Source organism: Bacillus sp. GW823-FHT06B01 (genome assembly GCF_058952315.1).
The window spans coordinates 655,735-713,405 of sequence record NZ_JBXAHR010000001.1; the positions used below are offsets into that span (position 1 = coordinate 655,735).

The following is a 57,671-nucleotide window of genomic DNA, read 5'->3' on the forward strand; positions in this document are numbered from 1 at the left end:
CCGCTATCAACTTTAGAGAGTTTAATTGCATCAAATAAATCTTCATTTTTGAGCGTTTTATTTTCATAACTATCTTTTAATCGTTCATACTCTGTATAATTGCGAATCACATCTTCATCAAGGCCGATATGAAAAGCTGCGTTTGGTCTATATTTAGCAAACATAAAAAGAATTACTTCGGGCAAATACACTTTTAACAGCTCGCTAGGTGTAATACTATTCCCTGAGGAACTAGACATTTTTTTATGATTCCCTTTAATGCCAATGAAATCATAAGAAACATAATGAGGAGCTTCACGATTGAATATTTCCATCGCAATTTCCTTTGATACATTATAACTACCCGTTTCTGATGAATGATCTCTTCCACCCGGTTCAAAAATAACATCCTCTATCATCCACCTCATCGGCCAATCGATTTTCCAATTCAATTTCATTTTATTTGTATTTAATACCGATAACTCATTTTGATTTCCGCATTCACATTCATACCGTACTATTTTTAATACTTCATCAAAATGTGTAATCGTTGTTGCATCTTTCCCGCATCTCTCACAATATAACGTAACCGGATAAAAGCTCTCTCGCTCTTCTTCACTACACTCTCCAGTTTTAAAACTCATTAAAATATCATATATTTCTTTTCTTTTATATAAAGCCTCTAATATGTTTTTGTTATACCTTCCGCTTCTATATTCAGCATGTTGGTATATGAATTCCACTTCAATCCCAAATACTTGAAGCGATTTCTCAAACTCTTTTTCAAAATGCTCTGCATACGAATTATGACAGCCATATGGATCTGGAATATCACAGTATGGCATACCAATATATTTTGCAAAAGATAGATCAATATTTTTAGGGACTTTTCTAAACCTATCATAATCATCCCATGAAAATATAAAACAAGTCTTTTTCCCTAAATCTTGAAGTGCTCTTACAACGAAATAAGTCGTTATTATTTCGCGAAAGTTCCCGATATGAACAGAACCAGATGGACTGATTCCAGATGCACAAACAAAAGTTTCTTTGTTTGGATGTTTCCTTATTAATTCATGTGCTACTTCATACGCCCAATGCATATATTATTCACCTCAACTGATTTTTTGTTTTCACACTTTCAGTTTTATGCAATAAAAAAACTCCCACCCCCAAGATTATTCATCTTGAGGACGAGAGTTGTTAACTTCGCGGTACCACCTCAGTTTGTTAATATGTCGCCATATTAACCTCTTCAGGTACGGCAAAATTTGCGTATACCCTATCTCTATAACGGGAGAACCCGTCGCACCATCCCTAAACAAATTAGTTCCTTGCGCAGCTCCAAGTCTTTTTTCATTAAGATTTATACCGCTCATTCTCAGCAACCAGAGCTCTCTGTACGTAACCTTTCTTAACTACTCTTCTCTTCCATGCCACTTTATATATTAGTTTTTTCATATGATAATTTATAATGCTTTTATTGTCAAACTTTTCCGGATATATAAGCTATCTAAATAAATGCTTTATCGCTTCTAATTGAATTTTGTGGCTACACTCATCGCAACAATATGTTCCTTTCGGTTTCTCTTTAAATCGTTTATATTTTTCACTACCTTCGTAAACACGAAATACATTTTTGCAAGAAAAGCAAACAATTTCATAAAACATCATATGCATTTTCCTCTCCATGTTTATACATTTTTTTAATCACTTAAGAAAATCAGTTTTCTATAGTACAAATCTTAATATCCTCTGACTAAAGGTTTACCTCTATTCTTATCGAATTATATAAATATCTTATAAAGCGAGGTGAAAATCTTGATTAGTAATATAGAATTAGTTTTATATGCGAAAGCAAGTTTAGCTGAAAGACCATGTTGGAATGAAAATATTGGAGCTGAAACTATATGAACCGTATCGATTACATAAGAAACGAAGAAAAGAAATATCATGACCTTTGCTATGAAGAATATAAACTATTTGAAACTGGCTCTTGGCTTTACAAACCGGTTAAAACCGTTATGGACTTAATGGATTACTTTGAAGGACAAACTAACTTACAAGTACTTGACCTGGGCTCTGGCGTTGGAAGAAATAGTATTCCACTTGCACAAAAAATAAAAAATGGTAGCGGCACTGTTACTTGTGTGGACTTACTGGATTCCGCTTTAACAAAATTACAAACTTATAGCAAAGAACATGATGTATTTGAAGTTATAAAAACAGAACAAGCAGCTATTGAAAACTACTATATTGCCCCTAACACTTATGATTACATCATTGCAGTATCAAGTTTAGAGCATGTTCAATCAGAAGAAGATTTAAAAAACGTGCTCCATTCTATGAAAAAAGGTACAAAGATTGGTGGTATCAATTGTTTAATTATTAACTCGAACATACAAGAAATCGACTTACATACAAATGAAGAATTAGATGCTTTAGTTGAAATTAACCTTCCTACTGATAAAATGATATATCTATTAAAAAATATTTATGAAGACTGGAAGGAAATGAAAGTTGAAATAAAAGAATTAGCTTATGATATAGTCCGAAACGAAAGACACATTTTATTAAAAACAAATGCTATAACATTTGTTTTTAATAAATAAAACTATAAAAGGTAAGGTTTTTTCCTCCTATATTCATAGAAACACCCTTACCTTTCAATTATAAATCCTTGGAAAATTGCTTCGTTATTAGTTTTAACTTCATTTAAAATATTATTTTTATTAGAAATACTATTTAGCTATTAATTGAATTCATTCATTTTATTAATAATTGCTTGTCGAGCTTTTTCTTTATCATCAAAATGAATAGTTGAATCTTTTAAAATTTGATACGTTTCATGACCCTTCCCTGCAATCAAAACAATATCATTAGTAGATGCCATGTGTATTGCATGATTTATAGCTAGTTCACGATCTACTTCTATTTTATAATTCAAATTATTATTCTGTGAAAATCCTTTTTCAATATCTTTAATTATTGCCTTCGGGTCTTCCGAACGTGGATTGTCAGAAGTAATAAAAACAAAATCACTATAACTTCCAGCAATTCCACCCATTATAGATCGTTTTTTCGCGTCTCTATCTCCACCGCAACCGAAAACAGTAATGATTTTACCTTTTGAAAACTCGCTAATTGTAGAGAGGACATTTTCTAACGCATCCGGTGTATGAGCGTAGTCCACTATTACAAGGAAATCTTGGTTTTCGTCTATAATTTCCATTCTACCTTCAATGCTCTTTAAGTTATATAAGCTGTCACTAATGTTTGTAAGCGGAATACCTTCAACCAATGCAGCTGTTATTGCTGCTAATGCATTATAGACATTAAAGCGGCCTATTAGATTTAGATGGATTTCTATTTCTCCATTAAAGGATGCAACTACAAAACGAATTCCTTTTGGGCTTAAAGTTATGTTCTTCGCTTGAACATCTGCTTTATTATGTATCCCATATGTGATAACCTCAGCTGAAGTAATTTTTTTAAAGTATTCTACCGACGGATCGTCTGCATTCAATACAACAAATTTTTTATCTGTAATAGAAAAGTCATTTCCTAATCTGGAAAATAGAAGGCCTTTTACTTGCTTATATTCCTCAAATGTTCCATGGTAATCCAAATGATCTTGCGTTAAATTTTTAAAAACAGCGGTTTTAAAGTTACACCCTTTAACTCTTTCCATATGTAAACCTTGTGAGGTAACTTCCATAACACAATAATCTGTATTATGATTTTTCATCGTTTGCAAATTCCGCTGAAGTATCGGTGGTTCTTGCGTATTAATATCAGTAGGATACCATTTCGAACCAACTTTCACTCCGTTATTCCCCATAAGCCCTGTTTGAAATCCATAATCAGTTAAAATTTTTTCAAGTAAATAGGAAGTGGTTGTTTTACCATTTGTTCCTGTAATTCCAATTAGCTTCATTTTATTAGACGGGTAACCATAGAAATGTGACGCAATAACTGCCATAGCGTATCGTGCATCATTAACAATTATTTTAGGTATTTCAATATTTACATCTCTTTCTACAATTAACGCCACAGCGCCATTTTTTACTGCATTTTCAACAAATTGATGTCGATCTTCAAGAAAACCATCGATACCTGATACACATATAAATAAATTTCCACTAGTTATTTTTCTAGAATCCATTTCTAATCCCGTAATTTCTACATTCATATCTCCAATGGTTTCTTTAATCAAAAACAAATCCGCCAGCTCTTTTAGTTTCAAATCCCTCGCCCCCTTACAAATTCCCCCTACTTATTTTACCACTTTATATAAAATAATGGTTTAAAATTCCATATTAGTCGGACGAAATTTAATCATCTTCAATAAACAAAAAATAAAAGAGCACTTGTTTCCGCAAGTGCTCTTTTTGGGGATTTTGAGATACCCTATTAACGAAAGTTAAGGTTACTTAAAGTTAATAGGTATTTCTATTATATGCTTGTCCTTTTTATTTGTGCATAATCAATATATAAGAATTTATATTAACACTAAATAATTTCCTTAATTACTATTTTAGAATAAAGGTTATTCAACTCATTGCAAATAGCCTAAAAAAGATAAGCCAAAACTATTATTAAAATATAAATTTAATATCATACATTACTTGTTCAGCTACAGTATCAGCTAATTGATTAACAAATTGATAAAACAAATACTAAATTTATTTTAAACCTAAAATCGGTAATACTGTGTAATTAATCCTATATCCTTCAAACCCTGATGGCTTCACATCGTATTCCCACTTATGGAAGCATTCTGTTAACATGTATCCTACTTTTCCTTTATTCTCGTCTGTATTATGATTAATATAGCCGCATTGTTGGTGCGAGGTAATGAGATCCCCAGAAATTTTCTCCACATTCTTAAAACGGCTAAGATCAGGCGTCACATCTATCCAACTTTTATTTGTTACTTTATCATAACGAGCTTTTAAACGATAAATAATCCAACCATTTGGTTGTTTGAGTACACTATTCTCTAAAGAGGCCTTACCTGAATAGTAAGTAACTACATCAATCTCAACTTCTTCTTTGTTTTTCATATCTTCCATGAATTGTACAACTTCACTATAATCTGTTTCTTTTAGTTCTTCCTCAAAAACACCAAGTGATACTAAAATTAGTATGAACGCTGTAATTGAAAATAAGGTAATGATTATCTGTTTTCTTGTCATATAGTTCCCCCTAATTATATTAAACACTACACATGATATGGCTTTGAATATATTCACTCTAGTGGTATAACGTTTTTCCTCCATTTTAAATTTCACCATAATTAACCACATTATTGTTTCTAGAAATACTAAATGAAAATCATATTTTCAACATGGTTAAACTTCATTTTAAGCAGACAACAGATAAGGTATACTTCGCCCATTACGATATGACCACCTACTAATCTTTTTCTTTTGTACAAGCAATTAATAGCCGAAATTTTCACAAAACATTTTGACGTATTACTTATTCCAATATAAAATTATATGCAAACAATCAAAATTAACCTAAAATATATAAAGGGTATACCATACTAACAGTTAAATGCTTAGATTTGTCCTTTTCCATAATTAACAAGGATAGAGTAACATGAAAATAGAGAACGAGTACCGTTACTAATCACATGCAGGTTCTTTGAAAATTACATTTTCATACTATAAACATAAATAAAAGGGGTACATACGAAATGAACGGTTTAATGGAAAATAATTTAAGAACTTTGTTCCTTCTCTTTGTTAGTATAATTGTACTAGTATTTCAAACTATTATTTTTGTAAGAATAGTAAGAAACTGGTTCAAAACCAAAAATATAGATAATTTAAAAGAAGATAAACAGTATATTAAAAAGCTAACTATAGTATACATAGCAATTATGGTAATAGGCGCTATTACAAACTTACCTTTATTCGGATTTATATTGTTAGGTTTTATGTCTAATACTATTATATTAATGTCTTTAAAGATAGAATTTTCTAATACAAAATCAAGTCAGTTGAAAACTGTGAAGAACTCAAAGCTCATGTTATGGTTTGTAATGAACACTATACACTTAGTGCTTTTCTTTGTTGAGGGGATAAAACTCATTAAACGTATATAAGGCGATACTTTGGGATAACGATACGAGTTCTTACGCATCACTTAATTACATTACATTGACAAATTTATAGAAGGGACTGTATCTTTTAAAAGAAACGGTCCCTTCTATAAATATATATGTATTAAAATTTATATTTTTTTACGGTACAAGGAATAGTTACAATGTACAAATCTATAGCATAGATTGTAACCCAAATACCTTTACCTTCAGCTTCTAACTTTTTTTCTAATTGAGACAAATGCTCTGAAACTTTTCTTTTCCCCCATCTTCTAGGAAGCCATTGAAAAACCTTAGGAACATTATATTTCTTATTATACCAAGTATTCAATCTCCAGAAAATGAAAAAAAACAATACAATAATTATGATACGAAAAATATCAAAATATGAAATTCCTAAAATCATATTTTATTTTCTCCATTTCTTCTTTTTCTGACATTAAAACTCCACAAAAAATATCAAACACATTTTGTTTCTCATTTTATCACTGTATTTCCCCATATTTTAAGCGCTATCTAATCTTGTTTCTCTAGACCTATCGCTATTAAGACTTCTAATTCATTCATAATTTCTTGTGTGTTTTATTATTTATACATAATATACAATTAATATATACTAATTTTTTACAGGTCTTTTCTACATTTTATCATTAAGAAATTAATTGAAGGTTTATTTTCTACATTCTTATTTGGTTCATCAATTTCCGAAACTTGTACTAGTCCATATTTATTAAAATCTTGTTTTATAGATTCAGAATCATAGAAGTACATTTTTATACCTTCCATTATCTCATAATAATCTTTATCCAACTGTCTTCCTTTTCCATACATTGGAGCTTTTTTAGATACAGTTGTAAAAACCATATATCCATCAGGTTTTAACTGATTATAACAATCTTTAATAAATTTCTCTCTTTCCTGCTCATTCAACAAATGAAGAAGTGCATGACTAAATATCCCATCATACAGTTTATTATCAAAAGGCATTTCGCTTACTGAACCGTGATACATACTAACATCTTCTAGTCCATTTTCTCTTGCTAAATCGATCGCCGTTTTCGAAATTTCAATACCTGTTACATTTATACTATTTTCGATAAATACCTTTGCGTTTCTCCCATAGCCAATACCCGGAACTAATATGTCTTTAACGCTCTTTTCCACAAAAAAATCTTTTGTCAAAAGTGCAGATTCTGTAGGTTCAAATCCCCACATCGTTTGTTTCTCAATAAAGCTTGATTCCCAAAATTCCATTATATTTCTATCTCCTTATTTTTATCTCATGTTTAATATCACATGAAAGACCTATTCATTGTAACGCTGCTTTTTTCACCACAGTCACTATAGGTCCATTGAATATAGCATATTAATAAGCCTATATCTAATTTAAAGATTGGTGTAAAATCCACTCTTTTTTATTAACCATTATGCTTTTCTAGAAAAACAAAAAAGCCAATACTTCCCTTGTGGTATTAGCTTTCCTCAAGAGAAATTACCTTTTTGTATTGTACTGATCTAATATTTTTTCTAACATTTCTAAAGTTATCGGTTGAGCTTTCTCTATTAATTGATAACCAATACGCCCATTCGGCTCAGCTGTAACTTGCTGCAAACTCTTTAAATCATGTATTCCTTTTTCTCTTAATTGCATATAAAGTTGTTGTTCAGACATTTTTGCCTTCATCAAGTTCGCTTTAATAATCTCTCCGTTTTCAACAATTACAAAGCTACTGCCATTTAGAAATTGTTCCGCCTTCCTTGATTTCAGTTCAAAGAAATGAATGATAAGAAGTACGCTTGCAAATATTACAGCTGCAAATATAGATGGGACTACTTTCCTACTTAATACAGGCTCTACAATAATACGCGCAATTGATACTACTATAATGATTTCAGCTCTTGTCATTTGGCTAACGGATTTACTGCCTGTCATTTTTAATGCAAGAATCCCAGTGAGAATTAAAATAATGCTTTCAACAATAATATGCATAATTGCCCAATCCTTTAATGGTAAATGTTATTAGCATTCCCATTTCATATAGCATTCTAAATGAACTTTAATTAAACTTTTTTGTGAAAATTAAAACTTACATATATAGAAAATGGATCTATTTAGCCCAACCTTTTTTCAATAAGGATTTGATGATCCATCTTCTAATGTCAAAAAAAACAAAAGCACCCAAATGGATGCGTATAGATTAAACTTATTCATTATTACTTTCTCCACTTTTATCATCAACTGATTTCGAGTCTAACATGCTACCTATATCAGGCGGTAAAGCTAACTCTATACCAGCTACTGGTTGATTATCTTCATTAAACCATTGTTTCTTAAATTTAATCAATTCTTCATTTTTCTTATTTTCATCCATATTACCCCGCCTTTTATGTACATGATATTAAATACCTTACTTAATATGTACATTGAGAAAGATAATATACTATTTGTACATAATGAAAAAGCAAAACCCCTTCCCTGTTTACACAACCCGTTGTACCTATTAAAAATCCCCGTACATTCTACTCCTCGTTTTGTTATCATATTAGTGACGAAATATAAGTGAGCTACGTGATAAGTACATGGTCATTTTATTTATATGAGACAAATACTTTTAAAGGAGTAATTATTCCTTCACTTAATTCCTCAAAACATTTTTTAAGTGCAGTATAATGAATTTCATGTTGAAAAATCTCTTCTATCCATGGCGTCTGTTCTATTTGACTAAAAAACCAATCTGCATGTTTTTGGTAATCATATCCATCACTTGAACCAATGATTTGCAATTCTTTTCGATAAAAGTCAGCGGTTAATGTTAGGTCTTCTATATTACCATCAGAAAGAATACATATCGCCCCATTACTATTAATAGCCTTTTGCAATGTGTGAAACCCTCTATTTGTAGCAGAACATTCTAAACCGTAATTATACGTATTTATAACTTTCTCTTCCAAATCAAAGAGATTTTTCGCACCAAACTTCTTTGCAAATTCCCTTCTATTTTTATTAGGCTCAACAACATCCACATGCTCAACACCTACATAGTATTTTAAAAAATAACAAGCGAGTAAACCAATCACTCCCATTCCAGTAATGAGTACTTTTTCATCCCGTCGCGGGTCTAGCTTCAATACCCCTTTAGCAGCATCACACGAAAGAATAGATAATAAAGCAACTTTAGATTTTATATAACTAGGCACTCGAATTACTTTATCCCCTTTAACTATTCCTACTGTTTCATGTCCATAAAAAGAAACTACTTTATCGCCTACTTTTAATTTTGTTACTTTATTACCAACTTGAATAACTTCACCATAACTTTCATATCCAGTCTTTCTTGGATAAAAAGGATTGGTATCTGTAACATCAGATCCATTATACTGCGGTAACTCTGCTCCAATACTTATTGCACCTGCAATTGTTTTAACGATAATTTCATCATCCTGTATAGACTTAATTTCGCGCGCTTCCCACTTAAGCCTTTTTTGTCCTTCTAAAACTAATTTATTTTGTTCCATTTATAACCCTCTCATTTTATAAAAATATATTCTCACTAAATTTCAAACAATGTATAATAGATTCATCTAAAATTTAAGCTATAAAGTTGGCTAGCAACCAACAGTGATAATATGATAATTGAATTTGATGGATACAGAATGAATGAGTATGCTATTGGCCGTAACTATTCTCTAAACGAATTAAGAACAATGTATTTACATGTAAAAAATGAAGAGATATCTAATGAAGATCTTCTAAGCTTATTTTGTGTATAGTACCATTATGAAAAAATTCCAAAATTACTACAAGAAGTCATCACGAGCGATGTTGTCATTGATTTATATACGGACTATATTTATATCCCTAATAGATAACAGGAAGCTAGATGAAATGAATAGAAATTAGGATTCAGCTAAGTGTTTAATAAAATAAGTGACTGCCCAAATTAATGTCGCAAATTGAGTGACAAAATACATTGTCCATTCAAAACCATTTAATTTTCTCTCTCGTCTTACCTTTTTTAAGTATCTGTAAAATATAAATGTACTAAAGAACATAAGTAACAACGATAATTGTTGTAAATCATCGACTATACGTACCCCCATAGACTCGATTACCCTCCTATTCAAAGTAAATGCTATACTTTAAGGATATCATTTATTGGTAGTTTATTTCCATTTAAAACAATTATGTCCTAAACAAAAAGAGCACTCAATAATTGAGTGCTCTAAAAAGTATTAACGTAACACTTTTCTTCTACTTTTTATAACTCAGTTCTATCACTTCGGTATATGATTACTATCATATTTCCTTGTATAGGGGTAACGTCACATGCCCATCAACTTAAGAATTCCGAATTACCCCAAAACAAAAAAATGAGCTTTTTTGCTACAAGTTAGCACAAAATTTCGTTCTGGGGGTATTTACTCTTCTTAGCTTGATAGCGATGTGGTAGGACCCTATATTTGACTCTTTTTCTACACCTAGATATTCTAGAGTTCGTTCAAACATAAGTGCAGCCTGTTGACGTGTGAGTGTGCCATATGGCGTAAACTTAGTAGCTGAAACACCTCGGATAATTCCTGTATCGTATAGGGCTTGTACATCATAATACCGGCTGCGAACGTATTTACATCAAGAAGATTAATGGAGCAAATGATGATTGCCCTGAATTGGTATGATAGCTGTTTTTGCAGAGTTTGAGCGTGATATTATTCGTTGAAATTCTCTTCTTAAAGATAATATGTAAATACAAACAAAACCAGCAAAACACCGTTCCTATTTCGTACTGGTTTTGTTGAAGTCCATCTTGAATTGTAGCTAGTTCAACGTAATTGCAAATTCTGAATTCGGTGCCCCAGCAATTACAACCGTTCCATTTTTCGGCAGTTTTACTTTGTTATTGCCGCTCACGATGGTAAAGTTGACGCATACTCCATTCTCATCATACACCGCGAACGCACCCTTTGATGGCAATGTCACGGTCATCCTTTTTCCTGCTGCCGCTTGCGGGATCGTAAACCATTTAGCATGCCCATTTGCTTGCAGCGTAACTTTGGATGATTGGCCAGCATCAAGTGGTTTTACGTTGGTTCCACTTACGTATAACAACCCGGCCATTTCCATATATTCATTGCCGCCTTCTGTATAGAAATGCGTTTCCGTCGTATCACGGCCATTCATCACGGGGATTTGGAGCTGATGCGTCGCGGTGTTCGGACCTGTAATTTTTCTGCCCTCCCAATAGCCCGCCAGGCCTTCCTTACGAGTAATTTGTGTGGTAATAAGTTTCGGTTGTACGAGATATTCAATAGAACTAAATTTCTCATTCACGAGATAGAATTTAACACCTTCCCGCTTCGCCCATGCGGCAGCGGTTTTCTTCGATAGCACATTGTCTTCTAGTTTCTCGGCTAAATAGTGAGTCATCACACCTTGCCCTAAGTCTGGTGTCGATTTATATGTGCTCTCCCTCAAATAAGTTCTTCCATTCTTCTCGGTGACAAAGTTGAGCTTAGAAGTACCCTTCTCATTAATAAAGCTTCCATCCGCAGTATATACATATGTTTCTTCTTGATTAGATGGTAAGAACAGTTCTCCATTCTTCGTAATTTCAATTTTGAAATGAGTTTCGCTATTTCCATAAAATCCCGCTTTCTTTGCCACGTCTTGAGGCATCTTGACCTTAACCGGCTTTCCAAAAGATTTGTTAGGCTTGATGTTCTTAATTGTACCCTTCTCTTTAAGCGTGGCGAGCAGCAATTCCGTTGCCAGCAGTTGATTTGTAGAGCTTCGTCCACCGGATGACAACACAGCCGCTGCCATTTTCTGTTCCGGAAGCACAACCAGTATAGCATGTTGCAGTGCCGTGTCGCCGCCCTTAGCCAAGCCTTTTATCCCATATTCACTGAATGGGTATAGTTTCACACTATCCCAGCCAAGACCATAGTTAAAAATATTATCTCCATCCCCCGGCCACATTCCTTTTTTATATTCCTCTTGCTCCATCGCCTTGACTACCTTATCAGAGAGGATCCCTTTTCCCTGTCCTATAAATAATTGTGAGAATCGTACCATATCTTCTGCCGTGGAAGAGACCCCTCCCGTACCAATCACATTCACAGATTCAATTGGAAGCTGCCCATGGTACGCCGGAAAATAAAGTCCAGCCCGCTTTTCGTCTCTCCATTTGTCCTGCGGCGTTTTTGTATGATTCATCTTTAAGGGTTCTGTAAACCATTGATGTAGAAATTTGGTAAAGCTCATACCGCTGACTCTTTCCACCAAAATTTCGGCCAGCGTAAAGCCATCGTTGCAGTATACCGAGAACGCGCCAGGGTCTGCTTTCAGGCTCTGGTTGGACAATTGCTGCAACAAGAAATCATGGGAATAGGTATCATTATCGTTAAATAAAAATGCATTACTTAACGTTGAACCTTGCAAGCCAGAGGAGTGATTCAACAGCATACGCGGGGTAATGCGTTTGTACCGCACATCTTTCATATTAAAATCAGGAACATAGTTGACCACAGGAGCATCCAAATCGACTTTTCCTTCGTCGACCAATTTCATTACAGCCGCTGTTGCATACATTTTACTGACTGAACCAATCCCGTATAGAGTATCTTTGGTTAGTGGCTGTTCCCCTTCCATATCGTTCTTTCCAGCCTGCCCCGACAAAGTAAGCTTGCCATTATCAATTAGCGCATACTGCACGCTAGTCGTCCCATGGGACTTCGTAAGTAGCGCAGCCTTCTCTGCTGCAATCTTCTTCAACTCTTGGCTAGCTACTTCTGCGTTAGATACAACTGTAGTCTTACTGTCAGAAAATGCTTTCGCCCCTGTTGGTAGAATCATAGTTAGCGCTAATGTAACGGCTAATACACCAGTTAGTTTATTTTTCATGAGGGAATTGCCTCCTTAGATAAGTAATCAATTTCATCATTTATTTGTTTAACTATGAAAATATGATAAAATTTATCTGTTCTTCCTTTTGGTTTACTTGCTAAATTCAGCAAGTAAAATATTTTTAAAAGGATCAGGACTATCAGCATTAAGGCTGTTCAAATTGACAGCTAATGTATGCTTGCCTCCAAGTGTGCCTCCAGCAAAAGTAACAAACCCTGGAATGCTACCTCCGTGTCCCCATATTGAGACACCGTTTGGAAGCTTAGCTTCATAGATTCCAAGACCATATCTGCCAAGTGCAGCTTCTCCTGTTGGAACTGTAGTAAGCATTTGTTTTAGTTGCTGTTCTTTTAGTAATTTACCCCCAAGTAAATAAGAGAAGAATTTGTTTAAATCATCAGCTGTAGAAATCATATCTCCGGCCGAGCTCCCCATACTTGGGTTATAATCAGTAACATCTTTTGGCTCACTTGCTCTGTCTAATTGGATATATCCACGGGCATGCTTGATTCCTGAAATCACGCTTGAATTTCCGGGTAAGAATGTATTCGATAATTCAAGTGGTTCAATAATTCGATTTTCAATTTCTTCCGCATAGCTGTTACCAGTTACTTTTTCAATAAGAATCCCTAGTAATACGTATCCTGTATTTGAATACGACCAGCTCTTTCCTGGAGCAAAATCTGGAGGCATGGATATTCCCATCTTTACTAATTCTTCAGCAGTATAAGGTTTTTTTGTATCCATGATATTAAAATCCTTTGACCTTGTGTAATTAGCGATACCACTTGTGTGGTTCAATAATTGCCGGATAGTAATCTATTTATCATCATATTCATTTCCTTGAATGACACCAGGCAACCATTTTTCAATAGAATCGTCTAGATTCAAGCGGTTTTCTCCTGCTAATTGAAGTATAACTGTTGCAGTGAACGTCTTTGTCACGCTGCCAATTCGGAATCGAAAATCTGTTTTCATTGGTTTCTTGGTACTTAGATCCGCTACCCCAGCTGCATAACTCCATGTTTTTCCACCCTTAGAAACTTTAGCAAGTATCCCCGGGAATCCAAGTTGCAATGTATCCCGCACTGCTTGCTTGACAGAATTACGATCTCGTTGAGTACTTGTTTGTACCGAACTAGATACACTTTGAGTAGGTTCTGCTTTTGCAATTAAGGTCGGCGTTGTGTATAACAGAGAACTTCCAGCTATTAAAAGGGCCAGACTTGCACATGTAATTTGACTACGTGTTTTCATAGGGCATTCCTCTCCTCTATTCATATTGTATAGGTGGTTTCTTGCTATTTCGTATTAACCACACAGCTACCATCTCCACCAATGAAAAAAGGTCAACATTGAATTCGTAATCATCTTCATATTTATTATTTTTACAAACGCTATTCTGTCCTGGGTAAATCCCTCTTTTTCCACACATATGTTAACCACATAAATTACTTCTTTTCCTTGAAACAGCCTTGTTACTGGTCTGTTTTTCATATATAAGTCATATCTGTTCCGCCTTTCACGCCTCTTTATATTTTTATCATACACAATGAAAATTTCTTTTTTCTTACCCATTTCTTACAAATTACTTACTTTCAGAATCGCTTTTATAATAGGATAGAAGGAACATCTGTGCCGTAAAGTTCAGTAAATATATTAATCAAAAAGAAACACAGTTTTTTTACTTCTGTGTTTCTTTTTACCATCCTTTTAAATATTAAGAGTCGATTTACCCTTAACAGGATGAATTCTGGCTCTTTTCTAATGTAATTTTTCTTCTTGCAATACAACACAAATGACATTGTGCTGCATGAAACACTCCTAACGTTGTTAAAACCACTGGTTTTTACGTCAAAATTTATTTAACTTAGGGCGGATACTCCATATCCATCAGCTTAAGAAAAATAAACGCCCTTAAAACGAAAAAATAAGTTACCTTCTCAAAGTAACTACCTGTAGAAAAAGAAAATGTTCATTTAGGAGATATATTAAAACCTTAGCTTGATAGTAATGTGGGGCTACCCCACATCCATCAACTTAAGGAGAATAAACGCCACCAAAACAAAAAAAGCCCCAAATTTTTCTCGAAAATAAGGTGGGGCTTTTGAACCAGAAAAGTATATTTTTAACTATGAAAACTACGGTAAATTTTCCCTTTTTTCCTACTTGCTAAATTCAGCAAGTAAAATATTTTTAAAAGGATTAGGACTGTCAGTTCTACCCAAACTATTCCAATTGACAACCAACGTATGCTTGCCTCCAAGTGTACCTCCAACAAGAGTTGTAAACCCTAGAATGCCACCTGTGTGTCCCCATATCGAGACACCGCTTGGAAGCTTAGTTTCATAGATTCCAAGACCATATCCATCGATTCCTTCTTTTCCTGTAGGAACTGTAGTAAGCATTTGTTTTAGTTGCTGTTCCTTCAGTAATTTGCCACCGAGCAAGTAAGAGAAGAATTTGTTTAAGTCGTCAGCAGTAGAAATCATATCTCCAGCCGAGCTACCTGCACTTGGGTTATAATAAGTAACGTCTTTTAGCTCACTTGCTCCGTCTGGTTGGGCATATCCACGGGCATGGTTAGTGCCTGGAATAACACTTGAATTGCCTGGTAGGAATGTATTCGACAATTCAAGTGGTTCAATAATCCGATTTTCAATCTCTTCCGCATAGCTGTTTCTGGTTACTTTTTCAATAAGAATGCCCAGTAATACGTATCCTGTGTTTGAATAAGACCAGCCCTTTCCTGGGGCAAAGTCTGGAGGCAAAGAAACACCCATCTTCACTAACTCTTCAGCCGTATACGATTTTTTTGTATCCGTAAAATCAGCGTCTTTTGACCTTGAGTATTCAGCGATACCACTTGTATGGTTCAATATATGCCGGATAGTAATCTTGTTACCATCATATCCATTTCCTTGAATGACACCAGGCAACCAGTCTTCGATGTAGTCGTCTAGATTCAGGCGATTCTCTCCAGCTAATTGAAGTACAACTGTTGCGGTGAACGTCTTCGTCACACTCCCAATGCGAAAGCGAAAATCTGTTTTCATTGGTTTCTTGGTTCTCAGATCCGCTATTCCAGAGGCATACCCCCACGTTTTTCCACCCTCAGAAGTTTTAGCCAGTATCCCCGGGTATCCAAGTTGCAATGTATCCCGCATTGCTTGCTTGACGGAAGTACGATCTCGTTGAGTATTTGTTTGTAACGAACTAGATACATTTTGAGTGGGCTCTGCTTTTACAATTGAGGTTGGTGTTGTATATAACAGGGAACTTCCAGCTATTAAAAGGGCCAGACTTGCACATGTAATTTGACTACGTATTTTCATAAGGCATTCCTCTCCTCTATTCATATTGTATAAGTGTTTGCTTACTGTTCCTTACTTCCTGACAAGACTTAGGGAAAGGCCCTCACGCATATAGATTAAAGCCCCAGTACAAAGGTATCTATCAATACCAACAATTTGAGCCGGTTAAATCTCCATCCCTTCTATTACAAAATTATTTAAAGGTATGAAAGCATATTATGTACCCTTATTTATTGTTAGGATTAACACAACATGAGACATAGCTCCAACCCATATTTTACTTTATTTACCCATAATATGTATTGAGAAAGAATGTAAATTCGAATCCTTTTCGTACCCCAACTATTGATCGTTTTTTTCACCTATTATAATTAGTTATTTAGAATTTCATAATAAAAAACTGTAAAAAAAATAACGAGTCCCTTAACGTACAGGAAGCGGTTGAAAAATATGTCTAAACGCACAATTTTCTTTTTTTTGATATGGTGACCCCATCGCAATCAAGCTAAGGTTTTGAAGTACCCACTAAATGAAATTTTTCTTTCTCTACAGTTAGTTATTTTAAGAAGTCAGCTCATATTTTTGTTTTTGCGGTGTTTACTTTTCTTAAGTTGATGGGTATGTAACGTCACGAAAATACGGATTTACAACGTTTAGGAATTTTCAATACTAAAAAGCCCAACTTCACCGTTAATTCATAGAGAAATTGGGCTTTTTCATTACTCCATAACCATTTTTAAGTTATATTTAAAAACCATGCTTTGACATTGTCTAGAGCATGGTAATTATTTAAACAAATATAAATCTGCTAAGTTGATTTTTCAGCTCAGCTATTTAATGAATTCATTAACTCGAAGAAGTATTCAGGTTTATGAGTCTTATTTAGGTTATACCATGCATGTAATGTATCTGGTGCAAATACATCTAATTTTTTCAGTACTTCCATCGCAAATTCCAGAGGAGCTATTCCTGATGCAGTAACTAAATTCGCATCAGATACCGCAGATCCCAACTCGTAGAACTTTTCTCCTTTATAGTTAGGACATACCATTTTAGTGTATTCTAAATTATTACTTGTATGCTTTCTAGTATCTAAGTATCCCATATTTGCAAGGGCCTCAGTTGCACCACAAATTGCAGCAACAATAGTACCAAACTTTAAAGCTTGGCCAACTCTTTCCAAGATAGGTTGATGAATCTCTTCACTCCAAGTAGTCCCTCCTGGTAAAATTAAAAGATCTTTACTCTCAAAAGTACATTCATCAAGGGAAATATCTGGTTTTATGCTCAATCCCCCCATAGTAGTAATCATTTCTTTATTAGCTCCTACTGTAATTACTTTTAAAGGTACTAAATCTTTTTTAAAATATCTTCCTGAATTTAGTTCGGTAATTAAATATCCATATTCCCAGTCCGACATTGTATTAAATACATATAGAAAAACTTTTTTTGTTTGCATCCCATATCACTCCAATCACAATTGATATGGATATTATAATATAACTTCCCTGACAGTTAACGTCAGGGAAGTTATCATACTTCATGAAATTTTATTAATTCCGACAGAACTTCAATAAGTCTTTTCTTAAGACTTATTGGCTCAATAACTTTAATAGATTTATTGTACGGTAAAAGTAAATAAGGTACATATGTATGTATCATATCTTTTTCAAGAAGAAAAACTGCTTTATTTGAAGTCCGCACTTGTAAATAATGTCCTAAAAACCAATGTTGGCAAATATCAGCCAATACACTTTTATCCCCACTAATAACCAAAGAAATAATCCCTTCCTTATCTTCTATAGTTGGAAGAAGGTTTTTTATAAAAAAGTCACGTGCTGAAAAATTTTCTGGCCGGTTAAACTTATTTTCGGTTAGTATTAAATTTTCAATTCGATCTACTCTAAAACTACGGATATCATTCCTAAGATGACAAAATCCAATTACATACCACTTATTATTCCAATAGATAATTCTGTACGGATCGACCAATCTATAATTTAATTGCTTTTTCCCACTTTTATAATAAAGAATTTTTACTGAATACCCATCAGTTACGGCCTGCTCCAACTCCTTCAAAAAATGTTCCATAGAGGATGAACTAAATCGACTTATTACTTCTAGACTACTTAAATGTCGGTTTATCTTTGCTTCCTGCTCTTGATTTGAGTATTTACTTAGTTTTGAAATGGCCCTATTTAATGCTTCACCTCCATAATATCCGGCTTCTTCTGCAAAAACAGCAGCGTGAAATAGTGAAGTTTGCTCCTCAAAATCAAAGAAAAGAGGAGCCTCAATAAAATTGTTCAATAAAGTGTATCCACCGTTATGTCCTGGTTCTGAAATTATAGGTACACCACTTGTTGAAATTGTATCAATATAGCGATACACAGTCCTTATATTCATCTCTAACTTTTCTGAAATTTGTTTTGCAGTAATTTTTTTACCTGAGCGAAGCATCCATAGAATCGCTAACATATTATCAATTTTAGGCATGTAATTCCACCTCTCTATGGAATTTATCCCTTATTATATATTTCTGATTTTTAGTATAACTCATCAACTGTTCCTTTCCGATAGCTTTCTACATAATTAGGCCCTAGACACATTTGTAATTTCACAAATTTGATTTACATTCATATCTACCTCTTCATAAAGCTTTACTGCATAATTCATTCCTGCATGATTTTTATGATATTTCTTTAACCAACCTTTAAATTTTCCTTCTTTCTTATTCAGTTCAATCCCTTTATGTTTCCGCCTACGGATCAGATCACGTTCTAATTGCTTTACACCCGCTATAACCCCGTAATTAAGAATTGGCTGTAGGGATTATCTTCTGATAAATCTAGCCATGTATCTTTTAAGGATTATAATTATCATCTTTATTATAATATGCAGTCGCAACAATATTCTCAATTATTATAGCGATACACACAAACAAGAGAATTATTTTGCGCCTCACAACAAACCTCCTTTTTCATTTTTTTCTTTTTTAAATTGAAAGGTTGTACGCTCCACTTGTTTGATTTCCTCAATTACTTTACGAATTCCTACTTCAATCCTATCTTCCTTCACATTCGTTACGTTTAACTTTAATAGTCTTTCTTTCGGAAAACCTCTCACATAATTTTTATCAATTGTATCAATACTTATTTGTTTTTCACTTAGTCTTTGGAAAAACATTTCTGAAATACTCGTTTTATGTAATTCTAAACAAGTGTGGATTCCAATTGCATTTTGCTTTGTATATGTAAATAAAAGCGGGTTTTCATTATGCATTCTTTCTAATGTTTCTGCTAATTTTTTAGATCTATCGTGATAGGAAGATTTAATTTTATTTTTATGACGTTCAAACATGCCACTCTTTATATAAATTTCTAAAGCAGCTTGGGATATCATAGGGCTATCGATATCTAAAATCTTTTTATATTTATGGAAATCATTTGCAATGGATGGCGGAATGACCGCAACTCCAACTCGTAAACCTGGAAAAATAATCTTTGAATAACTTTTCAAATATATGACATGATTCCCATTATCCAAGCTATATAATGGATCTGCTTTTGAATCCGTTTCTAAATCTGCTAAATAATCATCTTCCACTATAAATACATTATATTTCTTAGCCAATAACACGATTTTTTCTTTCTCATCTTTAGAATAAGAAGTTCCGAGCGGATGATGATATCTTGGTATTGTATAAAAGAATTTTATTTTACCTGTTCGAAAAATACGTTCCAATTCATTTAAGTCAATCCCTTCATTCGTACGTTTAATACCGATTACAGGAATTTTGTTTATTTCTAGATATTCAATATATAGATGATATGTTGGTTGTTCAATTAATATCGTTTCATTTTCATTTGGAAATGGTATAGAAGTTAATATTGCAAGTGCCTGCTGTACACCAGACGTTATAAAAATATTTTCTTCTTTAGTGAAGACTTGATAGTTTGCTAATTGTTTTTGAATGACTGGAATTAAAGACGGTAAACCTTTCGGCGTGCCATATACAAACAAGTCATTTTTATATGTATCAATGGCTTTATTAATACAATGTTGAAAATCTAAATATGGAAAAACATCTGGATCTGGTGCTGAGGAAGCAAAATCAATTATCTCGTTATTTTCTATAGTACTCCCTGATTTTCGAACAACGTAGTATCCACTTTGAGGGACGGAATAAATAATATGACGCTTTTCTAATTCATGTAGTGCCCGTATAACTGTCGCCTTATTACATTCATATTGCGTAACAAGTGATCGTATAGACGGTAATTTCTTTCCTTCTTTTATCACTCCATGTTGAATCATGTTTTCTATATCATTAAAAATATGTAAATACTTATACATTATTTCACTCCCTTATGCAAGGACTTAAAAAGATTCCTCATTCTCAAGCAAACAGAAATACATCCCTTCTATCACTTTAAATTTTAACATTATTTCACATTTTCTCCTCTTAACAAGGAAATTACAATTAATAAATAGAATATCTTCATGAATAAATAAAAAGTGAGGGATATATAATGCAACGTGTAAATACGATTGATATTAGTAATGTACTACAATTGGAAAAAACTCTTTCGACTTTATTAAATAAAAGGATTTCTTCAAAACTAGACCTTGAAAACTGGTTAAAAGAGCAATCAAAAGTAATTTGGGAAATTGAAGAACAATTAAGATCACATTATATCGCTTTTCAATGTAATACAGATAATAAAGAAATAAAAGATACTTTTGAATATGATCAACAATATGTACGGCCTCTTTTGAAACGTTATCAAAATTCATTTGATACTAAATATTTAGAGTCCCCTTTTCGAATGGAACTTGATCCAAAAACGTATAGCTTACTAGATAAAAAAATTAAGAATGCGCAAACATTATTTTGTGAAAAGAACATTGATTTAGAAGTGCGCGAAGACAAACTAGTAACCGAGTACTTCGAAATTACAGGTGGTTTAACTGCACAATGGGACGGTGAAGAAAAAACAATTACTGAACTACAGTCTTACTTACAAGATCCGGATCGTCATATACGAAAAAAAGCAAAAACGCTCATTTCTGAAACATTTTTATCTGTTGAAGATACATTACAACAGATATTAAATGAATTAATCGCAATCCGTCATCAAAAGGCGCAAAACATTCAATTAGATAATTATCGTGATTATATGTTTAAAAAACATGAACGTTTTGATTATACGCCTGATGATTGCTATGAGCTTGCTGAATCTATTCGTAAATACGTAGTACCACTTATCGATAAAATATTTAATGAGAAAACATCTGAACTTCAAGTAGATAGTCTTCGTCCATGGGATCTAAAAGCAACCGCTCCAAATAAAAAAGTATTAAAACCTATTGAAAAAGCGAGTGATTTAATCGAAAAAAGTTCTCATATTTTACACAAACTAGATCCTGAATTTTCCGTATTACTGGAACGTATGCATAAAAATAATTGCTTAGATTTAGAAAGTCGTAAAGGAAAAGGACCAGGAGGATTTTGCGAATATTTACCTGCTTCTCAATTATCTTTTATTTTCATGAATCTCAATCATACACATTATGATGTTACTACTTTCCTCCATGAAATGGGCCATAGTATTCATAATGATTGTATGAAGCAGTTAGAACTTCAAAAGTATTTAGAAATCCCTTCAGAATCAGCTGAACTAGCTAGTATGACAATGGAATTGTTTTCGATGGAGTATTGGGATACTTTTTATGGGAATACAGAAAACTTTACAAAAGCAAAAATAGATTTCTTTAAAGATATTGTTAAATATTTACCACAAATGCTTATAGTTGATCAATTCCAGCATTGGATGTATGAAAATCCTAATCATACAGCTAAAGAAAGAAATGAAAAACATTTAGAATTACATAACACTTACCAATCGAATGTAGTAAATATTGAGGGATATGAAAATTGGGTTGCAACTGGCTGGTTACCTGTGCTACATATATTCGAAATACCATTCTATTACATCGAATATGCAATCGCACAACTTGGTGCGCTGCAAATGTATAAACAATATAAAGAAAATCCTAAACAAGCAATAGAGAATTATAAAAAGGCATTATCATTAGGTAGTTCTAAATCTTTAACTGAAGTATATGAAGCAGCTGGTATTCGTTTTGATTTTTCTAGAGAAACGATTAAAGAATTAATGTTATTTGTAGAGCGTGAATTAGAGTCACTTGAACAATTGTAAGAAGGAAGCTGTTCCTATATTTTAGGTTCAGCTTTCTTCTTTATTTTATTTATCAATTCTATGTACTGAAAATCACCATATCCGATTGTTGGAAAAAGTTGAAACAACTTTATTAATAATTCTTGATTTGATAAACTTTGATTTTTAGAGATGAATTTCATTACGATATTATCTTCTTTTAGCATTTCTAAATATAAGTCTATAGCCTGATACATTACAGGTGGTACCTTATGAGAAGTCTTTTTATGGTTTACTAATAATTCATTGTATATAGTAGAATAATTACCCAATTCAAGTTCAATTTGATTTACTTTAAATTCATCCTCCCTGAAACTATTTAAGTATACTTTCCCTTCATAACAAGACTGTTCAAGATATGAAAGAATAGTAAGTAGATTTATTTGGCAAAACATATCTTCACCAAACCATAAAACAATGCATTTATACTTTTTCGTAAAAAGATTTTTTAACGGATCTATGACCTTTTTTGTATAACTTTCTACTGAACTGTTATGTCCTTCTGCTCTTGTTTTAATAAACTCATCATTAAAAACTTGTGTAGTAGCCAGGTTCACACACATTGCCTCATTAAATGGTGCATATTCAGAATCACCCATTAGCTTTTCATTTTTAAATTCTTCATACATCATTTGACCATTTAATATGTTTAATACATCATTCTCAAACAGCTCACTCATTGCACTACGCAACTGCTCAACCTCTAATTTTCTAGAAAAATTCATTTTAAACTCCCCTTCTTTATTTATATTGAGTTTAACAAATGATTGAATTGGCATTTTGTTAAGCTTAAAGTCTCTTGGATTCATCCCAAAAACATTTTTGAAAGCTCGGCTATATGCTTCTTGCGAAGAATACCCGTAATCAAAAGCGACATCGATTATCTTTCTATCCAGTTTTAGGTCTACAGTAGACAAGTACATTTTTCTAAGAAGGACATAACGTCTAATACTAATACCTGTTACTTGATGAAATTTAAAAGAACAGTAATACGGGGAATACCTCATATAACGGGATAATTCATTTAATGAAAATTCTTCTTTTAAATTGCTCTCAATCCAATCAATCATCTGCTGTATATGTGCATTCATTTCCTTCACTCCTTATATAAAAGTATAAAAGAGATTCGTTTCTTTCTTTTGATATTTCTTGTGTTTTATAACATGAGCCATTAATTACTTCATGCTTCATTTTAAAGGATATCAAAAATAAAACACGAATGTTGTAAATTACGAATCTTTTAGTTCTCTAGTAAAAAATTAAAGTTTGGAAAGGACGTTACAATGAACGAGCTAGAAAAAGAAATACTTCAATTAATAAATAAACTATATCCTTTGAATTTTATTAACATTACACCAATAACAAATGAAATATATAAATGTCTCACAGAACAAGGTGCATACTTCATTAGAATTACAAACTATAAAGCGTATGAAGAACAATTAGAAGAAGTTTCATATACGAATTTTTTATATCAAAATGGCTTAGGTGTTCCACCAATAATCCCTTCTTTACAAGGGAATTTTGTAGAAAAGTTAACATTAGATAAAGAGATTTTTGCCGTATTATATAAAGCTGCGCCTGGTATACATTTACCAAAGTACGAATGGGATTCTAATATATTTAAAAAGCTTGGTAAACAAATTGGAAAATTACATCGTATTTCTAAAAGCTTTGAAAAGACTAAACCAGTTAAACATATAAACGACTGGTATGAAAATGAAGAATATAATTTTCTTAAGTATATCCCTCAAGAAGAAACTACTATAAGAGAAATTGCATCAGACGTTTTAACTTCTATAAAAGAGCTACAAAAATCCATTTCAAATTACGGCTTAATTCACGGAGATTTATGGTTAGAAAATATTTTAGTTGAAAACAATTCAAACTTAATAATGATTGATTTTCAAGACTGTGAAAAACATTTTTATATATTCGATTTAGCAGTTCCTATTTATAGTGCTTTAGAATATTCATTTGCTGGAAATGGGAATATCATTGACTATGAGCATTCTATTACAAAAGCACTATTTGAAGGGTATCAAGAGGAAAATGAACTACCTAAAGAAATGATAGACAAGTTTCCATTATTTATTAAATTAAAGGAGATTTTTGAATATAGCTTAATGCATATGTATTGGAATAAGGAAGAATTAACTGAGGAACAAGTACGGATAATGAATCTTTATAGGATGAAGATTGAAAATAAATATACCTATATCAATATTTAAAAATGCTGTTGTTTAACTACAAGGAAACTTTAGTTAAACAATAGCATTTATTTATTAATTATCTACTAAACAACCTTTGTTTTATTACTTATAAATACTGCTTCAATAATATGTTTAAATACACTTCATTTTGCGGAGATACTTTCTCAGAAAATCTAGCTGCAATCATAATAGGAGCCCATTGAAAGATCTCATCTCTTGTTAGATCAGTATTACTGCAATATATTTGTAAATACATTTCTGCTAATTCTATATAAGACTGCGCATACAATAAATATGTACGAAACACATCTGCACGAATATCACCTGAGCAAGCATCTACCCAGTCTATAATATTTACATACTTTTCACTCAAAATTAGATTAAATGGATGGAAGTCGCCATGGCATAATCTAGGTTCAAATTTGATTGAATGTAACTTATTCAATATACTTTCCTTTTGTTTTTCATCCAATTTATGTACAGATTTAATTTGACGCTCTAACCTTTCCCCCATTGCTTCCATTTCATCCGAATTCACACGTATAGCATGAATCTTTTTTTGTTCATTCACACAAATATTTATGTAATGCTCTGCCTCATTTAGATTATTAAGCAGGAGATCACCTATACTGTCACCTTTTACGTATTCCATAATAATTGCCTGTCTATTTTTTATCTTTGTCACTTCAAATACGTTTGGAACTGATAGTCCGCATGAATAAGCATATTTTTGTTTTTTTGCTTCATTCATAGACTCTGTATCAGGCAGATATTCATTAAATAATTTTACAATCTTAGTATCATAGAGATAGATTTCTGCTGTATTCCCTTTAGCTATCGGATTTCCTAAATTCAATTCATTTCTCTCCTTACTGTAAATTAAGCTGACACATTATACTCCCCTATAAATTCAGTGTAATTATGCTGAAACCCTTCTCCACGAAAATATAAAAAACTTACCACTTTCTATCTTTAAACAGAAAGTGGTAAGTTTAATTTACTAGGAATATCGGAAGAGAAATTTGGTGTATGCACAATTGAAAATGCATATCCCTGCTCAATAAATGATACTTCGTTATGTTTACATTGAAATGGGACACTATTTTTCTTAAAGTTAATTTGGATTTGCTGTAAAAATGCTTGATCTGTTGTTCCGAAAGATACGTGTACTTTTGGTGGTAAAGCCTTCATCGCAATCGGGATCCAACTTCGCTGCCACCAAGTTGCAACGATGTATGCAGTGCCACCTATAACAAAGTTGAAAATATCCCCATCTTTCATCGTTTTCATATTTAGATTGGATTTTAACCATTCTGTAAATACAGGTACACTTTTAACAGGAAGTCCGATTTCCCTTACATATAAAATATTTAAAGGGGACTGCGGTACTAATACATCTTCTTTAACATAACTATGTGCGATAATTTCGAGTAGATTTCCATCCCCGTCTTTAAAGTATACATTGAATAAACCATTCTCTTCACCAATTACATTTCCATTTTGCCATTTCACAATGAGTAATCCAGAATCCTTTAGCCATCTTACTGTTTCATGAAATTTTGAATATGGAATTTCAAAAGCAAAGTGAGCAGGTGCAATTGGTTCATATACTTCTTGAAAACTAATTGTTGTATAAGGTGTTACTTCAAATTGAATAAATGATGTCGTTTCTTTTTTTATTGGAAAAGATAATATATTCTTATATACTTGTTTTACCCCTTCTATGGAAACTGTTTGTAGTTTTATATCTGATATATGTGTAATCACGTTATATTCCCCCTTGTTTCTTATTATCTATTCGTATTGTATTACATTTATAAATAGATAGAATCAAACGGAAGGATGGATTTTCCAAATGAAAACTACAACTTTAGTATGAATATGTTAGCTTCTTTCATTGTTAATATATAGTATTGTTTCCATACAAAAAAGCTGCCTTTCCTTAAACGAAAAGCAACTTTTACAATAAAACATATTATGATTTTACAGCAATCATCATAAACCTTTTTGAATTTGTACGAATCCCTTTTTCAGAACTATTTGCGTCAATGAACTTTTGTAAAATAGTAAAATCTTCTTCCTCTTCTCCAAAATTAGGAATAATAGGCGTATGTTTTAATAAGAAAATGAGGTCTTCAGGGCTACTGTAATAATCAGTGACATCATATTCACTTACTTGAACGCGTTCAAATCCTGCACTACTAAGTTCCCTCATATACTTTTCTTTTAAAGTTCCATCTCTTTCACCTAAGCATTGTCCTCTACCAAATGCTTCTTTTAAGTTTAATTTATCGTGTTCACTAACTTGTTGCGTTAAGAAAACAGCATCCTTTTTCATTACTTTTGATAATTCAGTCGCTGTAAATGGTGCATGACAACTTGAAGCTATATCAAAATGTGCATGCGGAAACACTAAAGCTTCAGAATCCATTTGAAGAAACTCAACATTTTATATGCCTGATTTTTTTAAGTTAGAATGTGCTGTAGCAATCATCCCATTAGAATTATCTATTCCAATTAACAATTTAGCCGAAGATGCTATGTTAAGTACATTTTCTCCTCCACCTGTACCAACATCTAGTAAAATATGTGATGGCTTGCATCTTTCTTTTACCTCTCTATAAAAGTCCCATGAATCTCCTACAGTTTCACATTTTATTTTACTAAAATCCCATCCATTTAATCTTCCTACTTTATCATAAAAGTTTTTGTATTCTAATTCGTTCATTTTATGTGTTCCCCTTTGTTAATACATATAATTTAAAATGAATCATCAATTATTTATTCTATATATGAAAGCCAAGCTTCATAAAATGCTTGAATAGTACGATATCTATTACTTTTTTCTTTATGTAGCGCTTTTGTACATATATTATATAATTCTTGTGTGCTCTCCCATTTTTCATAGCTTTTATCATTTTTTCCGCCAATAAAGGCAAAAGCAATTCCGGCTAATACATACACATTCGTTTCGCTTGTAATTTGTGCATGCAGTTCATATTCCTCCGGTGCTTTGAAGCGAGCTGTCCCCCAAAAATCTTTCCCAATTTCATTGAATACAGGTGTTTTTTGAAAGAAATCAATATCACAAATCGTCAGTTTTGATTGCTCGAAATTATATAAAATACTGCCATCATAAAAATCAACCATGACATAGCCTAATGACTCCACATAGGCTGCAAACTCAAAAATTTGTGTCAATATGTTAAGTCTCTCCGTCACGGATAATTGTCTTAACTTAACAAAAGGCGAATTTGGTGCATGGTGCTTTTCAAACGGTGTAAAGTCCCAATGATTGTGCATGCATTCCCCATCAATCCAATGAAACCTTAAACAAAATCCATTTTTCATTTGAATCGAATTAATATATGGAACTAGTAAAGGATGTTGAATTTGTTCATACACTTCTTTTGCTTTCATTAATCGTTGGATTGCATCCTCTACATTACCTTTGTATTCTAAATTGCGTGCACCAGCATACTTCAAAAAGTAGCGTTTTCCTTTTTCAATGATACCAAAGCTAATATTCCCTGAATCTTGCTGATCAAAAATAGTAAATACTTCTACATCCTTTAACCAATCAAAATTATGATCCTCAGCTAATGTTATTGGGTATTCATTTTTTCCAATTTTAATATTCATCATGTGCTGCTCCTAGCTTTGAGCGAACGTAGTTATAGAGGCATGATACGCATACTCAAATTATTTTTACCTCATACTTTATTTTCTTCTGTTTTTTCATAAAATATCACTCCTTTCAAATAAAGGCCCTTAATTTCATTCAATAACTACCAAAATATTCTTACTTTTTATTATATATTATAAAATACAAGTTATAAGGAAAATATATTCCTTGTGCATAAATAGTTTACATAATAATTTTATAGTTTATTTCTATTTATATAATCTAAATGTCTTCTTCCCCAACCACACATACTATCTAACACTGTACTTACTGTTTTTCCATGCTCAGATAAACTATATTCCACTTTAGGTGGTATTTCTTGATAAATTTCTCGTTCTATTAGTTGATCTTGCTCTAATTCACGCAATTGCTTCGCTAAAGTCCCTTGAGATATATCTGGTATTAATCGCTTTAATTCACCAAATCGTTTTGTTCCATCAGTTAATAATATAAACAAAATGAGTGGCTTCCATTTCCCTCCGATGATTTGTAATGTCGCTATTACTCCTTTTAATTTCGGTTCTTGTAAATCCATTTTTTCACCTCTCAAATCCACATGAATAGCGGTTAGTACGAAATTTGCGACTATGTACATATAAAGTGCGTACTTTTCACTCGCTATCTTTTAGCGAATAATAAAAGCATAGCAATTTTATTTTAAAGTTTTTATTAAGGGAGTGGCTAAAATATGTCTATTACTACATTAAAAGATAATCGTATCGTTATCATTGGTGGGAGCTCAGGTATCGGATTAGCAACAGCAAAACAAGCAATCGAACAAGGAGCACATGTTATTATTGCAGGGCGTTCGAAAGAAAAACTAATGATTGCTCAAGAAATAATAAGTAACAACCGTCTTCAAACTTATGTATTGGATAATCAGGATAAAAACCAACTAGAAGATTTTTTCAAAAAGCTTGGGAATTTTGATCATTTGTTCACCCCAGGAGCCTCTTATACCCTTGGACCAATTACTGCTACGGATGATATTGCTGAAAGCAGCTTTATCGGCAAGTTTTGGCCACAATATTATGCCGTAAAATATGCAATTCCTTTTCTTTCAGACTCCGGATCTATCGTATTAATGTCCGGTGCATTTAGTCAAAGACCACTTAAAGGAGCACCTGCTTATGGAGCTTGTAATGGTGCTATTGAGAGTTTAGGGAAAGCTTTAGCTGTTGAAATAGCTCCTATAAGAGTTAATGTTGTTTCCCCTGGAACGATACGGAGGGAAAATGAACAAAACGAAAATAGACTAACTGCTTATGAAGCTTATAAATCTCTTTCTCTTCTAAAGAGGCCTGGGCATAATGATGAAATTGCACATACTGTTCTATATTTAATGCAAAATAGTTTTACTACAGGCAATGTATTGTTTCCTGATGGAGGATACACATACCATTAAATTATTTAAAACAAAAGCCCCTTATTACGGTGGCTTTTGTTGCTAATTTAGAAACTGCTGCAGTAATACAGGATCCTCTTTTAAAATTCCTGCTAAAAACATAAATTGCGGATAAGGTTGTAAGATTAAGTCTATATCCATTTTTTCTTTCAATATAGCTATTCCACCTTGCTTAATATAATCTTTTAGTGTTATTTCCTTACTACAAATTAGCCTAATATCACTTAAAGTAAGTAATAAAAGTCCATTCGTTTCAGAAGATGGATATGGCTTATTTTCTGAATGTGCCATATACATAATAGATAAAGTTTCATCTGGACTATCAATAATTAATATTGGATTGATCTCATTTGCTACCTTTATTTTCTTTGATTGCATATTCCAGTTCTCTTTATAATATGTACTTGGTGAACTCAAAATAGTAATATCGATAGTAGCTTCTTCTCTCACTTCTCTTTTAGCAGTTTCTACTGCTGTTTCTTCATCTTCTTTATGTCCGCCGAGCCTTACTACACCTAATGTATCTCCTTTACTCGTTGGCCCAACTTGGAAAACAAATAAGTTCTCGTATATTACATATGCACCAGATGTTCGTACATTTTTATCTATATGTATCAATATTTCCCCTCCTTAATCAACTTTCTCGCAAAATAGTTTACTATAATTTTATTATGTTTTTAAATAATCTTCAATCCAAAGCCTTCATTTTTATTCCCTCCTTAAAATTTTAAAATACATCTAAAAAGTAGGATTCACAAAAGAATCATAGAATTCTATATATAACAAATATTGAACGGATTTTTTTCAAATTCCTCTATAATAAAGGTGGTATAAATAGTGTGAAACTTAAACAAGAACAAAGATTTACCGTAAAGACAACTTTCTCTAAAGAATACAAGATTTTTATTTTTGGTTTACTCATTTCACGAATTGGGGATTCACTATATACTTTTGCATTGCCTTGGATTGCCTATCAATTAACCGGTTCAGCTGTAATTATGAGTTCTTTATTTTCTATTAATGTATTGCCAATTGTTTTATTCGGCCCTTTAGTTGGTGTAATAATTGATCGATACGATCGAAAAAAATTACTTTGGATAGCGGATATTACCAATATTATTTTAGTAAGTCTCGTACCAATTCTACACGCATTACATCTATTAGAAATCTGGCATTTATACGTAATTACTTTTATCTTAGCAGTTATGTCTATGCTTTTTGATGTAACAACTGTTACAGTCATTCCGCAAATTGCTGGAGAATCCTTAACGAAGGCCAATTCTTTCTATCAAATGGTCAATCAATTGGCTAGTTTATTTGGTCCAATGATAGCTGGGGTTTTCATTTCTTTTATTGGCGGCTTTCAGTTGCTTTGGATTAATGTTCTTTCATTTATTGCAACATTAGTTGCTGTGATGTTATTACCGTCTATGAAAAACACAAATAAAAAATGTGAAGATAAAAATACACTTCAAAATGTACTATCTGATTTGGTTAATGGATTTACATGGCTCAAAAATGACCGCTTAAATTTAGCTTTATCTTTTCAAGCTATGATAGGAAACTTTGGAGCAAGTGCGGTTTTAGGTGTATTCATGTATTATTTATTATCCACATTACAACTTACCCCAGAACAAAGTGGGGTTAATTATTCATTAATTGGAATAGGTGGTCTTTTAGGAAGCTTGATTGCAGTTCCTTTAGAAAAAAGGTTGCAGCGCGGCATACTAATTCCTTTACTCCTATTTGTTGGAGCAATTGGCTTAACTTGCGCGCTTTGGAATACATATTGGTTCGCTCCTGGAATTGCTTTCGGTGTTGCAATGACTTGCAATATTGCATGGAATACAATTGTAGCCACCGTTCGCCAGGAAACAGTTCCATCAAATATGCAAGGGAGAGTTTTAGGATTTTCACGTGTACTTACACGATTAGCTATGCCACTCGGGGCATTAGTAGGAGGCATTATTTCAGCTTATAATCCAGTGTATGTATTTGCTTTAGCTGCCTTTACGAAGTTACTGGAAGTTTTTATTGCACTATGTAGTCCGATACGAAAGCTATGATGGAAGGAAAGATAATTATGTATGATTGGTTAATTAAAATTTATGGATAAGTTTATAAAGAAAAAAGGCATATTATAATGCCTTTTTTCTTTATCATCATTTAACTGGATAACAAACTTCTGTAACCCATTTATTAGGATCCAATTCCATCGCTGGGCTCACATGATAAATATTAAACATCGGGCCTGCTAATTCGTAACCTTCTGTCTCAATCCATTTTGCGGCTGCTTCATTTACGTTTGTTATTTGTTCATAACTTCCGTTTACTGTTACAGAAGCTACTTTGATTGGCTCTTTTTTTTGAAAATAAACATCTTTTGTATTTTTATGCTTTCCTAAGATATTTAGCTGTATTTCTACATCTACATCATTTTTTTTGTATTCTTGATCATGGAAGACAGCGATACTATAACTCGGATGGGCCATACTAATATTTTTCATATGAATTTCTTGCATTAACATGGTCCATAAATCGCCTTCACAATTATATGATGGAATAACCTTTCTAACACTGGCTACATATCTTTCTGGAATTTCTTTTATTGAAACGTGGTAATTCATATCAACAACATCCTCTCTCATCGTTTTCATTGAATCTTCGAGGAGACGTAATTGTTTTTTGAGGTTAGTCATGTCTTCTTTAATTTGAGCACTACGATTTAAAAATTGCTCCTTAATACCCTCTATATTATCGCATTCTATTATTTTTTTAATGGTAGCGATATTAAATCCCATATTTTTTAACGTTTGAATTTGATTTACTTTCTTTAATTGGGCTGCTGAATAGTATCGGTATCCACTCTGCTCATCAACTTTTATTGGTTGTAATAATTCCACTTTATCGTAGTGTCTCAACATCCGAATACTAATGGAAGATAGTTTTGAAAAGTCTCCTATTTTAAACATGATTTCCTCCTATAAGTTACATCTACTTCGAAGTTCAACTTCATCTTAAACAATGACATTGTGTGAGAGTCAACTGTTTCTAACACTTAACTTATATTTCTTTCATTCTTTCCCCTTATACTTACTTCCTTCTTAAGGCTATAAGAATTGATATTAGTCCGTTCGCAGCTAATAAAGTTACAATAATACTTGTAAATACAGCTACGTCTGGCGCAAATATTTTAATCGTACGCCAAGGTGAACTTGTACTATAAGTAAGCAGTGGGATGAAAATAATGGATAATAGTAGGGATAGACTCCCTGTGAATAACCAAATTAGCTTTTTTACAGTTTTTATATATTTATACTTTTTAATTAATATAATTGATATTATGAAAAGTATAAGTGTAACTATCAACAAAATAATTTGTGTTAATGGTATGTTTTTAGGGATATCAACCGGTTCTTCCTCATTCAAAATACTAATAATCCCATTTTTCAATTCCGATAGTGCTGATTCTTCTAAAACATGATTTTTATTTGTTAAAATCACACCACCCCAGCCACTTTTATTTAAAATAAATATTTCTGCACGAGCATCGGGCGTTGATCCTGAATGCCAAATCATCGTTTCACTTTCATTTATATTTGTTGTTCTTAATCCAAAACCATAACTTTTTTCTGAATTTATTTTATAAAGTGGTGAAAGGTAAAGATCCATGTTTTCTTGCTTTAAGAATTGAGCATCCTCTGACCGATTCAAAAACATAGTATACTGAATCATATCTTCTAAATTTGCAGTAATATAGCCATACGGTGCCCCGGCATTATCATAGGCGACTATACTTTTTTTCGGCATGCCAAACCAAGACTGATAACCTGTTAAATAACCTTTTTCATATGCAGTCTCTTTACTTGCTGCCGCACCATTCATATTTAATGGCTGAAAAATATGCTTTTCCATATATGATGAATATGTTTCATTTGTAACGGCCTCAATAAGCGCACCAAGTATTATATAATTCGCATTACTATATTGATATTTTTCACCTGGTGGAGCAGTTAATTTTACATTTGAAAGCGTCATTACATTTTCTTTTAATGCTGTAGAATTTTTGGATTGCTTATCTGATAATGCTAAGCCCTCATATGTGTTGATTCCGCTTGTATGAGTTAGTAGTTGTTGGATTGTTATAGTTGAGGATATTTGAGGATTTTTTAGTTTAAACCAAGGGAGATATCGTTGAACTGGGTCCTCTAATTTTATTTTTTTATCTTCTATTAATTTCACTATAGCTAAAGCTGTTAAAGATTTACTTATTGAGCCGATTGCAAATGGCGTTTTACTAGTTACCTTTTTTTCAGATTCTCCAGTAACCCCCATCGTTTTTGTGAAGAATACTTCTTTATTATGTACAATTGCAACAGCAGCTCCTGGAATATTCTGTTCCTTTATAAATTTTTCAATATACTTATCTAATGTAACTTTAACATTCTGCTGAGCGTAAACTTTTGGATGTGTGATACATAGCATAAATACATTACAAAGAATACAAATTAGAAAGACTTTATAGATCGTATTCTTCATTATACTTTAGATGCTTTCTTTTTTTATAACTTACTAAGCTAATATATACTACTACAGAGAGTGTCAAACTAGTCATTATTAATAATGCGTTCCACCATTGATTCTCTGATATGCGATATAAAAGATTATACTGAAATGCATTTTTACTATTAGTTGGATTAAATGATTCAGTTAAAAATATTGAAAATATAGTTTGTGAGCTGAGGTAAGTAATAACTGCGATGAATATGCCACGTAACATAAATGTGTTATATTTGTCCTTTTCATTTTGAAGTTGTTTCATTTTAACTTTTAAATCAATTTCATTTACTTCTAAAAAATCCTGAACAAATAATTGAGGTGTACCTAAATCATCTATACTATCTTCACCATGTTCACGACATTCTTGAATATGTTCTAATATTTGTCGCTTAATATTATGCCTTTCTTCTAAACTTATATCGTATTGCTTTAATTCCTTTAGTACGTCTGTTAAAAATTGCTTTTCTTTACCTATCAATCTATTCCTCATTTCAGAAGGTCTCCTTTCAAACCGCTTTTTAATAATGTTTGAATATCCGATTGCAATTCTAACCACTCATTAATTTTTTTCTCAAGACGTATTTTCCCGTTTTCATTAATTTCATAATAAATCCTAACTTTACCACTGTCTGTTACTACTTGATAAGTATTAACCCATTCTTGATTTTTCAACTTAGTTAAAATGGGATAAATACTTCCCACTCCTTTCAGTTTTAAATTGTTTACTTCAAGTTCTTTCATAATCTCATAACCATAACTTTTCTTTTTCGACAAAATAGATAATACACACATTTCTAAATGACCTTTAATTAAACTCGTTCTATCCATAGGATAAATTTAACAGAAATATATACTTCATTCAAGTATATATTTCTGTTAAATCCAAAAAATCAGACAACAGAACGAAGATATTATAAGCAAAAGATATTACTTGCGAACTGTTTTTACCCCTAACAATTACTTTTATAATATAATAATTACATAATATATCAACTGTTTGTCCCTTTTATTTCTCTATCTCTCCTCCATATCTTAGCTGGAAATATAGTATACGGGACATAAAAATACTAAAAAATCCAATTCCTTAATTTTCACATTAAGAAATTGGATCTTCTTTCATTACCTTGTAATACTCATACTGCGTTATTATAAACATTATAAAGAATATACGTTTTATATAAGTTATGTTAATAACACATAAGCTAATAAAACTTTACTGATTACGCTCAAGACACTCATAAATCGCCATCATATCTCGTTTATCCAATTCACGAATACGATTAAAAATTGGTATTTGCGCAACTGCCTCTGTTAATAAGTTCTCATCCACAACATCACTAACTTTTCCAGTTAACCATGTTTTTACATCCACACCCTCAACAACTTCTTTTAGACCTTCGTCATTAATACCACTTGCATTACAAGTTACACATGGAATTGTTAGTTTAAAAACACCATCATGCAAATTATCTTCAGTAATAACTTTCTTTCCTTTACAGAATGGACATGGATCACTTTTTTTAATTTTATTAATTTGGGTAACTAATTTTTTGTATCCAAACGCTTCGTATACATACGTAAGTTTTTTATATTTACCATTTGTGAAATACTGATCTATTATGTTTTCTCTCGTTTCATAAACATTAGGGAAATCACAAACAGTTACTTGATTATTAACACTAATGGATTCGATATTCCCTTTAATTTCGCCCCAGAATGGTAAGACATTTTGTAACACCATTTCATAGTTTAAAAAGCTTGCCTGTTCTAGTTCAAACATTTTTAGTGCAACTTGTGCTTTTCTTGGCAATAAAGAAACATCTTCTGTCAATCTCATATTGCCACCAACAATATATTTCAATTTATGAAGTTCAGGTAAATCACCGACTATTTTCAACACTTCATTAACTGGTTGATTGATAATTTCACGAATATCTGAGTTGCCAAATTTAAGTGGTTTATGATGGTTTAAAACCGTCCCTTCGCAAATTGGACATGTTACCATTTCTTTAGAAGCCTTAATTTCTTCTTTAACAGGTGCTTTTGAAATAACAATATATCCACCAATAATCGTATTAAATCCTACCCATGTTCTGCGCGTCTTTCCTTTTTTATCATAAAATGATTTTTCAAAATATCCATACCAAAACGTATGCTTTTCTTCTTCTGACATATCATTATAACTCTTTGACAAATCGTGACCAAGTTCATTTTTAATTTCTTCGAATAGAAACTCTATTTTCTCATATTGATAAAATTTTAATACTTTCATGATTTCTGGATCAAATAAACCGTCCCAAAATGGAACGTTTTTATTTTGGATTGTAATATCTTTATCGAAAACTTCAATTTGAAGACGTCCAGAACAAGATGGACAATGATTGTCCTGTGAATAGAAATCAAAACTTCTCGTATCTTTATTAGTTGGATGAGCAGCTACAATATGATTAATTAATCCACCAACCTCATATAAAAAACTATATTGACTGTATAAATGTCTCTCAAGATCAATAGCAATAACCGGTGCAATTGTATTAGATTCATACTCACCATAAATTAAACGCGCCATTGATGATAAACTTTTTAAAATACCACCCTTATAAACATTTTCAGCATTTTTAAAATAGTTAATATGATTTTCTTCTAAATAGTGAACGCCTTTTTTATGCTTAAGCGCTGAAGTAATATGGATTTGCTCAACATTATTCACAGTGGTTTTCTGACGATAATAATCATCATGACTTACTACTTCAAGATGATTGATAGCCTCAAGCTGTCTTTTCCCGAAGTCTACAATATAATCAGAGCTTTCTAACATGTAACTATTATGTTCAATCATAACGATGGATACTGATTCATCTTGCAATATTCCTCTAACACTGTCTATAAATTGATTTAAAATATTTTGCGATAAACCTTTTGAAGGTTCATCAAAAATAAATAACGTATGTGGATTTCTTGTGTTTGCAAATAACTCTGAAACTAAATGAACACATTGGAACTCACCTGTTGATAATGTTTGTGTTTTTCGTTCTAACGTTAAATAACCAAGTCCTAGTTTAATTAGTAGACTCAAGCGTTTAAACGCAATATCTTCATTTGGAAGTTCATCAATAATATCTTCAATCGAACGCTCAAAAATATCATCAATTTCTTCACTATACTTTGTTAGTTTCTTTTTAATATCTAGAAAAGTTGCTACAGTTGATCGACTTGTAATGGATTGATTGCGATCTTGCCCTACCATAACTAGTTTATCTTTTGGATATCGTTTCAAGAAATCTGTAGCTAAACATTCATTGACAAGTGTAGATTTCCCGCATCCAGACTCTCCTGTAACCGTCACAAGCCTATTTTTAGGCATTTGAAATTCCGCCATTTGGATATTGCGACAATATAATTCTTGGAATGTATAATATTCTGTTGGTACTTCTTTATTTAGATCCGACAGTATTGGTTTTGGTCTTGGCGATTCTTTCACAATTTGTCCACCATATTTTCCGCTACCAGGTCCAAAGAACAATTGCTCATCTGTTGTATCCAGTACTGTATCTGAATGATCAATGAGCCAAATTTGATTTTTACACCCTAACTGCTTAATCTCTTCTAATATTTGTAATAATGTTTCATGATCAAGTCCAACTGAAATCTCATCAATAATAATTACAGTATTTTCGCTTACTGCCATAAATTCAGCCAAATATAGTCTTGTTAACTCTCCACCTGACAACGTACCCATAATTCGATTTAATGTTAAATAACCAATGTTCATATTAATTATATTTTGCAGTATATGTTGCTTTGCTTCACTAATATTTAACTCTTCCGCTAACGAAAGAATAGACTCAACACTTAAATCATTAATATTTGAAATTGTATGTGGTTTAGCAAATAAATCTATCGTATGTTGTTCGATTTCTTCGCTATAACGTTTTCCCTTACATTTTTCACACTCAATATTTTTAGTAGTACCTCGGCCTTTACAACCAATACACCAACCTAACTGATTATTAAACGAAAAAACCTCAGGTGAAAGATGAAATACATCAGCAAGTTTTTCACGTACCTCTGTGAAAACACCAGTATGTGTACCGATTGTTGAACGTGGATTGGAAGAAATCGATGATTTTCCTAGAAAAAGAACTAAAGGCATATCTTCTATCTTAATAGCACTAAAATTCGTTTCCATAATGTTAGGAAATAAATATTGATATTCAGCCTTTGGCAATAAAGAAACTAATCGTTTTTTTGATTCTTCACCAATCGTTTGACAAAAGGTTGTTTTACCTGAGCCTGATAAACCAGCGATTCCAAACGACTTATTAAATGGAATCACTGTATCTAATTTATTTATGTTATTAGCAATTAATTGATTTACTTTCATATTAACCTCTATTCTTATTTTTCTTTAAAATCATTTTTACAGTGTAATAATTACATAATGACTATAACCTTTTATACAATTATCCTCTCACTTCAAGGATCTTATCCTTATATGTTTCAAACCATTGTTGCCATTCATCTTTAGAAAATTCTTTTTCTTTTCCTTCTAGTACGGAAGAAAAAAGATCTAAGCAAATATGCCAACCAGCTATATCTTTCGGTGTATGATCTGTTAACTCATGAATGTATTCTTTAAGAAGTAAAAGAGTACCATTTTCTTCTTTATGTATTTCAAATCGGACACGATCTTTATCCCAACTAAATTCTAGTACTGTGTTTAGTTGACACTCTAAAATATCAATATTTATAAATGAACCATCCATCATGTCGAACTTTATTATTCCACCCGTTTTAAGACTTTCAATTTGTAAATTAGACATCCATTTTTTAAGCTTACTGTTTTCTGTTAAAACAGACCAAACTTCCTCTATTGTATTTGGAAATCGGCGTTCAAATTTTACAATATACCCATTAGTTAGTTTCCCAATTTCAGCTATCATATTGATTGCCCCTTTATACAGAATGTATGTTCTCACTCTATTTTACACGAATATAAATATAAAATAAATCTTTATGTCAACGAAGTATTAATTTAAAGTTAATGGTAATGAGAAAAACTTAAATATTTTCCAAGTCGAGTTATATAATGTTGAAAAATAATTATCATGTATATCCGTTTCCTTATTAAATATAGACTTACGCACCAATAAAAAAAGCCGCATTTGCGACTCATGAAATTATAGTATTAATCCCTGCTTTTATTGAATGACTTACCGCTTAATCGCATCCACAATTAGCGATGGAAAGCCAAGCTTATCACCTTTATTTCTAGAATCATACCTTTTCGAACGGAAAATAACACCGTCGTTTGCATCCCATTCGTTGTAATAAAACTGACCATTTTCATCACAATATTCAAGTAAAACTACCTCAAATCCAGCAAATTTAAACATTTCCGTTAATGTTTTATAATTATGAACAATTTTATGACTTGCTGCTGGATGATCTTTCGGGCCAGGTCCGCCTATTTGAACTATGTTTTGGTATGCTTCATCTCGGAAAAATGCATCAGGAACACCACAACGAATATGCCCTCCTGGCTTTAAAAATTCATAACAAATTTCAGCTGCTCTTATACCTTCTTCAAAAGAAAGGTGTTCCCATACATGCTCAGCTAAAATAGCTGAAATAGAGTTGTATTCAAATCTTTCTTCCCACGTAGCTTTGTCTAATAAGTTAAGTTCATCTTCTTGTGTTTGAATCCAACCTGGATTATTATTAAACACGCCAGCGCCGACTACTACTTTAATTTCATCTTGTTTTGTTGCCATCACTTTCACCTCATAAATATTTTGATTTATTAATATATTCTATGTTTACTATTATCCTTCCTTCTTCAACAAATTTAATAGCATGAATCCAGTACAATACCGAACTCATGCTGGAAATTTTTCTAACCAAACGATTTTCTAACTTTATGGAATCAGTTCATAATACACAACTGTTTTTATACTATTTATATACGATTTTTCTTATATAAACATAACACACCAAACATTAGCACAAAACCAATCACATAAAAACTTGTTGTTCCGCTGCCACCAGTATTAGGAATTACCCAATTATTTTTCACATTTTTCACTGTTAGTTTTTGTGTCCTTACCGCTTCTGTAATTTCTATTTCTATTGGATCTCTAAGTAACATATATCCGTTTGGCGCTTTTATTTCTTTAATCGTATACTTTCCAAGTACTAACTGGTTGGAAATCACCTTTCCTTTTTCATCCGTTGTTAATCTAGTAACTTCTTTACCTTCTTTATCTAATACTTGAAATACAGCACCTTTTAGTTTTAAATTAATATCCTTATCATCAACTTTCTCAATTTCAAATTGCCCAGTCGGGTCTGGTAATTTCTTATTCCCTATTTTAATTTCTACTACTGTATCTTTTTCTATTTTTACAGCTATTTTATCTTTTAATAATTCATAACCTTTAGGTGCTTCTACTTCCACTAGGGTATAGTTACCTATTGGTAATTCTTTTGATATCGCTTCTCCTTGTCCATCTGTTACTAACTCACCAACTACTTTTTTATTTGAATCTTCAATATGAAACTTTGCTCCTGCTAGCTTTTTATTTTTATCTCCCGTATCTACTTTCACTAGCTTCATTTTCCCCATCGGATCTGGTAATTTCTTATTTTCTATTTTAATTTCTACTACTGCATCTTTTTCTATTTTTACAGCTATTTTATCTTTTAATAATTCGTAACCTTTAGGCGCTTCTGTTTCCACAAGAGTATAGTTACCTATTGGTAATTCTTTTGATATCGCTTCTCCTTTTTCATCTGTTACTAACTCACCAACTACTTTTTTATTTGAATCTTCAATATGAAACTTTGCCCCCATCAATTCTTTATTATCATTATTACTATCTACTTTTTTTATCTTTACTTTTCCTGTACTAGGCTTGTTCCAATGTTGCCAATTAAATTTGAAATTGTGAAATTCAAATCCACCAGTTTGTTGTACAGCACCGACAAATGCTTGTCCATTAATCGAACCGCCTTTTGTTTCTAATACAGCATTTGGAGCAAACACACTCCCAACGACACCATATCCCTCTGTTGTGATTTTTTTTGCATTAGGAAAAACCCAAATCACCTTCCCGTATAACTCAGTGAACGGTGAATTAGGAGAATAGGGTTGTGATGTAGGAATTATATCTGTAGCCCTACCAATATTGTTCGTGTCATATAAGATAGCACCATTTTTAAATGTAACCTCTATTGCATCTGAATACATAACGATAAAATCTTTTCCTTTAGCATTAGGTAAAAAGACATCTCTTATATCTAAATTGATTTTCCCTACCAATTCTGATGAAACATAAATATTAGGATTGTTTATATCTTTTCCGATTCCATAACTCATATTTGGAATTGGGGTATTCGTTTTATATTGACCTGCATTTTTACTAACTTGGTTCACTATGTTGTGAAATTCATTAAATTTCGCGTTAATTTCTAGTTTTTCTTTATAAACGATACGATCATAAGAAGATTGTATGATACGATCTGGATCACTCTCTTTTGTCATTACGACTATTCCGTTTTGAATGATAAAAGATTCCTCTCTTGACTTTTTAAATTTTCCAGACAATAACAAGGATGGATATCCCTCGTCATCCCATTTTCCCCCAACTATATTAGATGTTCCCGCTGCTGCACCTACAATTGTATAACCAGATGCATCCATATCACCTTGAACTGCAATTGCTCCTTCAATGTCGCCACCTACTGCTATATGGTTACCAAAGACAACAGCATTATAACGCGATATATCCCCTAGACCTTCTAAGTTAGTCGTGGATCCATATGCTTCTTTTGGTGCATATACGACAAAACTTACACATAAAATTAACAAAACCATAAAATGAATACTTACCAACTTTAATTGTAACCTCAATTCCTTTGTTCCCACCTTTACCGTATTTTTTCTACAGTCGAATAAAGTGAAACTTTTTTCAGTGAGGATTTACTTCATCCCCTATATACCTTCTTTACTTATCTCTGGATTTTCGGTCCCACTGCCCATTAATACAGGATAAATAAATTCATTCTATCGAGTTAATTTTTTCTTATAAATTGCGACTAGTAACACACATAATAATAGGATTAAGACTACTACGGTCCACTTATTAAACATAAATATCTCTTTACGCATTTTTTGTTTTTCTTTCTCGTTAAACTCCACACGCTCACCTCGAACCAGTAATCTATTTGTGTTTACTCCATAAGGCGTACATGTAATTAATGTTATATAATCTTTCTTTTCCACAATTTTTAAATCGTCCGTTTCGTGTGGTAACACTACTTTAATTTGATCTACTTTATAAGCAAGAATTTTGTCTAAAGAATGAATATAAAAAAGATCTCCTTCACTCAACTTATCTAAATCTGTAAATAATTTTGCTGATGGTAAACCACGATGCCCTGTTAAAATAGTATGCGTATTTTCTCCACCTACCGGAAGTGAAGAATATTCTAAATGACCTACCCCCCGACTCAATACTTCCTCAGAGGTCCCTTGATAGATTGGCAGTTTTATATTAATTTTCGATATTTCAATATACCCCATTACATCACCTAAATTTAACGCATCAGCATATGCTTGATGATTATTTTTTTCTTCAGAAAATGGATCTGCAAATGTTTTCATGGAAGTTTGAACTTGTTTATTATATTCGGTTGCTTCTTTTTCCCTACGTTCAACTTCTTTCTTTTGTAGTGCTTTGATCTTCTTATCGTAGGAGCTAATCTCAGAATAATGTGCACGAGTCGCCAACCAATTACTAATAGTAGGATATAAAAAAATAGCTAATCCAAATAAAAAAATACCTCCTAAAACAAGATTTCGTTTCATATTTCCACCTCTACATATACTAAAATATTGAAAAGAGGGAAGCATTTTGCTTCTCCCCTTTTCACATCACTTGGTTACATGTTCCTAAAACCTTAATTATTAGCAACCTTTTTTCTAAAGAAAACAAATGCCGCTGTAGCCATTAACGCAAGACCTAGTACAGTAAATAGAGTCGTTCCGATACCACCCGTTACAGGAAGAATCCATCCACTTTTATTATTTTCAATCGATAATTTAACCGTTTGATTATTTTCGCTAATCTTTACATCAATAGGGTCCTTTAATAATTGATATGAAGCTGTTATACCATCTTCTTTTGTATAAATTGGTGCTTTCGTTTCAAAAATTTGATAGTCTCCATACGGAATGTTAGTCCATTTAATAACACCATTTTCATCTGATACACCTGTGACTTCTTTACCAGCCACAACAACTATTTTTCCATTTTTATCTTTAAGTACAAACTCCGCACCTTTTAATTTCTTCTTATCAGCACCATCAACTTTTGTTAACTCGATAATTCCAGTTGTCGGAACAACAACTACAGGTTTAGATTCCTTTTCTCCAATTACATCATTTTTATTTATAAAATCAATTTTTGCTGTATTTAAAATTTCCGAACCAGATAGTACTCCTTCTTTTACTTGTGATTTAATTTGTAAATGAAATTCTTTTTTACCATCTAACTTTGTGAAATCTTTTACTGTGGCTGTTACTTTTTGGCCTTCTACAGCTACCTCTACAATGCTTGCATTTACTTCCGCTCCATCAATTTTTACGACTGGTTTTCCTTGAATCATTAAACGATCGTCTAAAGTATCTGTTACTACATATTTTTTGTATTCTTTAATGTCTTCTGGAATTAATGTTTTGATATCATAATTGTAATTAGTTAACGGATTAATTGGTAACGCTTCCAAATTCCCGTTAATCTTTTTATCAATATTTGGTTCTTCATAGTTTTGCACCTCTACTTTAACTACTGTACCAGAAGTAATTGTTCCATCTTCGTTAATAGTTCCGGAGGTCTTTATAAAAAACTCGTGTTTAGTCGGATCTAGTACATACCCTTTCGGCGCTTTTGTCTCTTGGAAATAGTATTCCCCATACTGTAATCCTTGCACGCGAATATGCCCATTACCATCTGTTGCTAACTCTTTTTTCACTTCTGTACCATCTTTTTTTAATAAAGAGAATACTGCACCTGCTAATGCTTTTTCATTTGCACCAGTTTTTACTAAATCAACTGCACCACGTTTAATCTCATTTTTCGGATACATATGAACATCATAGTTTAGTACCTTACCCTCTTTATTCGTTAATGGAATATCCACTGTATACGTATTTGGATTTAGGTTAACATGCGGAGGTCCTGCCACTTCTTTCACTTCATAACGTCCTAGCGGAAGATCTTTTAATACAGCTTGTCCGTTATCATCTGTTACTACTTGAGTTGGAGTTGCTCCCATTACAGGCTTCACATCTTCTTTTACGATTTTCCCATCGTTTGAAATTTTTTCAAATGACGCAACCCTTTTCACTTCAAACGTTACACCTTTTAACGGTTTCGCATTTGTTGGTACCTCTTGATTTGCAGAGCCATCACCTTCTAGCCCCGGTGCGCCATCTTTTTCTTGTTCATATTTATGAATCGTTAAAGTACCTTTGGATGGTGAAGCTGCTTTTACTAATACACTAGACCATGTAGAAAATGTTAAGAAAAATACTAAAAGCACACTAAATATTTTTTTCATTTCTCTTATCCCCTTTACTACTTCTATCATTTTAAAAATCTCTTTATTACTATTACCCTCTTAAAAGTAATAGTGTGCCAAGTACCAGATTTAAACGAGTAACCTAAAACATAGTCGTCCAACAATCCATTGTTTACAATCACTTATTCACTCTTCTTATTTTCTATTATTACGTTGTCTCTCCGTATGATATATGTAGTTTTCCCCCTGAATTGCACTTATATCTCTACTTCAAAAATCGTTACATATTAACTTCTATCGCAAATTTTCATTAATTACTTAACTTCAATTCATTAATCTCTCCCTTCCTATCCCTATTTAAAATCCAATCTTAATCATTTTTGATACATATAAACAATGATCAACGAATAAGTGTGACAATTCATATTTTACGTTACTCCCTAAAACTATTACCTGTATATTCAAATAATATGTGCTAATCATGTTAAATTATGGTATTATTCTTAGAAGTTTATAATTTTTATAGATAAAGTTTTTCCGTTTCTACTTATGAAAAAAAGGAATATATAAACATTCAACTATTACACACAACTGTAAGGAGGAATAATATGAATAAAAAGCTCAGTCTAGTTGAGATAGAGTACATTTGTAATATCTTTTTCCAATCTTTTGAAATTCCAGTTTGTTTTTTAGATTGTAATAAAAATATTCTTTTAGAATTTACATCAAAAGATGAATCACATTCGTTCTATAAATCAAAAATAGAACAGTTACATGTGCTTTTTCAAAAAAATGATTCAAATAATTCGCCCATCTTCAGATCTCACCAATATTTAGGGCACTTCATTTTAATTCACATAAAGAGTCATTATATGGTGAACGGTACTGTTATTATTGGGCCCTTGACACATGTAAATTTTTCTACAAGTAAAACGGATAGTAACCTTAATTTTATTTCGAATTATAAACGAACAAGAGATTATTATTTTTCATTGTCAGTCAAAGATCAAAATTTCTTTGTAAATATAGCAATATTGTTCTATAACATTCTCTACAAAAAAAAATCAGATGTACGTACCTTTTCAAATAACAGTGACTCATTTCATGTAAATCATAGCAATAACTTAAACGAGGATGTATATATTTCAATGCAAAAAAACGAATCTATCTGTCATAATTTGTATATAGAGAACCAACTACTTGGAGCTATAGAAAACGGGGATAAAGAAAGCGTACTCAAATATTATTACGAATTCCAACAAGAGACTCTTTCATCCTTATCTTCATTCCATCAATTAAGACGTCATAAAAACATTTGTATTTCATCCATCACACTTGCTACTAGATATGCTATAAAAGGAGGACTTCCTTCCGGGATTGCTTACAAGATTTACGATCTACACATCCAAAAGACAGAGGATTTAAAAGACACAGAATCTGTTTGGGATTTATTAAGAAATGTTTTCTGTACTTTTGCAGACCGTGTAAAAGCACAAAAAGTAAAGAAATACTCAAAGACTATCGCTATTTGCAAAAACTATGTTTTTGAAAATATTTACAATCAAATATCAGTTAAACAACTTGCTAAATTTGCAAACGTAAATTCAGATTATTTATCTATATTATTCAAAAAAGAAGTCGGTATTTCATTAATTGAGTACATTCAACGTGAACGAATTGAAGAAGCAAAAAAATTATTAACTTTCACAACCTATCCCTTATCAGACATATGTGCTTCGCTCAACTTTAGTGATCAAAGCTATTTTACTAAAATTTTTAAAAAATTCACTAACGAAACACCTGGTAAATACCGAAAATCTCATGTTGTCATATAGAGTTAAACTTTCATTAAAACAAAGTGTTTTTAGTAACTTATCAATGGCAGATTAGAATTACTTCCACATCCATGACCTTTTAAATCTAGGCTATTTTTAAATCAAAAAAACACGTTACTATTCTTTTATTTGAATGAGAATAGTAACATGCTTTATATGTAATGTAGGTCTGTAGGCAAAATAGCGCCCAAGCACAAATTTTTATAGATGCAAAATACACTACTTAAATACTAAAATCTTATTAAGTAAAAAATTCATCTAATAATTATTGTGTGAGAAATAATCCCTACTATTATTTTTATATCTGTCTAAATTTGCGAACCAAAGTGAGTACTGTACCGACAACAATCATCCATATGCCCATTGTTGCACTGTTAGTTGTACTTGCACCCGTGTTGGGAAGCTCTTTATATGTAGATTCTTTTTTATCGGTATTACTGTTGTTCGGGATATTACTGTTATTAGCAACGCCTTTAGCTTTTCTAGTATCTTTATCCTTCACTAATACTTTTTGTATTGCATGTACCTTATTACCTACAGAATCTGTGACACTATATATTATTTCAAAAGTACCAGCTTTAGTGATATCTCCAATACCTTCATATGCTACTTTAGAAGTAAGATCACCGTCTTCTTTATCAGTAGCTGATACTTTTTCCATTGGATCGAATGAATCTCCTACATGAATTGTCGCTGCAGTAGGCACTGTTAATGTAGGGTTTAAATCTAATACTTCTCCATTTCCCTTTACAATTACAGTCTGTGTAGCCGTTGCATTCCCCCCTTGAGAGTCAACGACCGAGTAGTTCACAATGTATGTACCTAGTTTAGAAATATCTACATCGCCTTTATGTTTTACTTTATTTGTTAAATCACCCTCTTCTTTATCAACGGCTTTTACATTACTCATCGGGTCAAACGTATCACCAACACGCAGTGTAATTGTAAGCGGTACAGTTAATTCAGGGACTTAGTTTTCTGCAGTTTTTTCGTTTTCTTTCACTGTTCCTTTAATTTTTGCTGCATCAAAAGCTTTTTGGACCGCTTCAACCTCAATTGAGTTCGCTCCATATTTGTTTGTTGCAACTTTAAGACACGCTAATCTTAATTCAGAGAAATTAGAAGTCATGTTCAATTCATCAGTATTTGCATAATAGAAAATATCAAACATTTTATCTTCACCAATACCATTTACAGTTACACCGTTATGAGTGCCACCTTGTGCAATTAAATAAGCGACTTTATTAATAATACTTGAGTTGAAATGGACGCCCTCATTATCTTCTCCGTTTAAATCACTGTATTTGCTATAATCATCTAGATACGGTACTCCATCAAAAAAATTGATTGAAGATGGATTCTTCATATTACGTAGAACTGATCAGCTTTGTTCTCCTATTGTCCAATTAAATTCTCCATTATTTATATATTTCTCAATAGCCGTTCCCATAATATCAGATAACGCCTCGTTAATTGCTCCAGATTCTCCGAAAAATTCAAGATTAGATTCGCTAGATGTAACCGCATGCGTAAATTCATGGCCCGCTATGTCAAACGCTCTAACCATTGAATCACCATATATAAGCATACTAACATTGTTAACATTAGCACTAAATGCATTACTCCAATTTTTAGGATCATCTGTTTCTCCAGAATCCCATGCATGTACAACTGATATTACTTTGTTCCCCTTATTATCAAAACTATTACGCTTATATTTATCTTTATAAAAATCATATACCTTTGTTGCTAAAAAATGAGCACTTACCGCCTTTGGATCATTAAATGTTGTTGAAGTGCTAGTTGCTAATATACCAGGATAATATTTTTCTTCAAAACTAATATCTCTATAATTCACATCATATGTCTCAATTCCTTGCCCTCTTGTGTAATCTCCAAGCGCATATTTCCCATTACTTTGTTCAGAAATACCAAATGTGCGAGTTATCCCTAAATCATCTTTACCAGTTCCGGTTAATGATATGGAATTGCTTTTTTTAGTTTCCTTTAAAGATTCCACTTGCTCTTCACTTACTTTTAAGCTTGACTCTTGCACCATATTTTTCAACATATCACCATTATGAGCATTCACTAAATAAGTTCCAGATACATAGTTTGGTGTTGCAGCGGCAAATGTAACTTGATATGCATTGCTAGCCTGTCCATTATTTTCATTTACAAAAATAACTTCCTTGACTTCTGGCTCAGAAATAAATTTAATATTGTTTCCGTACTTCGTATAAATAAATTGTTTTGCTTCTTCTTTTGATAAATTACTAGTATTCTTTAAATCTTCTTGTGTTAAATTTTGTGCACTTTCTCTTGAAATACTTTTAATAATACCCTTTTTATCTACATGAGCAGTCAATTGGTGTCCATATACTTCTTTACCTTCATATATTTGTTGCATACGCACAAGTGTAGTCCCATCATAAGAACTACGTTTTTGAAAAACTTTGTAATCTCCCCCTTTGTCTCCACTCACTTGTTTTGGAGACAAAGCATGCTCCGTCTTTTCCTTAAGTGCATCTTTCACTATATTCTCTGGCGTCTTTTGTGATGGTTGTGTAAGTTCACCTGTACGGAACGAACCCTCTTATATCAATTTGCATTTGACCCGTTTCTTCTGCATAAACTACTCCGTATGGTGCTACACTTGTTAAAACTAATCCTGTTGTTAATGCAACTATAGCTATTTCTTTTTTATTCTTCATTTTATTTTCCTCGTATAATTTCCTAAAATATGAAACTGCTTAAATGTATTCCTATCAAAAATAAAAAGTACATCACATTTCGCAAAACTGTATTATAAAAAGATGACTTCTGTCATCAACAAAAGTCACCTCTTCAATATGTCATATCCCTAATATGTTTTTAATGCATACTTTCTATATGAAAAAGAAAAAGTATTCTTTAACGAGCGTTTTGCAATACTTTTATTAAGTCATTTATATTTTCAACTTTTTGCTGAAACTGATCAAATCTGCTATGTAGCAATGAAGGATTCCTATCTTCAGTTGAAATAACTTTTTTTAATTCTTGTTCTAATTTATCATATGTATGAAAGAAATTATCAAATTCTACACTTATAAGTTCTTCATTTTCACGATAAAATCTTTTTGCTTCTATATAAGTCATAAATGATTTATTTAAAAATCCTAATGAAATTAAATATTTAGAAGTGTTTTCTTGATAAATAGCAATATCACATGCTATTTTAATATCAGAATAAGTCTTTTGAACGAAACAATGCAATTCAAAAATCTTAAACTTTAATCCATTATTCATTTCATCCCCTCCCATCCTATCTATTCTACATAAAAAAAGAATATTATACAAAGTAAAATATCAATATAGCACAAAAATAAAAAGCGAAAGAATGACTCCTTTCGCTTTTTATAATAATACATACATTTCATATTGTGCTAATGAATTCTTTTCAAATCCAGTTTTCTTTAAAAACCCTTCCAGTAAATTGTTGTTTGGAAACCCAATTGATAAACTTGATACATTTAAGTTTTCTGTTGCTACTTGTAATAATTTTGATCCAATACTACGATTTCTATAGTCTTTGTCTACGAAAAGAAAACTAATTTTACCTTGTTCATTCATACATATAGAACCTTTTAAATCATTATCGACATATGCACCATAAAATGTATTGTTTGTTTTTCCGATATAATCCATATCATTTTGCCAATTTATATGGAAGTGTAACCATTTCTGAATTTCAACTTTAAAAGCTGGAAATTCTAATTGTTTTACTTCAATTCCCTTACAATCTTTATTTATTATTTTAGTCATATCTTTTAAATTATAATAAGATAGATCGTACACTTTTTCATAGCCTAATTTCGTATAAAAATGAATCGCTCGGTCATTGCCTACAATGACTTCAAGAAAAAGTTGCTTACACTCATTTTGAAGCGCCTCTTCTTTATGCAGTTCAAATAATTTTTGACTCACACCAATACCTCGGTAATTAGGATGAACCGCTAATGTTCCACAACGCATTGTTTTTATGTTTTCATAATCCTTTATCCCGCCAAGTATTACACCAACAGATTTGTTACCGTCTAAAGCAAGAAAGGAATGTTTTAGTGAATTCCCTTCTGGTCCCAAAAACCTTTTTATAAAATCTTCATTTGAAACTTCCATTTTAATAATGTAATCTGAAAATCCATCTTTAAAAGCTTCATACACTAAATCTATACTTACTTCACTGCATCTTTTGTATTGAATCATATAAAATTCTCCCCCACTTACTCGTGTTAAACTTAGCATTCAAATACGTAAAATGTACTAGTGCCAATCTACCCATCATTCTTTAACTTTTAATTAAACCATTTAATTTGAAATAAACGGGCACTTCCCTACATATCTCTCACTGTTAATTTGTTTTATAACAAATGGTGCAATATCACTATTTTGAATTTTGATTCCTGGCATATCTACTAAACTCTCTTTTATATTTCCAATGCTCTTCCCTTCCATAACAAATGGTAATCTAACAATTGTCCAATCTACATCACTACCTTGAATAGTTTGCAATTCTTTATATTTATCTTGCATCATCTTTGATAAAAATACTTTAAACAAGGTAGCTCCTATTTTATTTACAATTCCCTTTTGATCTCCTGTAACATCTAAAGAACCTCCAGAAATTAGTATATATCTTTTTATTTCAAATTCTTTCATTGCTTCTAAAATATGCTTCGTTACTGTGCTAAAAATATAAGATTCATTTTTGGGTTGACCTACCGCATTAATTATAGCTCGACACCCTTTAAGTAATTTGCGTATTGAAACAAAATCACGTGCATCTCCATTAATAATCTCTAAATTTTCATTTGTTATTTTGATATTATTAGAATTTCTTGTTAATATTTTTACTTGATATCCCTTTTCTAACGCTTCGTTTACAAGGAATTTCCCTGCGTTTCCGTTTGCACCCAGAATAGCTATTTTATTTGTACTTTCCAATATTAACCCCTCTTACTATCTATTATTTACTACATTAATCTCATGTACACGTAAAAAAGCAATTAAATGCTCGCACGCTCGTTCACACGCTAACATTTTAAAGATTTTTTGTTCCTCTTTCGTTTTATCATTTGCTTGATCTGATGCAGCTTTTAAACTAAGAAAAGGTTTATTATTGATTTGACACACATAAGCAAAAGCTGCCACTTCTTGATCAACCGCTAATGCTCCATATACAGTATGGAGTAAATATCTCATTTCTGAACTACGGATACGTTGATCTCCAGATAAAAATGTACCATAATGAATCGGATCATAAGATCGTATCTTTTTTATTCTTCTTACAAGTGACTTTGTTGTTTCAATAGGTGCTGTCCTACCATTATATAAATTAAAAATATCTTCCCCTGAACCAGCAGCAGTAACGTCGTGTTGTATTGCATTAAGGGCTACTACAATATGTCCATTTTTCACCTTATTTGATAGACTTCCGCATATTCCTGTCATAAACAACTCATCTGGCTGAAACTCACTAATTAATAATTGCACACAACTAGCACAACTTACTTTCCCAACTCCAGTTATCACGGAGATAACTTCCATATTATTAATATAATGAAAATGAAATTCCCAAGCTGCTCGTTTTTCAATACGTTCACTTGGATAATATTGATGCAAATACGTAAGTTCTGGTTCCCATGCGGATACGATTGCAATACGTTTCATTACATGCTTCACTTCCCCTATTGTTATCATGTAAATACTTTATCTATACTTTCTCGTTCATAATCTGGAATCCACTCTTTATATTTCTCATATAAATTTCGTATTGTTTCTTTATTCTTCGTAATTACTTCACATCCTCTATCATCGTATATAAACATGATATTATCTTTTGTTACATTTATGAGAAATACATCTGGATAAGAAATTTCTTTTTTGCGTCCAAAACGAGGATAAAGACCTAGAAAATCTTCATGATTTGCAGCTTGAATAAGCGGTGTATACTTTATATCACAAGCAAAACATTTTAATGAAAATTGATAAGTACAATACAAGTCAGCTTCTTCTTCTTCAAATAAAAAAGGTATTGTTTCTTGCCTTATATGATACTTTAAATCTCTATTATGAATAAAACGTCTATATATATTAATTTTCTGCGGATTTTTCACATTTTCCTTTTTAAATCGATAAACATTTGTTACTAAAAAGACTTCATCTTTTTTTGAAAATATATCTTCAAATAAGTGTTTATTATATGTATAAAGTTGAGAGAAATATTCCATATTTAAATCGTCGGTGCCTTCTAGATTTTGATGTTTACCTTTTCCAAAATCAAAATACAAATAATTTTCCCACTGAAAGGATATATGTGGTACTAATGTAACCCCAGGAAATGTTTCATTCATATATTCTTTTAATCGCATTCTTAATTCCTTTCTACTCTACAATTTCTTTTAACTGCCAATATGCTTCTTCTAGCCATGGATGTAAAACTTTCAACGTGTCTTTTCTATCCCACAAATATGAAATATATATAAAAGCAGCATGTTCTAAAGATTTTTCTAATTCTTTTTTTACTTCTACTAAATATGGTGGTGCTCCATTTTGATCCCATTCTATTTTATCAGCAATAAATAACACTAAATCCATTTTCGTTGCATGTTTACGTAGTGTAGTATGGCAGCCAATTGCATTTAAGATTTCTTCATCATCCACTTTAAATATTTCTTTTGCAATTACTTTCGATAACTTTTGATGAATAATCATTGGAAATTCTCGTTCTTCTTGTAATATCTCTATTCCAAATTGTTCAGCAACTGCAATCTGCTCTTCATTCGGAAAGATTGCACTAATATCATGTAAATATGCTGCAATCGCTGCCTTTTCCCCGTTTTCATGATACTTAATCGCAATTTTTCGAGCTTCATTTGCCACCCAAATTGAATGTTTATATGTAAGTTCTTTATTGTATTTTAATAGAAAAGCTTTTATATCATTTTCAATTTTTCCAGTTGGAGTAAATGAATAAATCTCTTTATATACCATAGCAATTTCCCCCTTATTCTTCACTTTCAGTATAATACATTATTTAAATATCTTTCTTCTTTGTATTCGTTATGAATGTTTTAATCCCCTTTTTATACGTTACATGAAATTTTATATGGAATCATTGCTACAAAATACATAAATGTTTGATATTATAGTAATGTTAATGATTTGTTAAGAAAGGAACTACATAATGAATAAAAACATATTAATTATTGATGATGATAAAGAAATTGTTGAATTACTTGCTGTTTATTTGCGAAATGAAGGCTATAACATTTATAAAGCATATGATGGCGATGAGGCATTACAAATGATTTCTACATATGAAGTTGACCTTATGGTTCTGGATATTATGATGCCAAAACGAAACGGATTAGAAGTTTGCCAAGAAGTGCGTGAAAATAATACTGTACCTATTCTTATGCTTAGTGCAAAAGCAGAAGATATGGATAAAATATTAGGTCTTATGACAGGTGCAGATGATTATATGATTAAGCCATTCAATCCATTAGAGTTAGTAGCTAGAGTGAAAGCTTTGTTACGAAGATCATCTTTCCAAAATGCCACTTCCTCCAAAAATGAAGATGGTATTATCCGTATTCGTTCTGCTGAAATACACAAACATAATCATACAGTTAAAGTCAATGGAGAATACATTAAACTTACATCCATTGAATTTGATATTTTATATTTACTTGCGAGTAATACGGGAAGAGTATTTAGTTCCGAAGAAATTTTTGAACGCGTTTGGAATGAAGATGGTTATGGTTCAAATAAAACTGTAATGGTTCACATTAGTAATTTACGGGATAAACTTGAAACAGGAATGAATGGAGAGAAGTTTATTCATACTGTTTGGGGAGTAGGCTATAAAATTGAGAAATGAAGCATTTGATATATTAAAAGATATCCCAAAATGGAAGTTAATTTTTTGGTTCATGTTAGCTATCACACTTACCCCTATTACTGAATTAATTATATATCGTCTCGTTACAAGTGTAATTGAAAGTTCACTTACGTTAAGTGAGCTCGGAAAAGAATTCATTAGAATTTTTGGTTATGAAAAATATAAAGGAATAAAAGAATCTCTTTGGATGATGATCGTCTCTTATTTATTTTTATTTTCTATTTTCTCATCTTACCTATACATTTTTTATCGTCATGAAAAAAAGATTTATTATGAAACTTGTATTAAAAAAATGATAGAAGAGATTCGTTATATTGCAAATGGAAACTTCAATCATAAAGTTTCTATCGTAAATCATACTTATCTGGAAGAGTTAGCAAGCGGGGTTAATCACATTGTTGAACAATTGAAAGTCTCAATAGATGAAGAGAGACAGGCAGAACAAGCAAAAAGTGAACTTATTACAAATGTATCGCATGATTTACGTACTCCTCTTACCTCTATAGTTGGATACGTAAATTTAATCCACCATGATAATTATAGAGATGAAGTCGAATTACGCCATTATATACAAGTCATTTACGATAAAGTAACCCGTCTTAACGCATTAATGAATGATTTGTTTGAATATACACGTGTTCAAAATAAAGAGTTAAGTTTATATTCTGTTCCCATTGATATTGTAGAGCTACTTGGGCAATTAACTGTTCAATTCCGCATACAAGTTCAAGAAGCTAATATAGAATGTCGACCTTCTTTCCCATCTCAAAAACTCATGGTATTAGCTGATGGAGACAAATTAGTACGAGTGTTTGAAAATCTTATTATAAATGCTATCGCTTATGGAAACGACGGTGGATATATCGACCTTGCTGCCTATGAAAGCAATAATATGATTACTATAGATATAACAAATTACGGCCAACCTATTCCTAGTACGGATTTACCTCATATTTTTGAACGTTTTTATCGCGTTGAAAAATCTCGTTCTACGAACACTGGTGGATCTGGACTCGGATTGGCAATTGCAAAAAGTATTGTGGAATTGCATAAAGGAACAATTGAAGTATATAGTGATGATAAAAAAACAACTTTCACTGTAAGACTACAACCATATAAATGCTAATACAACTTAATTTTAGGTCCAATTTCTTACCATATAAGAAATTGGACCTTTTATTTTCCATTAAAATCCAAAATTTAATAATCCTTTATAATTCTTAAGAAATTCTTTACCTTTTCTTTCTTCCTAATTAAGCATTCCTTTTTACAATAGTATTATCGATGTCATAGTAGGAGGATCGCTTATGCAATTCTTGAAAAAATTCACAATTTTATTGTTATCTTTTGTTATTACAGCACTTATCGTTTTATATTTTTATCTTTATGTAAATGGTCCAATTATTCAAGCTAAATCAGCTATTTTAATAGATGCTAATTCAGGTGAAGTTGTTTATAAAAAAAATGAAGAAATTCCTATACAGTCTGCTACTTTATCTAAATTAATGACAGAGTATATCGCAATGGAACAACTGAATGAAGGAAACATACAGTTAGATGAATTAGTAAAAATAAGTAACGAAGTCTTCAGAGCAGAAACGAGTCCTATACAAGTAACTTCGAAAGATAAAACGACAGTTCGTGATTTACTTCATGCATTGTTTTTGACAGGGAATAATCGTTCCGCACTTGCCCTTGCAGAACACATTGCTGGAAACGAAGATAACTTTACACTTTTAATGAATGAGAAATCAAAACAACTAAAGTTATCACAACCATCCCCGTTTCTAAATGCTACTGGAATGAATAACGATACAAATAAACAATCAACTACAACAGCTATAGACGTAGCTAAACTAGCGACACAATTAGTAAAAGACTTTCCAGATGTATTGAATGTTACGAAACTAACCTCTTACCAATTTACCTTCAAAGACTCAAAAGTTTTCAACACAAATAAAATGATTTATTCTCTTAATAAAAACATTAAACTCCAAGGTGTTGACGGCTTACAAACTAGTTTTTCAACTAATGGTAATTATAGTTTTGTCAGTACAGCAAAACGAGGAGATACTAGACTTATTTCCGTAATATTAGACTCCAATGAAGAAAATAGTACTTTTATTGAAACAAAAAAGTTACTACAGTACGGTTTTGATCCTTCCTCGTACTCTGCACTCCAAGCTTTTAAAGATGCTGTTACATCGTGGACAGTTTTGCTTCAATTTAAAAATTTGATCATACAAACATTGTTGATTTTCTTCATCATTACAATTTTAATGTTTTTACATATACGTCAGAAAAAATCCGAGGATTTCAACTAGGAAATCTTCTTTTATATAAAAACCGGCTTGCATTTACAGTGCAAGCCGGTTTCTAAATTTATAATCCTCTTCCAATTAAATTCGCTGAAACAGGCTGAAGATTTAATTCTCTCGCCCATATAGATAGCTGACCAATATGGTGAATTTCATGCACAATTACATGTCTTAAAACTTCACCGTATGTATATGTTTTATCTGTCCACGAAGCTTTTAATATCTTACATTCTAGGCTAGATGACCACAACTGTAAAAAATCTTCTAATTCTCGTATATATAAATTAGATAACGCTTTCACTTTTTGGATGGATTGATAATCTTTAAACTGCGGTTCATTATCTTCTTTTCCTTGAAGCGCACTAATCCAGCTGTACTCAACATCGACAATATGGAATAATGTTTCTAAAACACTCCCAACACCACCTACACGCTTGCGGAGTAATTCTTCCTCTGAAAGTTGTTCACACCACTTAAACCAATCATCCCTTACTTGCCAATTGTATTGAAATAACGTGTACATATTTATCTCTCCCCTACTCCAATTATCCACCTAACAGCATCTATTACATAATGTG

49 protein-coding genes, 6 pseudogenes and 1 other annotated feature (2 of these 56 only partly in view) are annotated in these 57,671 nt (G+C 32.0%); of the genes and pseudogenes, 11 read left to right on the forward strand and 44 right to left on the reverse strand.

The features are described 5' to 3' along the window. Both lysS and AC1Q8N_RS03505 read right to left on the reverse strand, forming a co-directional pair. Window positions 1-1,082, reverse strand: the 5' portion of a protein-coding gene (gene lysS / locus AC1Q8N_RS03500) for a lysine--tRNA ligase (protein WP_098642393.1). It extends 472 nt beyond the left edge of the window; 1,082 of the gene's 1,554 nt are visible here — the first part of the coding sequence; its start codon is at window positions 1,080-1,082; its stop codon lies beyond the left edge, outside the window. Window positions 1,083-1,165: 83 nt separating this feature from the next. Further along, window positions 1,166-1,422 (reverse strand) — a binding site (T-box leader). Between the two features lie 66 nt (window positions 1,423-1,488). Further along, the gene (locus tag AC1Q8N_RS03505; RefSeq protein ID WP_000551050.1) at window positions 1,489-1,659 is read right to left on the reverse strand and encodes a DUF2197 domain-containing protein; all 171 of its coding nucleotides are present in this window, start codon (window positions 1,657-1,659) and stop codon (window positions 1,489-1,491) included. 230 nt (window positions 1,660-1,889) lie between these two features. Between AC1Q8N_RS03505 and AC1Q8N_RS03510 the strand changes: the two genes are divergently transcribed. Then, the gene (locus tag AC1Q8N_RS03510) at window positions 1,890-2,591 is read left to right on the forward strand and encodes a class I SAM-dependent methyltransferase (RefSeq protein WP_098630512.1); all 702 of its coding nucleotides are present in this window, start codon (window positions 1,890-1,892) and stop codon (window positions 2,589-2,591) included. 140 nt (window positions 2,592-2,731) lie between these two features. Here AC1Q8N_RS03510 and AC1Q8N_RS03515 read toward each other — a convergent pair whose 3' ends face one another. Together AC1Q8N_RS03515 and AC1Q8N_RS03520 are read right to left on the reverse strand one after the other, a co-directional pair. After that, window positions 2,732-4,225, reverse strand: coding sequence for a UDP-N-acetylmuramoyl-L-alanyl-D-glutamate--2,6-diaminopimelate ligase (locus tag AC1Q8N_RS03515; protein WP_098642392.1), 1,494 nt, complete (start codon window positions 4,223-4,225; stop codon window positions 2,732-2,734). 439 nt (window positions 4,226-4,664) lie between these two features. After that, window positions 4,665-5,177 (reverse strand): hypothetical protein, encoded by a 513-nt coding sequence (locus tag AC1Q8N_RS03520; protein WP_098642391.1) that lies wholly within the window; start codon window positions 5,175-5,177, stop codon window positions 4,665-4,667. Window positions 5,178-5,683: 506 nt separating this feature from the next. Between AC1Q8N_RS03520 and AC1Q8N_RS03525 the strand changes: the two genes are divergently transcribed. Continuing rightward, window positions 5,684-6,094 carry a hypothetical protein gene (locus AC1Q8N_RS03525; protein ID WP_493521075.1) on the forward strand — a complete coding sequence of 137 codons (411 nt, stop codon included), beginning with the start codon at window positions 5,684-5,686 and terminating at the stop codon, window positions 6,092-6,094. A 121-nt stretch (window positions 6,095-6,215) separates the two neighbouring features. Here AC1Q8N_RS03525 and AC1Q8N_RS03530 read toward each other — a convergent pair whose 3' ends face one another. The 5 genes from AC1Q8N_RS03530 to AC1Q8N_RS03550 form a co-directional block, all read right to left on the reverse strand. After that, the gene (locus AC1Q8N_RS03530; RefSeq protein ID WP_098642389.1) at window positions 6,216-6,497 is read right to left on the reverse strand and encodes a hypothetical protein; all 282 of its coding nucleotides are present in this window, start codon (window positions 6,495-6,497) and stop codon (window positions 6,216-6,218) included. Between the two features lie 218 nt (window positions 6,498-6,715). Then, on the reverse strand, window positions 6,716-7,345 hold the full coding sequence (locus AC1Q8N_RS03535; RefSeq protein WP_098642388.1) for a class I SAM-dependent methyltransferase: 630 nt from the start codon (window positions 7,343-7,345) through the stop codon (window positions 6,716-6,718). 238 nt (window positions 7,346-7,583) lie between these two features. Next, entirely contained in the window at window positions 7,584-8,081 is a 498-nt protein-coding gene (locus AC1Q8N_RS03540) for a DUF421 domain-containing protein (RefSeq protein WP_048547056.1), read from the reverse strand. A 214-nt stretch (window positions 8,082-8,295) separates the two neighbouring features. Beyond that, window positions 8,296-8,463, reverse strand: coding sequence for a hypothetical protein (locus tag AC1Q8N_RS03545; RefSeq protein WP_048547055.1), 168 nt, complete (start codon window positions 8,461-8,463; stop codon window positions 8,296-8,298). A 217-nt stretch (window positions 8,464-8,680) separates the two neighbouring features. Further along, a complete protein-coding gene (locus AC1Q8N_RS03550) occupies window positions 8,681-9,607 on the reverse strand; it encodes a zinc-binding dehydrogenase (RefSeq protein WP_098642387.1) in 927 nt (308 codons plus the stop codon). Between the two features lie 111 nt (window positions 9,608-9,718). On the opposite strand from AC1Q8N_RS03550, the pseudogene AC1Q8N_RS03555 reads away from it, so the two are divergent. After that, window positions 9,719-9,961: pseudogene (locus AC1Q8N_RS03555) on the forward strand (hypothetical protein). A 27-nt stretch (window positions 9,962-9,988) separates the two neighbouring features. Here AC1Q8N_RS03555 and AC1Q8N_RS03560 read toward each other — a convergent pair. The 9 genes and pseudogenes from AC1Q8N_RS03560 to AC1Q8N_RS03600 all read right to left on the reverse strand — a co-directional run bounded on the left by AC1Q8N_RS03560 (window position 9,989) and on the right by AC1Q8N_RS03600 (window position 20,665). Beyond that, window positions 9,989-10,192 (reverse strand): hypothetical protein, encoded by a 204-nt coding sequence (locus AC1Q8N_RS03560; protein WP_048547052.1) that lies wholly within the window; start codon window positions 10,190-10,192, stop codon window positions 9,989-9,991. A gap of 283 nt (window positions 10,193-10,475) precedes the next feature. Next, a pseudogene (locus tag AC1Q8N_RS03565) lies at window positions 10,476-10,685 on the reverse strand (S-layer homology domain-containing protein); the annotation flags it as partial. Between the two features lie 222 nt (window positions 10,686-10,907). Further along, the gene (locus AC1Q8N_RS03570; protein ID WP_098077218.1) at window positions 10,908-12,992 is read right to left on the reverse strand and encodes a serine hydrolase domain-containing protein; all 2,085 of its coding nucleotides are present in this window, start codon (window positions 12,990-12,992) and stop codon (window positions 10,908-10,910) included. A 93-nt stretch (window positions 12,993-13,085) separates the two neighbouring features. After that, window positions 13,086-14,252 (reverse strand): annotated as a pseudogene (locus AC1Q8N_RS03575) (serine hydrolase domain-containing protein). Window positions 14,253-15,160: 908 nt separating this feature from the next. Beyond that, entirely contained in the window at window positions 15,161-16,330 is a 1,170-nt protein-coding gene (locus AC1Q8N_RS03580) for a serine hydrolase domain-containing protein (protein ID WP_098077215.1), read from the reverse strand. A gap of 805 nt (window positions 16,331-17,135) precedes the next feature. Further along, window positions 17,136-17,768, reverse strand: coding sequence for a type 1 glutamine amidotransferase family protein (locus AC1Q8N_RS03585; protein WP_048547050.1), 633 nt, complete (start codon window positions 17,766-17,768; stop codon window positions 17,136-17,138). A 74-nt stretch (window positions 17,769-17,842) separates the two neighbouring features. Further along, window positions 17,843-18,805: a helix-turn-helix transcriptional regulator gene (locus AC1Q8N_RS03590; RefSeq protein WP_087985879.1), complete on the reverse strand. Its 963-nt coding sequence runs from the start codon at window positions 18,803-18,805 to the stop codon at window positions 17,843-17,845. Window positions 18,806-18,901: 96 nt separating this feature from the next. After that, window positions 18,902-19,179 (reverse strand): annotated as a pseudogene (locus tag AC1Q8N_RS03595) (helix-turn-helix domain-containing protein); the annotation flags it as partial. Window positions 19,180-19,270: 91 nt separating this feature from the next. Then, window positions 19,271-20,665 carry an aminotransferase-like domain-containing protein gene (locus tag AC1Q8N_RS03600; RefSeq protein ID WP_098077210.1) on the reverse strand — a complete coding sequence of 465 codons (1,395 nt, stop codon included), beginning with the start codon at window positions 20,663-20,665 and terminating at the stop codon, window positions 19,271-19,273. Between the two features lie 176 nt (window positions 20,666-20,841). On the opposite strand from AC1Q8N_RS03600, the gene AC1Q8N_RS03605 reads away from it, so the two are divergent. Further along, the gene (locus AC1Q8N_RS03605) at window positions 20,842-22,533 is read left to right on the forward strand and encodes a M3 family oligoendopeptidase (protein WP_098077206.1); all 1,692 of its coding nucleotides are present in this window, start codon (window positions 20,842-20,844) and stop codon (window positions 22,531-22,533) included. Window positions 22,534-22,547: 14 nt separating this feature from the next. On the opposite strand, the gene AC1Q8N_RS03610 is transcribed toward AC1Q8N_RS03605, so the two are convergent. Then, window positions 22,548-23,642 carry a helix-turn-helix transcriptional regulator gene (locus AC1Q8N_RS03610; protein ID WP_141519973.1) on the reverse strand — a complete coding sequence of 365 codons (1,095 nt, stop codon included), beginning with the start codon at window positions 23,640-23,642 and terminating at the stop codon, window positions 22,548-22,550. Window positions 23,643-23,834: 192 nt separating this feature from the next. Between AC1Q8N_RS03610 and AC1Q8N_RS03615 the strand changes: the two genes are divergently transcribed. Continuing rightward, complete coding sequence (locus tag AC1Q8N_RS03615; RefSeq protein WP_098077200.1) at window positions 23,835-24,782, forward strand: phosphotransferase enzyme family protein; 948 nt, start codon at window positions 23,835-23,837, stop codon at window positions 24,780-24,782. Between the two features lie 88 nt (window positions 24,783-24,870). Here the strand turns inward: AC1Q8N_RS03615 and AC1Q8N_RS03620 are convergent, their stop codons facing one another. The 5 genes and pseudogenes from AC1Q8N_RS03620 to AC1Q8N_RS03640 all read right to left on the reverse strand — a co-directional run bounded on the left by AC1Q8N_RS03620 (window position 24,871) and on the right by AC1Q8N_RS03640 (window position 28,984). Further along, on the reverse strand, window positions 24,871-25,620 hold the full coding sequence (locus tag AC1Q8N_RS03620; RefSeq protein ID WP_098077197.1) for an aminoglycoside phosphotransferase family protein: 750 nt from the start codon (window positions 25,618-25,620) through the stop codon (window positions 24,871-24,873). Window positions 25,621-25,736: 116 nt separating this feature from the next. Then, a complete protein-coding gene (locus AC1Q8N_RS03625; protein WP_098077194.1) occupies window positions 25,737-26,531 on the reverse strand; it encodes a VOC family protein in 795 nt (264 codons plus the stop codon). 208 nt (window positions 26,532-26,739) lie between these two features. Continuing rightward, window positions 26,740-27,492: pseudogene (locus tag AC1Q8N_RS03630) on the reverse strand (class I SAM-dependent methyltransferase). A 53-nt stretch (window positions 27,493-27,545) separates the two neighbouring features. Further along, window positions 27,546-28,409, reverse strand: a complete 864-nt coding sequence (locus AC1Q8N_RS03635) for a serine/threonine protein kinase (protein WP_098077191.1) — start codon at window positions 28,407-28,409, stop codon at window positions 27,546-27,548. Window positions 28,410-28,645: 236 nt separating this feature from the next. Beyond that, on the reverse strand, window positions 28,646-28,984 hold the full coding sequence (locus AC1Q8N_RS03640; RefSeq protein ID WP_048547027.1) for a winged helix-turn-helix transcriptional regulator: 339 nt from the start codon (window positions 28,982-28,984) through the stop codon (window positions 28,646-28,648). Between the two features lie 153 nt (window positions 28,985-29,137). On the opposite strand from AC1Q8N_RS03640, the gene AC1Q8N_RS03645 reads away from it, so the two are divergent. Continuing rightward, entirely contained in the window at window positions 29,138-29,854 is a 717-nt protein-coding gene (locus AC1Q8N_RS03645; RefSeq protein ID WP_097890194.1) for an SDR family oxidoreductase, read from the forward strand. A gap of 42 nt (window positions 29,855-29,896) precedes the next feature. Here the strand turns inward: AC1Q8N_RS03645 and AC1Q8N_RS03650 are convergent, their stop codons facing one another. After that, a complete protein-coding gene (locus AC1Q8N_RS03650; protein ID WP_098642381.1) occupies window positions 29,897-30,472 on the reverse strand; it encodes an NUDIX hydrolase in 576 nt (191 codons plus the stop codon). Between the two features lie 221 nt (window positions 30,473-30,693). On the opposite strand from AC1Q8N_RS03650, the gene AC1Q8N_RS03655 reads away from it, so the two are divergent. Beyond that, a complete protein-coding gene (locus AC1Q8N_RS03655; RefSeq protein ID WP_098047560.1) occupies window positions 30,694-31,920 on the forward strand; it encodes an MFS transporter in 1,227 nt (408 codons plus the stop codon). Between the two features lie 96 nt (window positions 31,921-32,016). Here AC1Q8N_RS03655 and AC1Q8N_RS03660 read toward each other — a convergent pair whose 3' ends face one another. From AC1Q8N_RS03660 to AC1Q8N_RS03705, 10 genes are all read right to left on the reverse strand, one after another. Further along, a complete protein-coding gene (locus AC1Q8N_RS03660) occupies window positions 32,017-32,826 on the reverse strand; it encodes a MerR family transcriptional regulator (RefSeq protein WP_097890873.1) in 810 nt (269 codons plus the stop codon). A 121-nt stretch (window positions 32,827-32,947) separates the two neighbouring features. Continuing rightward, the gene (locus tag AC1Q8N_RS03665; protein ID WP_098642380.1) at window positions 32,948-34,393 is read right to left on the reverse strand and encodes a serine hydrolase domain-containing protein; all 1,446 of its coding nucleotides are present in this window, start codon (window positions 34,391-34,393) and stop codon (window positions 32,948-32,950) included. Beyond that, window positions 34,374-34,904 carry a hypothetical protein gene (locus tag AC1Q8N_RS03670; RefSeq protein ID WP_048547017.1) on the reverse strand — a complete coding sequence of 177 codons (531 nt, stop codon included), beginning with the start codon at window positions 34,902-34,904 and terminating at the stop codon, window positions 34,374-34,376. The genes AC1Q8N_RS03665 and AC1Q8N_RS03670 overlap by 20 nt, the downstream gene beginning before the upstream one ends. Then, a complete protein-coding gene (locus AC1Q8N_RS03675) occupies window positions 34,901-35,242 on the reverse strand; it encodes a PadR family transcriptional regulator (RefSeq protein WP_000376290.1) in 342 nt (113 codons plus the stop codon). The genes AC1Q8N_RS03670 and AC1Q8N_RS03675 overlap by 4 nt, the downstream gene beginning before the upstream one ends. A 385-nt stretch (window positions 35,243-35,627) precedes the next feature. Continuing rightward, a complete protein-coding gene (locus AC1Q8N_RS03680; protein ID WP_493521076.1) occupies window positions 35,628-38,798 on the reverse strand; it encodes an ATP-binding cassette domain-containing protein in 3,171 nt (1,056 codons plus the stop codon). A 79-nt stretch (window positions 38,799-38,877) separates the two neighbouring features. Beyond that, window positions 38,878-39,357 (reverse strand): SRPBCC family protein, encoded by a 480-nt coding sequence (locus AC1Q8N_RS03685; RefSeq protein WP_097890879.1) that lies wholly within the window; start codon window positions 39,355-39,357, stop codon window positions 38,878-38,880. A gap of 270 nt (window positions 39,358-39,627) precedes the next feature. Next, a complete protein-coding gene (locus tag AC1Q8N_RS03690) occupies window positions 39,628-40,188 on the reverse strand; it encodes a class I SAM-dependent methyltransferase (protein WP_097890881.1) in 561 nt (186 codons plus the stop codon). A gap of 185 nt (window positions 40,189-40,373) precedes the next feature. Further along, a complete protein-coding gene (locus tag AC1Q8N_RS03695; protein WP_493521077.1) occupies window positions 40,374-42,326 on the reverse strand; it encodes a SpaA isopeptide-forming pilin-related protein in 1,953 nt (650 codons plus the stop codon). 153 nt (window positions 42,327-42,479) lie between these two features. Further along, window positions 42,480-43,283 (reverse strand): class C sortase, encoded by an 804-nt coding sequence (locus AC1Q8N_RS03700; RefSeq protein WP_000828079.1) that lies wholly within the window; start codon window positions 43,281-43,283, stop codon window positions 42,480-42,482. A 92-nt stretch (window positions 43,284-43,375) separates the two neighbouring features. Next, window positions 43,376-45,037 (reverse strand): SpaA isopeptide-forming pilin-related protein, encoded by a 1,662-nt coding sequence (locus AC1Q8N_RS03705; RefSeq protein ID WP_431098196.1) that lies wholly within the window; start codon window positions 45,035-45,037, stop codon window positions 43,376-43,378. 569 nt (window positions 45,038-45,606) lie between these two features. On the opposite strand from AC1Q8N_RS03705, the gene AC1Q8N_RS03710 reads away from it, so the two are divergent. After that, window positions 45,607-46,833 (forward strand): AraC family transcriptional regulator, encoded by a 1,227-nt coding sequence (locus AC1Q8N_RS03710; RefSeq protein WP_446893818.1) that lies wholly within the window; start codon window positions 45,607-45,609, stop codon window positions 46,831-46,833. Between the two features lie 298 nt (window positions 46,834-47,131). Here the strand turns inward: AC1Q8N_RS03710 and AC1Q8N_RS03715 are convergent. The 7 genes and pseudogenes from AC1Q8N_RS03715 to yqeK all read right to left on the reverse strand — a co-directional run bounded on the left by AC1Q8N_RS03715 (window position 47,132) and on the right by yqeK (window position 53,865). Further along, a pseudogene (locus tag AC1Q8N_RS03715) lies at window positions 47,132-49,547 on the reverse strand (M4 family metallopeptidase). Between the two features lie 199 nt (window positions 49,548-49,746). Continuing rightward, complete coding sequence (locus tag AC1Q8N_RS03720) at window positions 49,747-50,121, reverse strand: hypothetical protein (protein ID WP_048547003.1); 375 nt, start codon at window positions 50,119-50,121, stop codon at window positions 49,747-49,749. A 108-nt stretch (window positions 50,122-50,229) separates the two neighbouring features. Further along, complete coding sequence (locus tag AC1Q8N_RS03725) at window positions 50,230-51,078, reverse strand: GNAT family N-acetyltransferase (RefSeq protein WP_098222237.1); 849 nt, start codon at window positions 51,076-51,078, stop codon at window positions 50,230-50,232. Between the two features lie 102 nt (window positions 51,079-51,180). Beyond that, window positions 51,181-51,816 (reverse strand): SDR family oxidoreductase, encoded by a 636-nt coding sequence (locus AC1Q8N_RS03730; RefSeq protein WP_098049449.1) that lies wholly within the window; start codon window positions 51,814-51,816, stop codon window positions 51,181-51,183. A gap of 15 nt (window positions 51,817-51,831) precedes the next feature. Beyond that, on the reverse strand, window positions 51,832-52,569 hold the full coding sequence (gene mtnN, locus AC1Q8N_RS03735; RefSeq protein ID WP_137015065.1) for a 5'-methylthioadenosine/S-adenosylhomocysteine nucleosidase: 738 nt from the start codon (window positions 52,567-52,569) through the stop codon (window positions 51,832-51,834). Then, entirely contained in the window at window positions 52,569-53,243 is a 675-nt protein-coding gene (locus tag AC1Q8N_RS03740) for a DUF3885 domain-containing protein (RefSeq protein WP_431098191.1), read from the reverse strand. Before AC1Q8N_RS03740 ends, mtnN begins: the two co-directional genes overlap by 1 nt. Before the next feature lie 13 nt (window positions 53,244-53,256). Next, window positions 53,257-53,865 carry a bis(5'-nucleosyl)-tetraphosphatase (symmetrical) YqeK gene (gene yqeK, locus AC1Q8N_RS03745; protein WP_493521078.1) on the reverse strand — a complete coding sequence of 203 codons (609 nt, stop codon included), beginning with the start codon at window positions 53,863-53,865 and terminating at the stop codon, window positions 53,257-53,259. 193 nt (window positions 53,866-54,058) lie between these two features. Here yqeK and AC1Q8N_RS03750 point away from each other — a divergent pair, with 193 nt between their 5' ends. The 3 genes from AC1Q8N_RS03750 (at window position 54,059) to AC1Q8N_RS03760 (ending at window position 57,099) form a co-directional block, all read left to right on the forward strand. Continuing rightward, the gene (locus tag AC1Q8N_RS03750; protein ID WP_001038818.1) at window positions 54,059-54,754 is read left to right on the forward strand and encodes a response regulator transcription factor; all 696 of its coding nucleotides are present in this window, start codon (window positions 54,059-54,061) and stop codon (window positions 54,752-54,754) included. Beyond that, complete coding sequence (locus AC1Q8N_RS03755) at window positions 54,744-55,901, forward strand: sensor histidine kinase (protein WP_048546989.1); 1,158 nt, start codon at window positions 54,744-54,746, stop codon at window positions 55,899-55,901. The genes AC1Q8N_RS03750 and AC1Q8N_RS03755 overlap by 11 nt, the downstream gene beginning before the upstream one ends. Window positions 55,902-56,082: 181 nt before the next feature. Beyond that, the gene (locus AC1Q8N_RS03760; RefSeq protein WP_098222243.1) at window positions 56,083-57,099 is read left to right on the forward strand and encodes a D-alanyl-D-alanine carboxypeptidase family protein; all 1,017 of its coding nucleotides are present in this window, start codon (window positions 56,083-56,085) and stop codon (window positions 57,097-57,099) included. A gap of 58 nt (window positions 57,100-57,157) precedes the next feature. On the opposite strand, the gene AC1Q8N_RS03765 is transcribed toward AC1Q8N_RS03760, so the two are convergent. After that, window positions 57,158-57,616, reverse strand: a complete 459-nt coding sequence (locus AC1Q8N_RS03765; protein ID WP_048546986.1) for a DinB family protein — start codon at window positions 57,614-57,616, stop codon at window positions 57,158-57,160. 2 nt (window positions 57,617-57,618) lie between these two features. Next, a protein-coding gene (locus tag AC1Q8N_RS03770) for an alpha/beta fold hydrolase (protein WP_493521139.1) crosses the window boundary here: on the reverse strand, window positions 57,619-57,671 show its end. Its footprint extends 688 nt past the window's final position; only the last 53 of its 741 coding nucleotides appear in the window; its start codon lies beyond the right edge, outside the window; its stop codon occupies window positions 57,619-57,621.

Coding starts and splice junctions, on each gene's coding strand:
- AC1Q8N_RS03505 (WP_000551050.1), bottom strand. CDS start 1,659: ATGCATATGATGTTTTATGAAATTGTTTGCTTTTCTTGCAAAAATGTA.
- AC1Q8N_RS03765 (WP_048546986.1), bottom strand. CDS start 57,616: ATGTACACGTTATTTCAATACAATTGGCAAGTAAGGGATGATTGGTTT.
- AC1Q8N_RS03550 (WP_098642387.1), bottom strand. CDS start 9,607: ATGGAACAAAATAAATTAGTTTTAGAAGGACAAAAAAGGCTTAAGTGG.
- AC1Q8N_RS03535 (WP_098642388.1), bottom strand. CDS start 7,345: ATGGAATTTTGGGAATCAAGCTTTATTGAGAAACAAACGATGTGGGGA.
- AC1Q8N_RS03510 (WP_098630512.1), top strand. CDS start 1,890: ATGAACCGTATCGATTACATAAGAAACGAAGAAAAGAAATATCATGAC.
- AC1Q8N_RS03570 (WP_098077218.1), bottom strand. CDS start 12,992: ATGAAAAATAAACTAACTGGTGTATTAGCCGTTACATTAGCGCTAACT.
- AC1Q8N_RS03605 (WP_098077206.1), top strand. CDS start 20,842: ATGCAACGTGTAAATACGATTGATATTAGTAATGTACTACAATTGGAA.
- AC1Q8N_RS03750 (WP_001038818.1), top strand. CDS start 54,059: ATGAATAAAAACATATTAATTATTGATGATGATAAAGAAATTGTTGAA.
- AC1Q8N_RS03670 (WP_048547017.1), bottom strand. CDS start 34,904: ATGAGGAATAGATTGATAGGTAAAGAAAAGCAATTTTTAACAGACGTA.
- AC1Q8N_RS03590 (WP_087985879.1), bottom strand. CDS start 18,805: ATGCCTAAAATTGATAATATGTTAGCGATTCTATGGATGCTTCGCTCA.
- AC1Q8N_RS03530 (WP_098642389.1), bottom strand. CDS start 6,497: ATGATTTTAGGAATTTCATATTTTGATATTTTTCGTATCATAATTATT.
- AC1Q8N_RS03660 (WP_097890873.1), bottom strand. CDS start 32,826: ATGTTTAAAATAGGAGACTTTTCAAAACTATCTTCCATTAGTATTCGG.
- AC1Q8N_RS03560 (WP_048547052.1), bottom strand. CDS start 10,192: ATGGGGGTACGTATAGTCGATGATTTACAACAATTATCGTTGTTACTT.
- AC1Q8N_RS03645 (WP_097890194.1), top strand. CDS start 29,138: ATGTCTATTACTACATTAAAAGATAATCGTATCGTTATCATTGGTGGG.
- AC1Q8N_RS03675 (WP_000376290.1), bottom strand. CDS start 35,242: ATGGATAGAACGAGTTTAATTAAAGGTCATTTAGAAATGTGTGTATTA.
- AC1Q8N_RS03710 (WP_446893818.1), top strand. CDS start 45,607: ATGAATAAAAAGCTCAGTCTAGTTGAGATAGAGTACATTTGTAATATC.
- AC1Q8N_RS03635 (WP_098077191.1), bottom strand. CDS start 28,409: ATGATGAATATTAAAATTGGAAAAAATGAATACCCAATAACATTAGCT.
- AC1Q8N_RS03640 (WP_048547027.1), bottom strand. CDS start 28,984: ATGGATTTACAAGAACCGAAATTAAAAGGAGTAATAGCGACATTACAA.
- AC1Q8N_RS03725 (WP_098222237.1), bottom strand. CDS start 51,078: ATGATTCAATACAAAAGATGCAGTGAAGTAAGTATAGATTTAGTGTAT.
- AC1Q8N_RS03700 (WP_000828079.1), bottom strand. CDS start 43,283: ATGAAACGAAATCTTGTTTTAGGAGGTATTTTTTTATTTGGATTAGCT.
- AC1Q8N_RS03705 (WP_431098196.1), bottom strand. CDS start 45,037: ATGAAAAAAATATTTAGTGTGCTTTTAGTATTTTTCTTAACATTTTCT.
- AC1Q8N_RS03600 (WP_098077210.1), bottom strand. CDS start 20,665: ATGTATAAGTATTTACATATTTTTAATGATATAGAAAACATGATTCAA.
- AC1Q8N_RS03545 (WP_048547055.1), bottom strand. CDS start 8,463: ATGGATGAAAATAAGAAAAATGAAGAATTGATTAAATTTAAGAAACAA.
- AC1Q8N_RS03580 (WP_098077215.1), bottom strand. CDS start 16,330: ATGAAAATACGTAGTCAAATTACATGTGCAAGTCTGGCCCTTTTAATA.
- AC1Q8N_RS03615 (WP_098077200.1), top strand. CDS start 23,835: ATGAACGAGCTAGAAAAAGAAATACTTCAATTAATAAATAAACTATAT.
- AC1Q8N_RS03680 (WP_493521076.1), bottom strand. CDS start 38,798: ATGAAAGTAAATCAATTAATTGCTAATAACATAAATAAATTAGATACA.
- AC1Q8N_RS03665 (WP_098642380.1), bottom strand. CDS start 34,393: ATGAAGAATACGATCTATAAAGTCTTTCTAATTTGTATTCTTTGTAAT.
- AC1Q8N_RS03760 (WP_098222243.1), top strand. CDS start 56,083: ATGCAATTCTTGAAAAAATTCACAATTTTATTGTTATCTTTTGTTATT.
- AC1Q8N_RS03610 (WP_141519973.1), bottom strand. CDS start 23,642: ATGAATGCACATATACAGCAGATGATTGATTGGATTGAGAGCAATTTA.
- AC1Q8N_RS03540 (WP_048547056.1), bottom strand. CDS start 8,081: ATGCATATTATTGTTGAAAGCATTATTTTAATTCTCACTGGGATTCTT.
- AC1Q8N_RS03520 (WP_098642391.1), bottom strand. CDS start 5,177: ATGACAAGAAAACAGATAATCATTACCTTATTTTCAATTACAGCGTTC.
- yqeK (WP_493521078.1), bottom strand. CDS start 53,865: ATGGTATATAAAGAGATTTATTCATTTACTCCAACTGGAAAAATTGAA.
- AC1Q8N_RS03525 (WP_493521075.1), top strand. CDS start 5,684: ATGAACGGTTTAATGGAAAATAATTTAAGAACTTTGTTCCTTCTCTTT.
- AC1Q8N_RS03685 (WP_097890879.1), bottom strand. CDS start 39,357: ATGATAGCTGAAATTGGGAAACTAACTAATGGGTATATTGTAAAATTT.
- AC1Q8N_RS03720 (WP_048547003.1), bottom strand. CDS start 50,121: ATGAATAATGGATTAAAGTTTAAGATTTTTGAATTGCATTGTTTCGTT.
- AC1Q8N_RS03740 (WP_431098191.1), bottom strand. CDS start 53,243: ATGCGATTAAAAGAATATATGAATGAAACATTTCCTGGGGTTACATTA.
- AC1Q8N_RS03585 (WP_048547050.1), bottom strand. CDS start 17,768: ATGCAAACAAAAAAAGTTTTTCTATATGTATTTAATACAATGTCGGAC.
- AC1Q8N_RS03690 (WP_097890881.1), bottom strand. CDS start 40,188: ATGGCAACAAAACAAGATGAAATTAAAGTAGTAGTCGGCGCTGGCGTG.